The 41,872-nt window shown below is 35.4% G+C and carries 32 protein-coding genes and 1 riboswitch; of the genes, 4 read left to right on the plus strand and 28 right to left on the minus strand.

The genetic code is table 11. The features are described 5' to 3' along the window. Window positions 1-244 precede the first annotated feature (244 nt). The 15 genes from aroA to ABIQ27_RS08005 form a co-directional block, all read right to left on the minus strand. Window positions 245-1,507: a 3-phosphoshikimate 1-carboxyvinyltransferase gene (aroA, locus tag ABIQ27_RS07935; RefSeq protein ID WP_348033336.1), complete on the minus strand. Its 1,263-nt coding sequence runs from the start codon at window positions 1,505-1,507 to the stop codon at window positions 245-247. A gap of 46 nt (window positions 1,508-1,553) precedes the next feature. Continuing rightward, a complete protein-coding gene (locus tag ABIQ27_RS07940) occupies window positions 1,554-1,880 on the minus strand; it encodes a nucleotide pyrophosphohydrolase (RefSeq protein WP_348033337.1) in 327 nt (108 codons plus the stop codon). A gap of 52 nt (window positions 1,881-1,932) precedes the next feature. Next, complete coding sequence (locus ABIQ27_RS07945) at window positions 1,933-3,915, minus strand: DUF3857 domain-containing protein (protein ID WP_348033338.1); 1,983 nt, start codon at window positions 3,913-3,915, stop codon at window positions 1,933-1,935. 4 nt (window positions 3,916-3,919) lie between these two features. After that, on the minus strand, window positions 3,920-5,920 hold the full coding sequence (locus tag ABIQ27_RS07950) for a transglutaminase domain-containing protein (RefSeq protein WP_348033340.1): 2,001 nt from the start codon (window positions 5,918-5,920) through the stop codon (window positions 3,920-3,922). 74 nt (window positions 5,921-5,994) lie between these two features. After that, window positions 5,995-7,917, minus strand: coding sequence for a DUF3857 domain-containing protein (locus tag ABIQ27_RS07955; RefSeq protein WP_348033342.1), 1,923 nt, complete (start codon window positions 7,915-7,917; stop codon window positions 5,995-5,997). Window positions 7,918-7,968: 51 nt separating this feature from the next. Beyond that, entirely contained in the window at window positions 7,969-9,975 is a 2,007-nt protein-coding gene (locus ABIQ27_RS07960) for a DUF3857 domain-containing protein (RefSeq protein WP_348033343.1), read from the minus strand. Between the two features lie 5 nt (window positions 9,976-9,980). Then, window positions 9,981-11,891 (minus strand): transglutaminase family protein, encoded by a 1,911-nt coding sequence (locus ABIQ27_RS07965; RefSeq protein ID WP_348033344.1) that lies wholly within the window; start codon window positions 11,889-11,891, stop codon window positions 9,981-9,983. A 49-nt stretch (window positions 11,892-11,940) separates the two neighbouring features. Continuing rightward, window positions 11,941-12,393 (minus strand): D-aminoacyl-tRNA deacylase, encoded by a 453-nt coding sequence (gene dtd / locus ABIQ27_RS07970; protein WP_348033345.1) that lies wholly within the window; start codon window positions 12,391-12,393, stop codon window positions 11,941-11,943. A gap of 100 nt (window positions 12,394-12,493) precedes the next feature. After that, window positions 12,494-13,471 carry a ribosome small subunit-dependent GTPase A gene (rsgA, locus tag ABIQ27_RS07975; protein ID WP_348033346.1) on the minus strand — a complete coding sequence of 326 codons (978 nt, stop codon included), beginning with the start codon at window positions 13,469-13,471 and terminating at the stop codon, window positions 12,494-12,496. A 93-nt stretch (window positions 13,472-13,564) separates the two neighbouring features. Then, window positions 13,565-14,047 carry a hypothetical protein gene (locus tag ABIQ27_RS07980; protein WP_348033348.1) on the minus strand — a complete coding sequence of 161 codons (483 nt, stop codon included), beginning with the start codon at window positions 14,045-14,047 and terminating at the stop codon, window positions 13,565-13,567. Window positions 14,048-14,154: 107 nt separating this feature from the next. Further along, the gene (locus ABIQ27_RS07985; RefSeq protein WP_348033349.1) at window positions 14,155-15,237 is read right to left on the minus strand and encodes a bifunctional 3-deoxy-7-phosphoheptulonate synthase/chorismate mutase type II; all 1,083 of its coding nucleotides are present in this window, start codon (window positions 15,235-15,237) and stop codon (window positions 14,155-14,157) included. An 8-nt stretch (window positions 15,238-15,245) separates the two neighbouring features. Next, a complete protein-coding gene (locus ABIQ27_RS07990) occupies window positions 15,246-16,091 on the minus strand; it encodes a prephenate dehydrogenase (RefSeq protein ID WP_348033350.1) in 846 nt (281 codons plus the stop codon). A gap of 94 nt (window positions 16,092-16,185) precedes the next feature. After that, the gene (locus ABIQ27_RS07995; protein ID WP_348033351.1) at window positions 16,186-17,331 is read right to left on the minus strand and encodes an aminotransferase class I/II-fold pyridoxal phosphate-dependent enzyme; all 1,146 of its coding nucleotides are present in this window, start codon (window positions 17,329-17,331) and stop codon (window positions 16,186-16,188) included. Window positions 17,332-17,401: 70 nt separating this feature from the next. Then, window positions 17,402-18,229 carry a prephenate dehydratase gene (locus ABIQ27_RS08000; RefSeq protein ID WP_348033353.1) on the minus strand — a complete coding sequence of 276 codons (828 nt, stop codon included), beginning with the start codon at window positions 18,227-18,229 and terminating at the stop codon, window positions 17,402-17,404. A 301-nt stretch (window positions 18,230-18,530) separates the two neighbouring features. Next, window positions 18,531-19,454 (minus strand): M20/M25/M40 family metallo-hydrolase, encoded by a 924-nt coding sequence (locus ABIQ27_RS08005; protein ID WP_348033354.1) that lies wholly within the window; start codon window positions 19,452-19,454, stop codon window positions 18,531-18,533. Between the two features lie 117 nt (window positions 19,455-19,571). Between ABIQ27_RS08005 and gldA the strand changes: the two genes are divergently transcribed. After that, window positions 19,572-20,477 carry a gliding motility-associated ABC transporter ATP-binding subunit GldA gene (gene gldA, locus ABIQ27_RS08010; protein ID WP_348033355.1) on the plus strand — a complete coding sequence of 302 codons (906 nt, stop codon included), beginning with the start codon at window positions 19,572-19,574 and terminating at the stop codon, window positions 20,475-20,477. Between the two features lie 64 nt (window positions 20,478-20,541). Here the strand turns inward: gldA and ABIQ27_RS08015 are convergent, their stop codons facing one another. From ABIQ27_RS08015 to ABIQ27_RS08055, 9 genes are all read right to left on the minus strand, one after another. After that, entirely contained in the window at window positions 20,542-21,291 is a 750-nt protein-coding gene (locus ABIQ27_RS08015; protein ID WP_348033357.1) for a head GIN domain-containing protein, read from the minus strand. A gap of 10 nt (window positions 21,292-21,301) precedes the next feature. Beyond that, a complete protein-coding gene (locus ABIQ27_RS08020) occupies window positions 21,302-22,390 on the minus strand; it encodes an acyloxyacyl hydrolase (protein WP_348033358.1) in 1,089 nt (362 codons plus the stop codon). A 400-nt stretch (window positions 22,391-22,790) separates the two neighbouring features. Beyond that, window positions 22,791-23,747: a methylenetetrahydrofolate reductase [NAD(P)H] gene (gene metF / locus ABIQ27_RS08025; protein WP_348033359.1), complete on the minus strand. Its 957-nt coding sequence runs from the start codon at window positions 23,745-23,747 to the stop codon at window positions 22,791-22,793. Window positions 23,748-23,841: 94 nt separating this feature from the next. Then, window positions 23,842-26,514, minus strand: coding sequence for a methionine synthase (metH, locus tag ABIQ27_RS08030; RefSeq protein ID WP_348033360.1), 2,673 nt, complete (start codon window positions 26,512-26,514; stop codon window positions 23,842-23,844). Beyond that, the gene (locus ABIQ27_RS08035) at window positions 26,514-27,503 is read right to left on the minus strand and encodes a homocysteine S-methyltransferase family protein (protein WP_348033361.1); all 990 of its coding nucleotides are present in this window, start codon (window positions 27,501-27,503) and stop codon (window positions 26,514-26,516) included. Before ABIQ27_RS08035 ends, metH begins: the two co-directional genes overlap by 1 nt. A gap of 213 nt (window positions 27,504-27,716) precedes the next feature. After that, window positions 27,717-27,821: riboswitch (SAM riboswitch) on the minus strand. Between the two features lie 124 nt (window positions 27,822-27,945). Continuing rightward, window positions 27,946-29,046 (minus strand): aspartate kinase, encoded by a 1,101-nt coding sequence (locus ABIQ27_RS08040; protein WP_348033362.1) that lies wholly within the window; start codon window positions 29,044-29,046, stop codon window positions 27,946-27,948. Further along, the gene (locus ABIQ27_RS08045; RefSeq protein ID WP_348033363.1) at window positions 29,033-30,034 is read right to left on the minus strand and encodes an alpha/beta fold hydrolase; all 1,002 of its coding nucleotides are present in this window, start codon (window positions 30,032-30,034) and stop codon (window positions 29,033-29,035) included. Before ABIQ27_RS08045 ends, ABIQ27_RS08040 begins: the two co-directional genes overlap by 14 nt. A gap of 105 nt (window positions 30,035-30,139) precedes the next feature. Next, entirely contained in the window at window positions 30,140-30,598 is a 459-nt protein-coding gene (locus ABIQ27_RS08050; RefSeq protein WP_348033364.1) for an OsmC family protein, read from the minus strand. A 2-nt stretch (window positions 30,599-30,600) separates the two neighbouring features. Beyond that, window positions 30,601-31,893, minus strand: a complete 1,293-nt coding sequence (locus ABIQ27_RS08055) for a PLP-dependent transferase (RefSeq protein ID WP_348033365.1) — start codon at window positions 31,891-31,893, stop codon at window positions 30,601-30,603. Between the two features lie 771 nt (window positions 31,894-32,664). Here ABIQ27_RS08055 and metK point away from each other — a divergent pair. After that, complete coding sequence (metK, locus tag ABIQ27_RS08060) at window positions 32,665-33,915, plus strand: methionine adenosyltransferase (protein WP_348033366.1); 1,251 nt, start codon at window positions 32,665-32,667, stop codon at window positions 33,913-33,915. Window positions 33,916-34,064: 149 nt separating this feature from the next. Here metK and ABIQ27_RS08065 read toward each other — a convergent pair whose 3' ends face one another. The 3 genes from ABIQ27_RS08065 to ABIQ27_RS08075 are packed head-to-tail and all read right to left on the minus strand — an operon-like array spanning window position 34,065 to window position 38,552. Then, a complete protein-coding gene (locus tag ABIQ27_RS08065) occupies window positions 34,065-36,821 on the minus strand; it encodes a carboxypeptidase-like regulatory domain-containing protein (RefSeq protein ID WP_348033367.1) in 2,757 nt (918 codons plus the stop codon). Window positions 36,822-36,842: 21 nt separating this feature from the next. Beyond that, entirely contained in the window at window positions 36,843-37,649 is an 807-nt protein-coding gene (locus ABIQ27_RS08070) for a GLPGLI family protein (RefSeq protein ID WP_348033368.1), read from the minus strand. A gap of 9 nt (window positions 37,650-37,658) precedes the next feature. Then, window positions 37,659-38,552 carry a GLPGLI family protein gene (locus ABIQ27_RS08075; protein ID WP_348033369.1) on the minus strand — a complete coding sequence of 298 codons (894 nt, stop codon included), beginning with the start codon at window positions 38,550-38,552 and terminating at the stop codon, window positions 37,659-37,661. 122 nt (window positions 38,553-38,674) lie between these two features. Between ABIQ27_RS08075 and ABIQ27_RS08080 the strand changes: the two genes are divergently transcribed. Then, window positions 38,675-39,466, plus strand: a complete 792-nt coding sequence (locus tag ABIQ27_RS08080) for a hypothetical protein (protein ID WP_348033370.1) — start codon at window positions 38,675-38,677, stop codon at window positions 39,464-39,466. Further along, the gene (locus tag ABIQ27_RS08085; RefSeq protein ID WP_309613917.1) at window positions 39,466-40,080 is read left to right on the plus strand and encodes a deoxynucleoside kinase; all 615 of its coding nucleotides are present in this window, start codon (window positions 39,466-39,468) and stop codon (window positions 40,078-40,080) included. Before ABIQ27_RS08080 ends, ABIQ27_RS08085 begins: the two co-directional genes overlap by 1 nt. Window positions 40,081-40,146: 66 nt before the next feature. Here ABIQ27_RS08085 and ABIQ27_RS08090 read toward each other — a convergent pair. Continuing rightward, window positions 40,147-41,872: sodium/proton-translocating pyrophosphatase (locus ABIQ27_RS08090; RefSeq protein ID WP_348033371.1), on the minus strand; the 1,726-nt coding region annotated here is incomplete at its 5' end.

Raw genomic sequence — 41,872 nt, forward strand, 5'->3', positions numbered from 1 at the left:
ATTAATCTGGCTTCGTCTCTGTTTTCTGCTGGAAATTCAGCTAATAATTCGGCTGGAAGATTGAACTGGAAATGAGATAATTTCATATAAGAATTTTAGATTTAGGATTTAGGATTTAGGATTTTGAGCCCTAAAATTAAATCGCCCGCAAATATACGATTGTGAGATAGGCGTTGTCAAGTGTTTTGGTGTTTATTTTTGTAAAAGGTTCTGAGGTACTGAGTTGCTTAGGTTCTAAGGTTTATTAAAATTCTGAAATAAAAAAACCAATATATTTTAAATCTTCCCAAAAAGCAGGATAGGATTTTGAAACTACTTCTGCATCTTCAATTGTTATATCTGTTTTCAGTGCCAAAGGCGCAAATGCCATTGCCATTCGGTGATCCTGATAGGTTTTGATTTTTATGTTTGTATGAATTGCATTTGATGGTTCCAATGTTAAGCTTTCTTCAGTAACTGAAACTGTTGCACCGAGTTTTTCTAATTCATTTTTCAAAGCCAATAATCTATCTGTTTCCTTTATTTTCAGCGTATGCAAACCTGTTAAGTGACAACTTATTCCTAATCCGAAGCAAGTGACAGCAATGGTTTGGGCAATGTCGGGAGAATTGTTTAGCTCACAGCTCACAGCTGACAGCTGACAGCTTTTCACTTTACGTAAATGAATCGAATTATTCTGAAAAATAGTGTCAATACCAAAGTCTTTATAGATTTCTGCTAAAACCGAATCGCCTTGCAGACTGTTTTCCTTATAGCTCGATAAAGTAATTTCAGTTCCGATTTTGGATAATGCTACGATAGAATAAAAATAAGAAGCAGAGCTCCAGTCGGATTCTACAATTATTGATTTAGGATTTGGGATTTGGGATTTGGGATTTATTTGAATTTTATTATTTTCAAACGAAGTTTCAATTCCAATTTCGTTTAGCAAAGCCAATGTCATTTTAATATAAGAAACAGAAGTGATTTCGCCTTCCAAAGTCAATTCTAAACCGTTTTCTAGTTTTGGAGCAATAAGTATAAGTGCCGAAATATATTGACTGCTGACATTTGCCGAAAGCGAAACTTTATTCTGCATTAATTTTTTGCCTTTTATTCGGATTGGTGGAAAACCTTCATTTTCTTCGTAGCTGATTTCGGCACCCAATTGTCGTAAAGCATCAACTAAAATTTTAATTGGGCGTTCTTTCATTCGGGAAGAACCTGTCAGAACAACTTGGCTGTTTTCCTGAATGGCAAAATAAGAAGTAAGGAAACGCATTGCCGTTCCGGCATGATGAATGTCGATGTGCTGGATGCTGGATGCTGGGTGTTGGGTGTTGGATGAATTTAAACTTTCTAAGGCTTTTGCCATCACTTCTGAATCATCTGAATTGGAAGTGTTTTCAAGTGTTAGATTTGGATACAACGCCTTAAGCAACAATAATCTATTAGTTTCCGACTTACTTCCGGAAATTTTGATGGAAGATTGTTGATTAACGATTGAAGATTTAAGAAGTAGATTCATTTTTGTTGTATCAACCCTTCCAGGGTTTCAAACCCTGGAAGGGTTTTTATTTCAGTTTATCGTTATTGTGATGACGGTCGTGGTCGCGATTGGTTTTTAAATCCAGTTTTTTATCAAAAGCTGCCTGTAAGTCGACTCCGGTTTGGTTTGCCAAACATAACACTACAAAAACCACATCGGCTAATTCTTCGCCAAGATCTTTGCCTTTATCGCTTTCTTTTTCGGATTGTTCACCATATCTGCGGGCAATTATACGGGCAACTTCGCCAACTTCTTCTGTGAGTTGCGCCATATTTGTCAGCTCATTGAAATAGCGAACACCATGAGTCTTTATCCAATTATCTACTTCTAGCTGGGAGTTTTTTAAATCCATTTTAGTTGTGAATTATAGAAGTCAAATATACAACTCCGGCAAGAAATAAACACTATGCTTTTTTGAGCACTATTTTTTCGGTCTGCTTGTTGACGATTTCTTTGAAGAAGTCTTTCAACACAGAATAATATTCTGCACCGATGATTGCCTGATTGATATCCAAAGTATAAAGCAATTGAATCTGATTTCCGGTATTAGAAATAAGATATTTAAAACTACCCAAACCATCGGGCATTGCAATAGCTTTGGGTTGTGGCAATGTTTCGACTGTATATCCATCCGGAATTGTTAAACTAATGCTATATTTTTCCTGCTTTGGATATGTAAAATCAATTGGATATTGGCGTGTTTCCTGTTTGAAAGGGTTTTCGCTTGTTGCAAAAAAGAGGAAAGGAGAAACATACATTTTGTCGCCAATAATCTCCACAGAATTATCTGTAGTGAAATCGTAATTTTCAATAATTGGCAGGTTTAAATCCGAGCCGTTTTGAACATTGTAATCTGTTATTTCCAATCCTAAATATTTTTTTTCAAGATTTTCGACATAGCTTTCTTTCGCTATTTTATTGTATTTTTCTCTGAACACAAAGGCATTATAATCTAAATACTGTTCTCTGATTTTACCGGAAACATCCCCATTAGAATTTATTTTTCCCATGATGTTAAGAACGTCTTTTGAATTGGAAGTTGGCATAAGATTTATTTCGGTTGAAGTTCCATCTTTTTTGATTAATCGACCAAACCAATTTAAATCTCTAATAGGCAAAACATTCAAATCTGAGTATTTATCTGTAGCATCTAAAAGAATTGTTTTTCCATCTATGTTTGCCGAAGCAATTACGTAATTAAAAAGTGTGCTGCTTGGAAAAGGTGCAATTCCATTTTCTCTTGTGCTGATTAAAACAGGATTCGCATCAATACCAGATATTCGCAACATAGCAACTAACATCAGATTTATTTCGGCCACATTACCTACTTTTTCTGTATAAATCTGTTCCATTTTTTTTCTTGGATAGTAACCAAATCTACCATTCCAATTCATTCTGTTCTTTACAAAATCTAATATCTTTTTTGTTTTTTCTTCGGGAGAACTTACGCCATTTAGTAATGACTTAATGTTTACCAGAAAATAATCAAATTGAGTAATTGCTGTTTTAAAATCTTTATCGTCATAAATAGATTTTGCAACATCTTCCCATGTTGTAGCTATCTGTTTTGGTTCTTTTTCGGGCATCCTCACAATCTGCAGTTCGTGAACAATTTTGCCCAGATAATTATCGATATTGTTTACATAGCTTTCTTCTTTTATTGCCGGAATATTATTTGCTTTGTAAGTTGAATTAATCTGGTTGAAACCTAACTGGATATTTCTATTATTTTCGTCATCATAATTCTGGGTGACATACACCATTTTTTCTTCTTTTACCACATCAATGTAGCCTTTTCTTATTCCTTTGTAAATATAAAGTTCCGGGATTTCTGTTACATATTCAATTTTGTTAACCGGAATTTCATATTGGAATTGAAAATCAGGCAGCGTTGATAAATTCTCCGTTTTTAATTCATATTTCAATTCGATGACTGAACCCACTTTTACATTGGGAAAAGTTAAGGATTTGACTTTCCAATATTCATTTACATCTTCTATAAACTTTGCATCATTGGTAACCTTGCTTTTTACAATTTTATCATTTTCCAGATTATAGGTAAAGGCACTCCTGATTTTTATGGATTCGTCATTTAATTTTTCGTACCCAATGTAGTAGGGCATTCTGAAATTACCCCACTCCAAACCTTCTTTTTTATAAATTTTAAGTTTGATTTGAAATTCAGTATACGATACAAATCCTTCCTTTGTATATTTAAAAAATGTTCTTGCTTTTTTGAATAAAAATGTGGCCGGAGCTGTAGTATCGCCCGGATTACTTTTTTCTAAAAGTTCGGCTTTTGAGACTTTGTCCAATTCCAGTTTTTGGGAAAAGCAATCGACAGAAATCAAAATCAATAAAAGAAAAAATTGATTAAATCTTACCATTATATCATATCTTTTTTAGCACTATTTTTTCGGTTTGTTTCGTTACGATTTCTTTATAATAGTTTTTCAGGATTTCATAATCCTCGGATCCAATAATAGCCTGATTGGTGTCTTCTGTATAAATTAACTGAATTTGATTGCCGGTATTTGAAATTAGGTATTTGAAACCACCAAGGTTATCAATCATTGAAACAGCTCCTGGTTGCGGTAAGGTTTCAACAGCATATCCTGTTGGAATTGTTAAACTTACCATGTATTTATCTTGCTTTGGGTAAACAAAATCTACCGGATATTCACGGGTTTCCTGTTTGAACGGATTTTCGGTTAGCGTGTAAAACAATAACGGAGAAACGTACATTTTGTCACCAATTATTTCGACAGCATTATTTGAGGTGAAATCATAATTCTCTATAATTGGCTTTGATAAATCGGTATTGTTCAGCACTTCATATTCTCCTATCTCTACTCCTTTGTACTTTTTTTCGAGCATTTCTTTATAGTTGTCTTTAGCAACACCATTATTGTTTTCTCTAAATTTGAATGCATTATAATCAAAGTGTTGCTCTCTGATTTTCCCTGACACTTCACCTTTACCGTTGATGCTTCCCATTATGTTTACAACGTTTTTTGAATTGGAAGTTGGCATTAAATTTACGAGTTCTGATGAACCATCCTTTCTGATAATTCTTCCTCTCCAGTTCAAATCTCTTATTGGTAAAATATTGGGAAGTGAAAATTTATTAGTAGCATCCAATAAAACAACCTGGTTATCTAATTCGACACCAGCGATAACATAATTAAAGGAAGTTCTGCTTGGAAAAAGCGAAACTCCGTTTGAACGTGTACTCAAAAGAATTGGATTGGCTTCAATACCAGCGTAACGAAGCATTGCTGTTAACATCAGATTGATTTCGGCATCATTCCCTTTTTTCTCCTGATATGCTTTTCTGACACCATCATTGCAATAAATACTGGAATATTCATCCCAATTCATTCTTGATTTAACATAGCTGAAGATAGTTCCGATTTTCTCGCCATAGGAAGTTATCCCGTTTAATAAAGCATCCAAATCTCTTTCAAAGTAACCTGTCTTTCTTAATTCATCACCAAAACCCTCACTGTCATATATTTTTTTGGTAACCGTTTCCCAATCAGTTGCATAATTCTTAATGGTCTGCCCGGGAAATTTAACCGAAGAGAGTTCTAATTCTATACTCGAAATATAATTTTTTATATTGTTTACATAAGATTCCTCTTTTATTGCCGGTAAATTTTGAGTTGTGTATTTCGTTTTAGCTTCAGAAAAATTAAAGTTATCGTTTGAAAACCTTGTTTCAGTTACTATAAAGCCTGATCTTTCGGTAGATGCAATTGTAATTGTTCTGTGATTTGTTTCCGAAACAACTTGTGGAGTGTACCCTCTAAAAGAGGGCTTATAAATAAAATATTCAGGAATAAACGTTTTATACTCGCTGTATAAAACAGGGATACTCGACTGGAAAAACCATTTTTCTAATGAGCCAAAATTATCACTGGTAAAATCATATTCATATTCAATAATGGATCCTTCTCTGACATTAGGCAGCGTGATTTTCTTTTGCGCCCAGTACTTATTTGTTTTTTCGTCAAATCTGCCATCGCTTTTGAGTTTGGTTTTTTCAATTTTTCCATTAACCAAATTATAGGTAGTTTCATCTGAAAAAGAAACATTCTCTTTGACATTTGGCCCAATGTAATACCTCACATTTTTATTTGCCCATTCATAACCTTCTTTCTTGTATATTTTTATCTTGGTCTTAACCCTAAGCTTTATAACAAATCCATCGTTTTGATTATAATCAAACGTGACTTCTCCTACATCAAACAAAATCGCTGCAACAGCAGAAGTATCAATTGGGCATACTTTTTCATTTAGTTCGGCAACAGTTACTTTACCTAATTCGTGATTTTGTGAAAAGGTATAAAAAGTTACGAGCAATAAAATGGCGATAAATGCTTTTTTCATAAATGTATACTTGGTAACAGTTACCTTAGAGTTATCGGTTTTTGGTAGTATTTATCAGATTGCAATTATTTTTTTTAAATCTTTTTTAAGACAATTTTTTCGGTTTGTTTGCTTACAATTTCTTTATAATAGTCTTTCAATACCTGATACGCTTCGGATGCAATGATAGCCTGATTATTATCCTGCGTGTAAACTAACTGTACCTGACTGCCGTTATTTGAAATCATATATTTAAAACCACCAAGATTTCCAGGCATTGAAAGTGCTTTTGATTGCGGCAATGTTTCAACAGCATATCCATCAGGAATTGTTAAACTTACCATGTATTTATCCTGATTTGGGTAAACAAAGTCAATTGGATACTCTCTGGTTTCCTGTTTAAACGGATTTTCAGTCCTGGTAAAAAACAATAATGGCGATATGTACATTTTATTCCCAATAATTTCTACAGAATTGTTTGATGTAAAAGAATAGTTCTCGACTATTGGCAATGATAAATCATCTTTATTCTGAACCTCAAACTCTCCAATTTCCAATCCTTGATACTTTTTTTCTAATGTTTCTATATGGCCATCTTTTGAAACACTTTTATTATCATCTCTGTACTCAAAAGCATTATAATCAAAATATTGTTCTCTAATCTTTCCTGTAATTTCTCCCTCAGCACTTATAGCTGCCATGATACTCACAACATCTTTTGAATTTAATTTTGGCATTAAGTCAATGTCAGCAGAACTTTGAGACGTCCTGACAATCCTTCCTAAACCATTCAAATCTCTTATTGGTATTATATCAGGCAGTGCATTTTTATTAGTTGCATCCAATAAAATTAATTGATTTGGCAGTTCGACACCAGCAATGACATAATTATAAGCGTTCATACTTGGAAAATCTGTAATACCATTATCACGAGTACTTAACAAAATAGGATTGGTGTCAATTTTCGCATAGCGTAGCATCGCAATCAGCATTAAATTAATCTCTGCAACATTTCCTTTTTTATTTTTAAACGCTTTTTTTACGCCGTCATTGCACGTAAATCCATAATATTCATTCCAAGACATATTAGATTTCACGTAATTAAATATGGCGGTAATCTTTTCATTTGAACTTGTCAAGCCACTTATTGCTTTATCTATTTCACTTTCAAAATATCCTGTTTTATTTAATTCACCTCCAAAATTATCGAATTCATTAATTCTCTTTGTAACTGTTTTCCAATCAGTTATTATTGGCTTAGTATTACCATAATAATCTTTAATAGATGACAATTCATATCTCAATCTTGTAATGTAATTTCTGATATTGTTTACATAGCCTTCATCCTTAAATGCAGGAACATTTTTTAAGGAATAAATAATCCTGTTGCTCAAAAAACTTGAGTTTGAGACTCCAAAAGTTTCAGATTTAATATCAGGGCTTAAAAAACCTGTCATTAATTTATTATAGGACAAATGACCTGAATATTCTACAATTAATTGAATATCTGATATTGGAATTACATCCTGAAAGTAGAAATTTACAGGCTGAAAATAATTATTTGTTTTTTTTCTGATTTTATATTCAATAATAGAGCCTACTTTAACATCAGGCATTGCTATCTTTTTTGCTTTTAAATTTGAAGACATAACTTCAATAAACTGGCTTTCTTTCTTAGGTTTTGTGATGATGATTTTATCATTTTCGAGATTGTATGTTGCTACATCTGTAAACTGAGCATCATCATCATCTGCACTCCAAAACTGCTCTTTAATGTTACCATAGCTATATCCTTCCTTTTTATAAATTTTTAATTTCACTTTAGTTTCATTAATAATATCACCCTCATAATTGAAGTATATTTTGCTAGTCTTAAAAATAACTGAAGCCACCGCAGAGGTATCCATTGAATATGCTTTTTCTTTAAGTTCAGCAACAGTTACTTTACCTAATTCGTGATTTTGCGAAAAGCTATACAAAGTTAAGAGCAATAAAATGACGGTGAATTCTTTTTTCATAGAATGGCTGACTAACTTTGATTTATGTGTTTTGGGAACTTTTCGTTGTTTTTAAATCTTTTTTAAGACTATTTTTTCGGTTTGTTTGCTTACAATCTCTTTATAATAGTCTTTCAATACCTGATAAGCTTCGGATGCAATAATAGCCTGATTATTGTCCTGCGTGTAAACTAACTGTACCAGGCTGCCGTTATTTGAAATCATATATTTAAAACCACCAAGATTTCCGGGCATTGAAAGTGCTTTTGATTGCGGCAGTGTTTCAACAGCATATCCCTCAGGAATTGTCAAACTTACTGTATATTTATCTTGGCTTGGGTAAACAAAATCAATTGGATACTCACGGGTTTCCTGCTTGAACGGATTTTCAGTTGATGCAAAAAACAATAACGGTGATATATACATTTTATCTCCTATGACCTCAACAGAATTGGTTGATTTAAAAGAATAATTCTCTACTATTGGCAGTGATAAATCTTTGCTGTTCTGAACATCAAATTCTCCTATCTCCAATCCCTGATGCCTTTTTTCTAATTTTTCGATATAGCTGTCTTTAGAAATGCTATTGTAGTTATCTCTATATACAAAAGCATTGTAATCAAAATACTGCTCTCTGATTTTCCCGGTGACTTCTCCCTGTGAATTTATAGCCGCAATAATATTTACAACATCTTTTGAATTTGATTGTGGCATTAAATTAATTTCAGCCGAACTTCCATTTTTTCTAATAATCCGGCCAAACCAGTTTAAATCTCTAATAGGCAAAATATTTGGTTGTGAATTTTTATTTGTAGCATCCAATAATACCATTTGCCCATTAGTTTCTACTCCGGCAATAACATAATTATAGGCTGTTTTGCTTGGAAAAATTGAAATCCCATTGTCTCGGGTACTTATTAATATTGGGTTAGCATTAACTCCAGCTTTTCTGAGCATTGCAACAAGAATCAAATTGATTTCTGCTGAATTACCTATCATATTTTTATAAGCTGTTTTTACACCATCATCACAATAAACACGTTTGTATTCATCCCAATTCATTTTTGATTTTACATAATCAAAAACTTTTACTAATCTCTCATCATTTGAAGCAACGCCATTAATAATGACCTTTAGGTCATCCTCAAAATATGAATCTTTATTTAATTCACCTCCAAACATTTCATTATCATAGATGCTCTTGCTTACCGATTCCCATGAATTGGTAATTGGTCTGAAAACTTCTCCAGGGTATTGGATTCCCGATAATTCATGAACTACTGAGGATGTGTAATTTTCAATATTATTGACATACGACTCATCTTTTAATGCAGGAACATTTTCCAGAATGTATGTTCTTCTTTTTTCTGTGAACTCGATATTTTGAGAAGTGTTTAATGTCTTCCTGTATGGACTGCCCATTTCATTCCTATCTCTATCGAAATAGGTAAACGTATTTTTACCTGCGCTTTCTATTATTTTTGGCGTCAAACTTCCTTTAATCATAGGATTGTAAAAGTAATATTCTGGGATGGAAGTCTTATATTCAGAATATACTGTGGGAATCACAGTTTGGAATCTCCAATCCCTGAAACCTTGAAAATAAGATGATTTTATTTCGTATTTAAATTCAATTATAGAGCCTTCTTTAACATTTGGGAAAGTAATTTTCTTAATGTTTGTAGTCTTACTTAACTTTTCGGTGAATTCTCCATCACTCTTTAGTCTGGTTTTTTCAATTTCATTGCCTTTCAGATTATAAGTAACTGCCTTGCTAAAAGTAACTATCTCTACTGGGTCTTTCCCTACATAATATCCAACAGATTTATTGGCAAAGTTTAACCCTTCTTTTTTATAAATTTTGATTTTAGTCTGCACTTCTGTAAGAGAATAAAATCCGGATTCATCATATCCGAAAGATGTTTTACCAATATCAAACAAAACTGCAGCAACGGCTGAAGTATCTATTGGACAAACTCTTTCTTTTAGTTCAGCAACGGTTACTTTTCCTAATTCGTGATTTTGGGAAAAGCTGTAAAAAGTTACAAGCAATAAAATGGTGGTGAGTACTTTTTTCATAATTGTTAGGCTTTAGTAATAACTACTTTTGAATTATCGTTTTTGGCTATGGTTTCTCTGAATTTTCTATAATTTTCATATTTGGATTTGTCGTAAAATCCTTTTTTGATAACCAGCTTTCTTTTGCACAGTATTTTGTTTGGACTTATGGTATTGAATTCAATCTTGTAAGAGCCAAATTCCGTTTCCTGCTCTGTTCCGTTTGGTTTTGCTTCAACAATAAATCCATCCGGAATCGTAATTTCTATTTCGTCTTCATTGGTATAGCCTCTTTCCATTTGAAACGGAAATTCCCGCGTTCTGTATTTTTTTGGAACATACGAACTCTGGTCAAAAGCATTCAGTGCAAACATCAATTTTCCTCCTGTAATTTGGGCATAACCTTCAGCTTCCAATTCTAAATCTTCAGTAAATTCAATGGTTTTAGGGTTGTTATTTAGGTTGATTTTTTTTATCGTCAGATTATTGATGTTATCAAATTCTTCTTTATAATTTTTGATTTGATCTTCTCTGCTCATTCTTTCTTTTCCAAATTCGCTATCATAGCGCAAGGCTTTAGAGATGATTTTTACTTTGCCTATAAAATTTCCATTTTCCGTTATTTGATAAGAACCTTTTGTTGTTTTTACATTGTCTGTTTCTGCAAATATTTTTGTTTTAACTATTTCTCCACCTTCCGGTTTTATCAATAAAACATTTCTATCATCCGTAAAATCTCCCTGGAAACCAAACGGCTGGATTTGGCTTGTACATTCTAACCAAACCAATTTTTTATCTATTGGCAATGTCAGGATAACATGATTTCCCTGTATGGAAGCGAAATCATTTTGCAAATCTTTTGTCTCGTTCTGGCCCGCATAAACAACGGTATAATAAGACGGAACGCCAACGACTTTGAGCAGTGATCGTGTATAATTTGACAATGCTTTGCAATCGCCATAACCTAGTTTATCTACATCTTTAGCCAACATTGGTTTCCATCCGCCAATTCCAACCTGAACACTTACATAACGGGTTTTATCCTGAACATACTTGTAAATAATTCGGGCAATTTCAATTGGATCTTTTTCGGCACCAACCAATTGTTTAATCTTTACTTGGGTTTCTTCCGGAATTTCTTCGGTGTCAGCCAAAAGAGAATTATAATACCATTTCCCGAATTCTTCCCAGTTAGTTGCTTTTCCGTCAACATTTTCCAAATGGAAATTTTCTAAAGCAAAATATACTATTGGAAAAACATCCGAAAATCCAGGACTTAATTCTTCTCTTTTTTTGGCAATTAAATTTGTCGCTTTGTAGTTTATGCTATTTGCTGTTTGCTCCTTTTCGATGTGGAATTTATCAGAGAAATTAACCTCTTTTATTTTTAATTTCAACTCAGGCTTATAGGTAATACTTAGCGAAGTGTTTTCAATACTGACCAAATAATCATCCGATGGACTCCAGGACGGAATAAAAGCGGTATTAGATGTTTCGGTATCAACTTCAAAAACCATAGTAAAAGGATACGTAATTGGGGTGTAATCTAAGTATAGAGCTCTATTATCATTAAAAACGGAAATACCATCAGCTACACTTGTATCTTTAAAATCCTTCCTTTTGTAAACTTTTAATTGTTTGCCAAATGAATCGTAAGCCGTAGCTTCAATTTTAGTTATCCTTCTGTTCTTATCATAATGCTCCGCCAAACCCAAGTTTCTTAGACCCAATTCGTTCAAAACGGTTGTGACCTGAGTTGAACTAATTGTCATTGATTTTTGAGAAGTAATATTGATATCCATTTGATTCAAACGCACAACTGAATTGGCATTTTGCTTCAAACTATCGGGAATAGTCAAGGTAGAATATTCTAATTTTTGTCCAAAAACTGATATGGAAATGAAAAAAAGAAAGAGCGGTAAAATAGGAAGTTTCATCGGTGCTAATTTCACCAAATATATAAAAATTAACTTACCATTAACAATCTTATTCTTTGTTTTTTGTGTCGATAATTATAGTGACAGGTCCGTCATTCAGCAGGGCTACTTTCATATCGGCGCCAAATTGTCCTGTTTGGACTTTCCTGCCCAATTCTGTTTCCATTTGCTGAATGAAAGATTCGTATAACGGAATGGCAATATTGGTTTTTGATGCTTTTAAATAAGACGGTCGATTGCCTTTTTTAGTCGAGGCATGCAAAGTAAATTGACTGACGATTATCATGTCGCCTTCAACTTCTTTTAGCGATAAATTCATTACCTCATTTTCGTCTCCAAAAATTCTGAGGTTGGCAATTTTAGCGGTTAGCCAATTGATGTCTTCTTTATCATCGGCATCTTCAAAACCAACCAGAACCAATAATCCTTTTTGGATATCGGCAACAACTTTATGGTCAATTGTAACTGAACACGAAGAAACTCTTTGGATAACGGCTTTCATTTTGCGTTAAATATTATTGTGAGAAATATAAAAAAATTATTTCACAGAGATTCACAGAGAAAAAAATTAAAAACTGTAAACTGTGACTGTAAACTGCCAACTATTTCCTCGTTTCATCGCTGGCAACTCTGTCATCGTTAAACACGTCCTGACGGTAATGTTCATCATCACCTTCAAGGATTTTGAGATAGCTATTATAACGTGACCAAGCAATTTTGTTGTCTTCTAAAGCTTTTTTAACAGCGCAATTTGGTTCTTCTTTGTGCAAACAATTATTGAACTTGCATTGGTCTTTCAGTTTGAAAAACTCTGGAAAATAGCCACTGATTTCTGCAGGTTCCAAATCAACAATTCCAAAACCTTTTATTCCCGGCGTGTCTATGATTTTGGCATCAAATGACAAGTCATACATTTCGGCAAAAGTCGTTGTATGCTGTCCTTGCTTGCTTTGTTCGGAAATATTTTTGGTTTTAAGGTTTAAAGCTGGTTCCAAAGCATTGACTAAAGTTGATTTTCCAACGCCTGAATGTCCGGAGAACATAGAAACTTTTCCAATCATCATTTGCTTTAATTCATCCAAACCTTTCTTTTCAATAGCCGAAACTTTTAAGAATTTATAGCCAATTTCAGAATAAATGTATTGCAGATACAATTGTTCATCGCGCATGGCCTCATCAAACGTATCAATTTTATTAAAAACCAAAACCGCTTCAATGCCATACGCTTCAGCGGTAACTAAAAACCTATCGATGAAACTGGTTGTTGTTGGCGGATTATTGATGGTAATTAACAAAAAAACAACATCAATATTGGAAGCAATGATATGGGTTTGCTTAGACAGGTTCACCGATTTCCTAACGATATAATTCTTTCTTTGGTGAATATTATGAATAGTTCCGGTTACTGCATCTGAGTTTTCGTCTAATTCATAATCTACCACGTCACCAACAGCAATTGGATTAGTGCTTTTAATTCCCTGCATGCGGAATTTTCCTTTGATTCTGCATTCCATAAAATCGCCTTGTTCTGATTTTACAGTGTACCAACTTCCGGTAGATTTATAAACGAGTCCTGTCATGCCGCAAAGATAACATTTCCAATTTATATTTTTCGGAATAAAAAAAAGTTGCCATTTCTGGCAACTTTAGAAAATAATATTTTTTCAAATTGTTTAATATTTATAACCGTAGGCCGTTCTATTGGAATCTACGTCTGTTTTAATCAAAATAAACTGATAGCCTAACTTTGCAGCCTGCATTTTTAATCTCTTATTAGCAGCCGAATTTCCATTATCCGGTTGATAACTGGCTAAATCTGCACTGGTTCCGATTGGCACTCCTACTTCTAAACCTGCAGTTGAATTTAAATTTTCAACGATGATGACTTTTTGCCAATCTGCTTCTCCGGCAACATCAATTTTGTTTGAAGTTTGTACAACCTGACCTGTTCTGCCATAAGTAATTTTTTCAACGGCATTCTTAGCAATAGTATACTCTACATTTTGACCTTCATAGGTAAATACGATGACATTGTCATCAACACTTACAATTCTTCCTTTAAGTGTTTCACCTATTTGTTTTTTAATCACATCGACTTGGGCTGAGGCTAAATTAAAACCAAAAACCAATGTTAATATTAAAATAATTTTTTTCATATTTTTATTTTTTAGTATTAATAGACTGTTTTTATAAGTTCCAGAGCAAATATAAAAAAACAACTATTACGAACCGCATTAAACCGATATTCTAACAAATTATCCGTTTAACAGTTAATTATCTTCTCCTGATGGCTGATACTTTCCTGGTGAATCGCTTTGAAAATCCTGAGGATAAACTCTTCGCTCAATCCTTTCTCTTCACCATCCAATATCATTTTCCCTAAAATTTCATTCCATCTTTTGTTTTGTAAAACAGCCACGTTTTTTTCCTTTTTCAAAGCTCCGATTTGTTCTGCCACTTTCATTCTGTTACCTAAAATCTCGAGTAATTTACTATCGGCAATATCAATATTGGCTCTGAGTTTTATCATTTTCGTATTAAAATCATCATCTTCGGTAGTTACTTTTTTTACTTTTAAATCTTCAAAAATCTGTTTCAAAGCCTTAGGCGTAACTTGTTGCGCTGCATCACTCCACGCATTATCCGGGTCGATATGGGTTTCAATAATCAATCCGTCATAATTCAAATCCAACGCTTGTTGCGATACTTCCAGAATCATATCACGTCTTCCTGTAATATGCGAAGGATCACAAATCAAAGGCAAATCTGGAAAACGACTTTGCAATTCAATCGCAATCTGCCATTCCGGAATATTTCTGTATTTCGTTTTTTCGTATGTTGAAAATCCTCTGTGAATTACGCCAAGCTTTGTAATTCCGGCATTATAAAGTCGTTCAACGCCACCAATCCATAAAGCCAAATCGGGATTTACCGGGTTTTTTACCAAAACAATTTTGTCCGTGCCAACCAAAGCATCAGCAATTTCCTGAACTGCAAACGGATTTACCGTAGTTCTGGCGCCGATCCAAAGCACATCGATATCGTGTTCCAAAGCCAATTTCACATGAGCCGCATTAGCAACTTCTGTCGCCATCAGCAAACCTGTTTCGGCTTTTGCTTTTTGCAGCCATTTTAACCCAATAGCACCGACACCTTCAAATCCACCTGGACGCGTTCTTGGTTTCCAGATTCCGGCACGGAAAATACTAACATCAGAATTTTTCAATTCGTGCGCTATTTTCAAAACCTGTTCTTCGGTTTCTGCGCTACATGGCCCCGCAATTACTAATGGATGCGACAGATTGAAATCTTCTAACCATTTTCTGTTTTCTTTTGTGATATTCATAGCTTCTGTTATTTTCCGTTTAATATTTCTTTTATCCTATTTGTGTTTTCCATTTCATGAAAAATCTGTTCATAATTTCCGCTTTCCAATAAATTTTTGAATTGCGATAAATTGGCGATGTATTCTTCTAATGATTTTACGACCTGTTTTTTATTTTGTTTGAAAATTGGCGTCCACATTGCTGGTGAACTTTTGGCTAATCTAACTGTGCTTTCAAATCCGCTGCCTGCCATATCGAAAATATCCTTTTCATCTTTCTCTTTCTCAATAACTGTTTTTCCCAGCATAAACGAACTGATGTGCGATAAATGCGATACATAAGCAATGTGTTTGTCATGTGATTTTGGTTCCATATATCTGATTCTCATTCCCAAATCTTTGAATAATTTCAGCCCTTTTTCCTGTAATTTAAAAGTAGTTTTTTCTACTTCACAAATGATATTGGTTTTGTCGACAAATAAGTTTCTTACTGCTGCCGTTGGTCCGGAGAATTCTGTTCCCGCAATAGGATGTGTTGCTAAAAAATTCCTTCTTTTTGGATGATTCGTAACCGCTTCGCATATCGGACTCTTAGTAGAACCGACTTCAAAAACTAAAGTTTCATCCGAAACCAAATCCAAAACTTTTGGCAAAAGTTCCAAAGCAATATCTACCGGAACCGCCATAATCACAAAATCAGCATCTATAGCATCATTTAATTCCGCTTTTTGATGAATGATTCCAAGTTCAATCGCTTGTTGCAAATGATTTTCATTAGCATCAACACCAATAATGACGGCACCTTTATCCAACGCCTGAATATCCAATGCCATTGAACCACCAATTAAACCTATTCCTATTACGTATACTTTCATAAATTCTTATATTTTCAATTGCAATGGCAAAATCAATAGCAATAAAAATTTTTGTCATTGATATTGACATTGATATTGATATTGACATTGATATTTAACTAAATCGTTCTATAGCCTGCTGGATTTTTTCTTCTGTAACGCAAAGCGAAAACCGAATATAACCTTCACCATTGCTGCCAAAAATAGTTCCCGGCGTTATAAAAACATGCTTTTTAATTAATACTTCATCAATAAATTCTTCCGACAAAATGCCATCCGGAAGTTTTGCCCAAACGAACAATCCAACGCTGTTTTTATCAAAAGCACAATTTAGTTTTTCTGCCAATTTAAAAATCAGGTTTCTTCTTTTGGTGTAAATTTCATTTTGCTTTTCAAACCAATCTTTTCCCAGTTTCAAAGCTTCGATCGAGCCTTTCTGAATTCCGTAGAACATACCGCTATCCATATTGCTTTTTACTTTTAGTATTGCATCTATCAAGGTTGGATTTCCTAAAACCATTCCAACGCGCCAACCTGCCATATTGTAGGTTTTGGACAACGAATTTAATTCTAATGCAACTTCTTTTGAGCCTTCAACCTGTAAAATTGACAAAGGATTTCCATTCAGCACAAAGCTATACGGGTTATCATTGACGATTAGAATATTGTGTTTTTTCCCAAATGCAATAAGCTTTTCAAACAGTTCCAAAGTTCCGTTCGCACCAGTCGGCATGTGTGGATACGAAACCCACATCAGTTTTACTTTTGACAAATCTGTTTTTTCTAAAACTTCAAAATCGGGCTGCCAATTGGTTTGCGCCGACAAATCGTAATATACTGCTTTCGCCTGAACCAATTCGGTTACCGAAGCATAGGTTGGATAGCCAGGATTTGGAATCAAAACTTCATCATCTTGATTCAAAAAGGCCAAAGAAATATGCATAATTCCTTCTTTGGAACCCATTAACGGCAGGATTTCGGTATTGAAATCCAAATCAACATTAAAATGGTTTTTATAGAAATCGGCAATTCCTTTTCTCAATTCAGGCAAACCCTGATAGCTTTGGTATTCGTGCGCTTTGTCATCAAACATGGCTTTTTGCATCGCTTCGATAACCGTTATATCAGGAGCCAAATCCGGGCTGCCAATTCCCATATTGATAACCGGCTTCCCTTCCGAAATGAGTTGACGAACTTCCCTCAATTTTCGTGAGAAATAATATTCCTGAACGGATTCTAATCTTTTTGCTGTTGTTATCATTTTTTCAATTTCAAATGTCAATATCAATTACAAAAATCAATTTAAAAATTGTTATTGCAATTGAATTTTGCTATTGTTTTTTGTTCTTGTATTCACCCAACACTTTGAAATGATTGGTCATAATCTCTAAAATCTTCATCGCTTTTTCATAATGCTTATACTTCTCAAAAACGACATCCACAAAAAAAGAATACTGAAATGGTGTTTCAATAATTGGCATCGACTGGATTTTGGTCAGGTTCAGTTTGCAGTTTGTCATCACGTTTAAAACGGTGGCCAGACTTCCCGGCGTATCATCCAACTCAAATTTCAAGGAAGCTTTATTGATTTCTTCTTTTGGCAACAGATTGGCTTCTTTACTGATGATAAAAAAACGTGTCATGTTGTTATTTACTGTTTGAATTTCGGGTGCAATGATAGTTAAATCATAAAGCGTAGCAGCAGCTTTACTGGCAATGGCCGCAATGCCTTTTATTTGCTTTTGATGAATTCGACGAGCGGTTTCGGCAGTGTCTTTATCTTCGACCAATTTAATTTTCGGATGCTTTTTCAAAAAATCCATGCACTGCAACAACGCCATCGGATGTGAGTGAACTTCTTCGATTTCGCTGATTTTTTGTCCGTTCAGCACCATTAAATTCTGAATAATATCCAAATAGTATTCACCTATAATATGCAAATCGTTCTTGTCAATCAAAGCGTAATTCGGAATAATCGAACCCGCAATGGAATTCTCAATCGCCATCACCGCCAATTGTGATTTGTCATGCAGCAAGCTATCGACCAGCGATTCAAACGACAGGCATTCGTTCACGGAAACATTCTGATGAAAATATTCCTGCGCCACCTGATGATGAAACGAGCCTTTGATGCCTTGTATTGCGATTTTTGTATCCATTTTTGAATTTGAATATAAGATTCTGAACTAAATTACTGCGTCAATTCGCTTCGCTCGGGTCAGAATAAAAAAAAATCCCGATTTTCATCGGGATTGTATCTTTATAAGTGAATTTTTATTTCTAAAACAACTATATGACAATCCCTTTCTGTTTCCAGAAAAAATAAAATGAATTGTTATAATAAGTTGCAGTCTGTAACATTTGTGCTTTTTGTATTTGGCTAATGTAAAAAATTAAAACATAGGTTTTACAAGACCTGACAAAAAAAATTACGGCAACGTTTTCGTAAAAGTGTTTTGATTACAACTTCGTCACCCGGCTTGGCGTATCTTTTCCGCTAATAATACTTTGCGAACTTATGGCAATGGATTTGATAATTTCGGTCATATTGTCTAAATCCAAAGTTGAAACTTCATCGCTTAGTTGGTGATAATTCGCTTCTGAATCCATTTTGGAAGTCGAAATAGTATGCGCCGGAACGCCAAGCGCCGCTAATGTCGCATTATCAGAACGGTAAAAAAGATGTTGGTCTGTATAAGGATCTTCATAAAAATTGAAGTTACTACCTTTTAAATTCTTTTGCAGAATAGTTCCGAAATCCGATTTCTCAAAACCTGTAATATAAGCTGAATTCTTATTCCATTTGCTTTCCGTGCCAATCATTTCAATATTGAACATCGCCACCACATCATCGGCATTGATGTTTTTGGAAAAATATTTAGAGCCATAACCACCGACTTCTTCTCCGGTGAAAGCCACAAAAATAATCGTGCGCTCATTGCTATTTAATTCTTTGAAATATTTCGCCAACGCAATCACGGCTGTAGTTCCCGAAGCATCGTCATTGGCACCATTATACACTTTGTCATCTCCGGAACTATCCATTCCCAAATGGTCATAATGTGCCGAGAACACAACATACTCGTTTGGTTTTGATTTTCCAGGCAACATTCCGATTACGTTATTGGCAGCTTTGCCTTTAGCTTTAAAATCCTGACGGTAACTTTTTAAATCACCATAATACTGCAATCCGATTTTGGTAAATTCTTTCTCAATAAATGCTGAAGCTGAATCAATTCCGGTACTGAAAATTTTTCTTCCTTCCATTTTATCGGAAGCCAGTTCTGTTTCAATCCGGACGATTTCTGATTTTTGAATTACTGGTTTTTTCTGCGCCTGAACCACAAAGCATGATAATAAGAACAGAAGTGCAATTTTTTTCATTCTTTATGTTTTTGAAATGTAAAGGTAAGTGTCTTATTTTAAAAAAAAGTTACAGTAAATCTAAAAAACAATGAACCAAAATTTTTTCTGTTTACATTTGCGTTAAATATTTCAGTTATGTCGATAGAAGTTCAGAATATTTCTAAAAGTTACGGAGCTCAAAAGGCTTTGGACAATGTTTCTTTCTCCATTAAAAAAGGAGAAATTGTTGGTTTTCTTGGTCCGAATGGTGCCGGAAAATCTACCTTGATGAAAATTTTGACCACATTTCTTAATGCTGATGAAGGAATCGCGACTGTCAATGGGAATGATGTAACCGAAAATCAAAAAGCGGTGCAGCTTTCGATTGGCTATTTACCGGAACATAATCCGTTATACCTGGATTTGTATGTTCGCGAATATTTAGCATTCAATGCTGATGTTTATAAAGTCTCGAAAGCGCGTATTGAAGAAGTCATTCAGCTTACCGGTTTATCGCCTGAAAGCCATAAAAAAATCGGGCAATTATCGAAAGGTTTCCGTCAACGTGTTGGCTTGGCAACTGCTTTGCTCCACAATCCTGATGTTTTGATTTTGGATGAGCCAACAACCGGATTGGATCCAAATCAATTGGTGGAAATCAGAAACGTAATTAAAAACGTTGGAAAAGACAAAACCGTTTTTCTATCTACGCATATCATGCAGGAAGTTGAAGCAATTTGTGACAGAGTTATCATCATTGATAACGGAAAAATTGTAACGGATAAAAAATTAGACAAGTTAGTTTCGGAAGAAAAAGAGCAAATTATCGAAGTTGAATTCGACAAAACTATTGATGAAACTTTATTAGCAGACTTACCAAATCTAAAATCTTATAAAAACACCGGGGCAAATCTTTGGGCATTAACTTTCACAACAGAAGAAGATATGCGTCCAAAAGTTTTTGATTTTGCCCACGATAACGGACTAAAAACGTTGCAGATTAGTTTGAAAAGTAAAAATCTGGAGCAAATTTTCAGAGAGAAAACTAAGAAAAGTGATTAGTGAATAGTGATTAGTGAATAGTAATTAGTGAATAGCTAAAAAATTTTACCTACTAATTACTCTATTAAGGATAGATAACACTTCCCTGATACAATTCCTGAACATCAACAATTGGCGGAACATTTTTCAAAACAACATTTCCGGTACTATTTAAAATTCCCGTAATGCTCTGAATTGGATTTACAATCATATCATTTGATCCACGATGATAAACTTCAATATTTTGAGCAATTAAATTCTGAGCTTCCATTCGTCCATCTCCAAAATAGAAATTAAAAGTTGCCAAATTAGTTTGCCCTGAAATATAAAACCTTGACACGTTGTTGTTGGCAATGTACAAAGAATAATTATTGACATTCAATATAAAATCGCCAGTTCCGGCACCGGATTCACCGTCACCGTCTTTGTCCATTGAAATAAAACCTATGTAGGGAAAAGTCAACACACCGTTCGAACTTATATTCCTATCCGTTTTAGAATAGACTTCTTCCAGCGTTGGCGTAGTTACTAAAATTCGAATTCTGCCATAAGAACGAACCCAATTACAACTGGCTTCATCTTTAAAAATAAGCTGATCTCCGTTTTGTATTACCTCAACATTGCTAATGAAATTTTCACCTGCTTCAATCTGCACTTTGGTTTCAGGACCTTCAGTAATAACGACTTCAATGCCGCGATAAACTTTTATTTTCTTAAACGGCAGAACGGGTACGTCTTTAGTTATAATAGCACCTGTACTTTCTAAGCAATCACTTGGTTTTTCGCAAGCGCTGAACATCCAAAACAAAACTATCAATAGTGAAAACTTCTTCATACCTCTCATTTTAAATTCTGTATCCGATTCCAAATTCTAAAGCCTCTGCCAAAAACAAATGCGTTTTGATGGTAAATCCACCAAATACTTTTTTCGTAAAATAATACTTCAAACCTACTCTGTCGTAAATTGGAATGTCTTTTTTAAAGGGCTCATAGACATAATATCCAATCTGTGCTTCAAGAGAAATCCTGTTAATCAGCAACTCATGTCCAACAAAAACCCCCACTCTTTTATAATCGGTATCCGCACTGATGTTTGCCTCAGGATATGCAACTGAATAATACCGAATATATTCTTCAATGGATTTTGTCAGGAATAATTCGGTTCCTAACTGCAAAGCCGATTTTCTGTTGATACGCTTGTCAGCATAAAATCCAATATGGTAAAAAGGAAATTGTCCGCTGCCAATGATTGGGTTTTCATTTATCCCCGTTCTAAGAACAAAATTATAATGAATTGGTTCTTTATATGATTTGCTGATTAAAGTCGTGTCTGCCTGGCGTTTGAAATCGTCTGAAAAATTATAATTCACACCAAGATTCAACAAATACGTATTGATACCGCTGTTTGGCGATTTCACTCTTCCGTTGGAATAATGCGTAAATAAAATTCCGGCATGAAACCCAACATTTTTGAACAGATTCTGATTGTCATAGGCCATTCCGATATTGGTATTTCCCATTAATTTGCTACCGAAAGCCCTGTTTTTGCTGTTATGGACTTTGTCATACGGATTTGTCGTGTAAGCAATTCCTTGTGCCAGCTTGAACTGCAACTGTCTTTTCCAAAAATAAAAATTATATAAAGCGCCAACAGAGTAGTTTTGCCCTAATGGCTTGCTTTTAAAATCCTGATATAAAAAGTAGGCTCCATAATCAGGGTAATTATAAGCTGTCTGCCATTCTTTGGAACCATCCGTTCTTTTGACAACACTCAGCCAAAAAGCCTGCGGATGTCCGTTAACCAAATGATACATATCTTCGGTATGTGGCAATACATTCCCTCTTAAATAAGAAGCTTCAACCACAAAAGGATTATTCTTTTGGCTAAAAACAGAAATGCTAATCAATAAAAAAAGAAAGTGAAATTTTCTCATCCTAAAATTTAAAACGCACAAATATAACTGAATATCTTTAGGAGCGAATGATTCGGGCATTTTTAACATCCATTTTCCCGCCATCCGCTATACAAGGTGTCGCTACTGTCGGGGCTAGTTAGGATTTGTCATTTGTGAGAATTAAAATTATATTTGAGGAAAATAATGCAATGGAAAACCTAAATAAGAATTTAATAATTGTCGTTTGCCTTGAATTGGCAGCCTTTTTTTTAATGAGATTTCCTTTTTGGGCAATATCTGTAACAGTAATTAATATTTTGGCAATTATTTTTTTAGCAAAATACAAACCCCGACACTACAAATTTTCCATTCTTGGCTTAGCTTTACTTTTTATTCTCCCAATGACTATTGTTTTATACCTGATGAGTAAAATACAATGCTAAAATACTTCCTTTGCAATTGCTTTGATATTCTCCGCTTTTCCCATTGAATAATAGTGTAAAACCGGAATTCCGGCAGCAACCAATTCCTTGCTTTGCTGTGTGCACCATTCAATACCAATTTGTTTTACGACATCATTGTCTTTAGCTTTTACGACTGCCATAATCAAATCATCAGGCAATTCCACGCTAAATCTATGTGGAATTAAATTCAACTGCTTTTTGGTAGCAATAGGCTTCAAGCCAGGAATAATCGGAATTGTGATTCCGGCTGCACGGCATTTAGCAACATAATCGAAGTATTTTTTATTGTCAAAAAACATTTGAGTAATGATATATTCGGCTCCGTTTTTTATTTTTTGCTTCATGAAATGTATATCGCTGTCCAGACTTGGAGCTTCCATATGCTTTTCGGGATAACCTCCAACGCCAATACAAAAATTAGTCGGAGCCGTATTCTTCAAATCTTCATCCAGATAAATTCCGTTGTTCAGATTGCTGACTTGTAAAACCAAATCGGTAGCGTATTCATTTCCTTCTTTTTCAGGTTTGAAATAGGTTTCGGTTTTCAACGCATCGCCACGAAGCGCCACCACATTGTCGATTCCAAGGAAATCTAAATCAATCAATAGATTTTCGGTGTCTTCTTTGTTAAAACCACCACACAAAATGTGCGGAATGGCATCTACAGAATATTTGTTCTGGATTCCGGCACAGATACCAACCGTTCCGGGACGTTTTTTTACAATCTTCTTTTGCAAAAGTCCGCTTGGCAATTCCTTGAATTCATATTCCTCACGATGATAGGTTACATCAATAAATGGAGGATTGAACTCCATTAACGGATCGATGCTATCAAAAATCGACTGAATGTTTTGCCCTTTCAATGGCGGTAAAATCTCAAACGAAAACAATGGTTTTCCGTTGGCGTTCTCTATATGTTGGGTTACTTTCATTTTTATTTTTTATCTTTTTATGGCGTTACCCTACGGGTCGGGCTTTCTGCAGTGCACGGCACTTGCTGCAATCCCTAACGCAATGAATTTTCTACTAATCCGCAATATTTGGATTGAGCCATTTTGTGGCTGTTTCTGTTGAAATTCCTCTTCTTTTTGCGTAATTTATGACTTGATCTTCTTTTATTTTTCCGAGTCCAAAATACTTGCTTTCAGGATTTGCAAAATAATATCCCGAAACCGATGAAGCCGGCCACATCGCCATGCTTTCGGTAAGTGTTACTCCGATTTCATTTTCTACATTCAATAATTTCCAGATGGTTGGTTTTTCCAAATGGTCGGGACATGCCGGATAACCTGGCGCTGGGCGAATTCCTTTGTATTCTTCATCAATCAAATCCTGATTACTCAAGTTCTCATCTGAAGCATGACCCCAAATTTCCTTACGCACTTTCAGATGTAAATATTCCGCGAAAGCTTCAGCTAATCTATCGCCAAGCGCTTTGACCAGAATCGAATTGTAATCGTCTAATTGTTTCTCAAATTCGGTTGCTTTTTCGTCAACACCAAAACCAGTTGTCACACAAAAGCATCCTATATAATCTTGTTTCCCACTGTCTTTTGGGGCAATAAAATCAGCCAAAGCAATGTTTGGAGCACCAGCCGTTTTCTGTGATTGTTGGCGAAGGGTTAAAAAAGTTATCGGTTGTCGGTTATCGGTTGTGAGTTCAATATCGTCATCGTTAACAGTATTTGCCGGGAAAATTCCGAGAATTCCTTTTGCGGTCAACCATTTTTCGGAAACGATTTGACTTAACATTTCTTGCGCATCAGCAAATAAAACTGTTGCTTGTTCGCCCACAACTTCATCTGTCAAAATCGCCGGATATTTTCCGTACAATTCCCATGAACTAAAAAATGGTGTCCAGTCGATAAAATCAACCAATTCCGAAAGTTGGACTTCAACGGTTTTGGTTCCGATAAAGTTTGGTTTTATTGGAGTGAAATTATCCCAATCCAGTTGCTTTTTATTCTTGCGCGCATCTTCAATCGACAAGTAATTTTTATCTCTGCTTCTATTCAAATAACCATCGCGAAGCTTGTCATATTCTTCGCGGATTGCTTTTACATAACTTCCTTTGGTTTCTGTTTGGAGCAAATTACTCGCAACAGTTACCGCACGCGAAGCATCGTTTACGTGAACTACAGTTTCTTTATATTCAGGTGCAATTTTCACTGCAGTATGCGCACGTGATGTTGTCGCACCACCAATCATAATCGGAATTTTGATGTTTAGTTTATCCATTTCTTTGGCCAGATAAACCATTTCGTCGAGCGATGGCGTAATCAATCCACTCAGACCAATAATATCAACGTTTTCACGAATAGCAGCTTCGATAATTTTTTCGGGCGGAACCATAACTCCCAAATCGATGATTTCAAAGTTGTTGCACCCCAAAACTACGGCCACAATATTTTTACCAATATCGTGTACATCGCCTTTCACCGTTGCCATTAAAACCTTTCCGGCGCTTGATGATTTCCCGTCTTTTTGTGCTTCAATAAACGGCAATAAATAAGCTACTGCTTTCTTCATTACACGTGCCGATTTTACTACTTGAGGCAAAAACATTTTTCCGCTTCCGAATAAATCTCCAACGACATTCATTCCGGCCATTAGATTCACTTCGATAACTTCGATAGCTTTTTCAGAATTTGCTCTTGCTTCTTCTACATCTATTTCTATAAATTCATCAATTCCTTTTACTAATGAATGTGTCAATCTTTCTTGAACCGAACCGCTTCTCCATTCCTGAATTGCTTTTTCATTAGCTTTGAAATCGCCTTTGAAAGTTTCGGCTAAATCCAACAATCTTTCAGTCGCATCTTCTCTTCTATTTAGCAGCACATCTTCAACATGCTCTAATAAATTCTTATCTATCTCATCATAAATCTCAAGCATTTCCGGATTTACGATTCCCATTGTCATTCCGTTTTGAATTGCGTGATACAGGAACGCCGAATGCATTGCTTCTCGCACTTTGTCATTGCCACGGAACGAAAACGAAACGTTACTCACTCCGCCAGAAATTCCGGCATAAGGAAGGTTTTCACGAATCCATTTTGTTGCTCTGAAGAAATCGAGAGCGTTTAATTTGTGTTCGTCCATTCCGGTTGCAACCGGGAAAATATTTGGGTCGAAAATGATATCTTCTGCCGGGAAATGAACTTCATTTACCAGAATATCATAACTTCTTTTACAGATTTCGATACGTCTTTCGTAATTATCGGCTTGACCATTTTCATCAAAAGCCATTACGATTACAGCTGCGCCATATCTTTTAATCAACTTGGCGTGATGGATGAAAGCGTCTTTTCCTTCTTTTAATGAAATCGAATTCACGACACCTTTTCCCTGAATTATTTTCAAACCAGCTTCTATGATTTCCCATTTGGAACTGTCAATCATAACCGGAACTCGGGCAATATCTGGTTCGGCAGCAATCAGATTAAGGAATTTTGTCATCGCATAAACGCCGTCCAACATTCCCTCATCCATATTGATATCGATGATTTGCGCGCCGCCTTCTACTTGATCTCTTGCTACAGTAAGTGCTTCGTTGTATTTCTCTTCTTTGATTAAACGCAGAAATTTACGCGACCCTGTTACGTTCGTTCGTTCTCCTACATTTATAAAATTGGATTCCGGAGTAACTATCAAAGGTTCTAATCCTGATAGTTTTAAATATTTATTTGCCTGCGCCATTATATCGTTTCTAAAATATGTCTTGGTTTGAATTCTTTGGCAACATCGGCAATAGCTTTAATATGGTCTGGTGTTGTTCCGCAGCAACCGCCAATAATGTTAATCAAATTATCTTGTAAATATTCTTTAATCAAAGCCTGCATTTCTTCCGGCGTTTGGTCGTATTGCCCAAAAGCATTTGGCAAACCTGCGTTTGGATGCGCCGAAATATTTAACTGCGTATTATGAGCCAAACGTTTCAAATACGGTTTCAATTGGTCAGCACCAAGCGCGCAGTTGAATCCGATACTCAATAAATCGATGTGTGCGATAGAAATCAAAAATGCTTCTACTGTTTGACCAGAAAGTGTTCTTCCTGAAGCATCGGTAATCGTACCTGAAACCATTACGGGAATATCAAGATTGCGTTCTTCTTTGACTTCTTCGATGGCAAATAAAGCTGCTTTTGCGTTTAGTGTGTCGAAAATAGTTTCTACCAATAAAACATCACAACCACCGTCAATCAAAGCTTCTACTTGTTGTTTGTATGCAATTCGTAAATCATCAAAAGTTACGGCACGGAAACCAGGATCATTGACATCTGGCGACATTGATGCTGTTCTGTTTGTTGGTCCGATTGAACCTGCAACAAAACGTGGTCGGTCGGTGAATTCATCGGCAACTTCGCGGGCGATTTTGGCTGATTCATAGTTTAATTCATAAACCAAATCCTCCAAATGATAATCTGCCATTCCGATTGTCGTTCCTGAAAATGTATTTGTTTCAACGATATCGGCACCAGCTTCAAAATACAAACGGTGGACTAGTTTTACAGCTTCTGGCTGCGTGATTGAAAGCAAATCGTTGTTTCCTTTTAGCGGATGTGGAAAATCTTTGAATCGTTCTCCGCGGAAATCTTCTTCAGAGAAATTGTTGCGTTGCAGCATGGTTCCCATTGCTCCGTCGAGCACGAGAATCCTTTGTTGAATTGCTTGTTTTATTTTTGACATAATGTTGTTACACAAGGTTACTCAAAGTTTTCACAGAGTTTCCCAAAGTTTATTATTTGCAATTAATTATTATTGAATGCACTGATGCCCTAGCCCAGATATTAGTGGAAATCCTTTTCTTTTTTTCTTTAAAAAAGAAAAGATTGCAACGGATAGCTGGAATAGCTTCAAAAAAATATAAAAATGTTATCGTGAAAGTGAGAAGAATTCTCTGGGTTATCTTTTCTCGATCAATCGAGATAGAATGTAGCACCTTCTTTTGGCAAAGGGTTGCTAAGCTTTCAACGGGTCTATTCCCTCGAGCTTTCGTGATAACAAACAATAAATTTATGAACAGTGCAAAGTAACGGCATAGAATTCGTTTTTGCAAGGAAAATAAAAAAATAAAAACCTACAACGTTTGCGTGCTGTAGGTTTTCGGTGGTTGAGTTAGTATAAACTTTTATAGCCAAACGGCTTCTTTGATTTTTGCTTTTTCAGCAATTTTGAGGATATCGGTCAAAACTCCACGCGCCGTTACTTGTTTTCCGGCTCCTGCGCCTTGGATGACAATTGGAATTTCGCCATAGGATTGGGTATAAATCTCAATCAGATTATCGGCACCTTTGAGTTGGCCTAATGCCGAACTTTTGGGAACCGAAATTAGTTTGACTTCCAATTCTTTTTTGACAACATCAAATTCGCCAACATAGCGAAGACTGTGATTTTCGGCTTGGGTGATTTTGGCAATATGAAATGGTTTGTCAAAAAGTTGCTTGTTGATTGAGTATTCGCCTTTGGAATGGGTTTCATTCAAATTTGGGAGCAAAAGGGATGAAATCTTAATATCGGAAAATTGGAATTCTTGTTCTATTTCGCGAGCCAGAATCAATAGTTTTCGTGCTACGTCATTGCCGGATAAATCTTCACGGGAATCGGGTTCTGTGTAGCCGTTTTTTTCGGCAGCCAAAAGAATATTGGAAAACGGAATGTCTTCTGAAGAAAATCTGTTAAAAATATAACTCAGTGAACCTGAAAAAACGCCACGGATTTTGGTGATTTTTTCTCCGGAAAAATGCAAATCATTAATAGTTTGCACAACTGGAAGTCCAGCGCCAACATTGGTTTCGTAAAGAAATGTCTTGTCATATACTTTTAGGTTTTCTCTCAATTCTTTGTAGAAATCGAAATGAAGTGTATTCGCTTTTTTATTGGCGGCAACAATATCAAAACCGTTTTGGATTAACGGAATATAATTTTTGATGATTTCTGAGCTTGCCGTAGCATCAACAGCAATTAGATTCTCAAGTTCTTGTTCCTGCACATATTCAATAATATCTTCAATTCTGAATGGAATTGCCGATTGTGCAAAATTGGCTTCCCATTGATTTTTGAGTCCGTCTTTTTCAAAGAATGCCAAAGTGGAATTGGTGATGATTGGAAATCGCAGGTCGATATTTCTTTTTTCGAGGAATAATTTTTGGCTTTCAATTACTTGGTTTACTAATGTGCTTCCGACATTTCCAATTCCGAAAAGGACGATGTTTATTCTAAGCGCTGACATAAGCTTGTTGTTTTTGTTTGTTAAAAATAGGTTCTAGGATTTGGGCCAATTGGTCGAATTCAATTAAGAAAGCGTCATGACCATGAATAGATTTGATTTCGTGGTAAAAAACATTGTCTCGAATGGATTTTAATTCGTGATACGTTTCCCGATTTTCGTCCGGAATAAAAAAGTAATCAGTATCAACAGCAACGATGTGAATATTGGTTTTTATCTCTTTCAGGATTGACAGAAAATCTTTTCTGTCGCGCGTAATGTCATTTGTTTTTAACAGATGGTTCATTAGTTTATAAGCTGCCAACCGGAAGCGGTTTTTGAGTTTGAAGCCATGATTGATCAGCCAATTCTCAATTTGAAAAATAGAAAGGTTATCTAATTTATTTCTTTGAAATCGTTGGTTGACAGATTGTGGTGTTCTGTATAACAGCATCGCGTGCAGCCTTGCATCGACAATTGGATCATCTGAATTATTGAGGATTTGATCCTGAATCAAAACATTCGCAATTACCCAATCGGTCGCTTTCCAATCGGAGGCAATTGGAATTAAATTTTCGACTTTATCCGGAAAGAGCGTTGTCATTTCCCAGGCTAAAGCGCCGCCAAGACTTCCGCCAATTACAGAAAAAATGGTTTCGATTTGCAGGAAAAATAAACCTTCCCAAAAAATATGGGCAATATCACGAACCGTAAAATCCTGATAATTGGAAATCAGATTTCCAAAATTATCATCATACCCATTTCCTGGAATGTTGAATGCAATTACGGTGAAATAGTGTGTATCGATAATTTTATCATCACCAATCAAATCATTCCACCAACCATTTTCACCAGTCACTGTTGAATTCCCAGTCAATGCATGATTGACAACTACTATTGGTGCTGTGCCTAATGATTGTCCAAATTGTTGATAGAACAACGGAATGTAAGGTCTTTGTTTTCCATTTTCTAAATCAAAATTAAACAAGTCTATTTTTTCTAAATTTTTCATTTGAGTTTTTTTTGTGATTTCTTTTTTAAAAGACTGTCTTCAACCGCGAAACTGAAGACAGTCTTAGCAAACAAACAACCTAACCAATGGTTTTTCTTTTATATTTTATGCTGCTTCAATAGTTTGAAACTCTTTCAAAAGGGTTACAGAAATCGGTGTCCGGTTGACCAAATTATCCTGAACCGGGCATCTGTTTTCAACGGCAATCAACCATTCTTTTAGTTGCTCTAAAGTGGCATCAGCTGTTGGTTTTACCACTACTTCAATGGAACCGAAACCTGCTCTTTCATTGCTTGTTTTTCCCTGGTATTTATCTAAACTCAAGGTTCCGGTAATTTCCACCTGAAGCGATTTTAAAGTGATCCCTTGCTCTTTGGCCACTAATTTTCCAACGGCATTGATGCATCCGGCATAGCCAGCCAGGATATATTCTAATGGACTTGGGCCTTCCAATTCGGGTGATTGGTCATTTTTGCTAATTCTAACGTCAAAGTTTTGTGCTTTGACTATGAACTGATTTTCTTCTTTTGCGTAACCGAGTACGCTAACAATTTTTGTGCTCATTTTTATACTGTTTGTGGGGTTTTAATTGTTGCGAATACTGCTTTTAAATCCGCTTTCAAATCTTCGATATCTTCTAATCCAACGGATAAACGGATTAAATCTTTGGTTACACCGGTTGCTTCCTGCTCTGCATCTGACAATTGTTGGTGCGTTGTACTTGCCGGGTGAATTATTAACGATTTGGTGTCGCCAATATTTGCTAAAAGCGAGAATAAACTAGTTTTATCTGCTACCGTTTTTGCTGCTTCAAATCCGCCTTTTAATCCGAAAGTCACTATGCCGCTTTTTCCTTCCGGAAGATATTCGTCAGCTAACTTTTTGTATTTGGATGTTGCTAATCCCGGATAATTTACCCAGGCTACTTGTTCTTGTTTTTCCAACCATTGTGCTAAAGCCAAAGCATTTTCACTGTGTTTTTTGATTCGGATTTCTAACGTTTCTAATCCTTGGATCGTTTGAAAAGCATTAAACGGACTCAAAGCTGCACCAAAATCGCGTAATCCTTCGATTCGTACTTTGGCAATAAATGACGCTGCGCCAAGTGCTTCGTAGTATTTTAATCCGTGGTAACCTGCAGAAGGTTCGGTGAATTCAGGGAATTTCCCGTTGCTCCAATCAAAGTTTCCTGCATCGATGATAACGCCACCAAGAGAAGTTCCGTTTCCTGTAATGTATTTCGTCAAAGAATGAATTACGATGTCGGCACCAAATTCAATTGGGCGAAGCAAATAAGGTGTAGCTACCGTATTATCAACAATAAATGGCACTTTGAACGCTTTGGCTTCTGTTGAAATCGCTTTCAAATCGAGCACATCTAATTTTGGATTTCCCAAACTTTCTACGAAGAAAGCTCTGGTATTTTCCTGTGCGGCTTTAGTAAAATTTTGGGGATTGGATGGGTCAACAAATGTTGTTGTGATGCCTAATCTTGGCAAGGTTACTTTTAGCAAATTGTAGGTTCCACCATACAAACTGTTGGAAGCAACGATGTGGTCGCCTGCTTTTAGCAAAACCAAAAGTGTTGTTGCAATAGCTGAAGTTCCGGATGCAGTAACTACTCCTCCAATTCCACCTTCCAGTTTAGCCAGTCGTTGTTCAAGGATGTCGTTGGTTGGGTTGTTTAATCGTGTGTAGATGAATCCGGCTTCTGCAAGTCCGAAAAGATTGGCAGCGTGATCTGAATTGTTGAATACATACGATGTGGTTTGGTAAATTGGGACTGCTCTTGTTCCTGCGTTTTTAGTAACATCGTGTCCTGCGTGCAATGCGTTTGTTGCGAATTTAGTTGCGCTCATGTTTAGAAATTTAAGTGTTAATGTTTATGATTATTTTAAAATTTTTGAGTTTAAGAATCTGAAATGAATTCAGATTAAATAAAAAAAAGTCCCTTTGGATGGCTTACCAAAGGGACTTTTAGGATAGTTATATAAAACTACAATTAGGTCTTCCGCATTTGGTAACAGGATATGACGATACAACAACACATCATGTGCATCATTGTGCGGTTCATCATCATATTTTTTGCTGTTACATTCATTTTCTTGAACTGAACTCGTTTCAGTTTCTTTTTTAGTTATTTATTTTTTGTTTTTAAAGACCCTGAAATAAATTCAGAGTAAAAAAAAACCTCTGCGGTTTGCAGAGGTTTGATTGTATATATTTTAAAAATTAAAATTATGCAATAGTTATCTCTGCGGATTTTTCCACATCATACGACACATATTGCAAATCATTAATTTCATTTTTTCTTTCTATTTGATGATGCAAACTTCAGAACTATTTTTGAATAAAAAAAATTAAATCTGAAAATTTAACATTTGAAGTTTGATTATATATATTTAAATACTACGTATTTAGATTTTTCTAAAAATCATAAATAAATAAAAAAAGCAAAATAGTTTTTCGTATTCTAAATAGTCTTTATACATTTGCACACGAAAAAATGAGAGGAAAAATTTGAACTGATTGCAACCTCGTTAAAAAATGCTAAAGCAGCATTTCTTCTTTAGCACTTAGTCCCAATTTCTCTTTTTTCGCTTAACATTAATATTAAACTAAGTATAGTTATGGCTTATTTATTTACGTCGGAGTCAGTGAGTGAAGGACATCCAGACAAAGTTGCAGACCAAATTTCTGATGCATTGATTGATAACTTTTTGGCATTTGATGCTGAATCAAAAGTGGCTTGCGAAACATTGGTTACGACTGGTCAGGTAATTCTTGCCGGAGAAGTAAAATCGAACACGTATTTAGATGTTCAACAAATTGCGAGAGAAGTTATTCGCAAAATTGGATATACAAAAAGCGAGTATATGTTTGAAGCTGATTCTTGTGGAATTCTATCTGCAATTCATGAGCAATCTGCTGATATTAATCAAGGTGTAGACAGAGCAAGCAAAGAAGAGCAAGGTGCTGGTGACCAGGGAATGATGTTTGGCTATGCAACAAACGAGACTGAAAACTATATGCCTTTGGCTTTGGATTTATCTCATGCTTTGTTGATTGAATTAGCTAACTTAAGAAGAGAAAATAACGAAATTAAATATTTACGTCCGGATGCGAAATCTCAGGTAACTTTAGAGTATTCTGATGACAACAAACCGGTTAGAATTGATGCTATTGTAATTTCTACACAGCATGATGACTTTGCTCCGGAAGCTGAAATGTTAGCCAAAATTAAAAGCGATTTAGTGTCGATTTTAATTCCAAGAATTAAGGCAAAATATCCTCAATATGCTCATTTGTTCAATGACAATATTACTTATCACATCAACCCAACCGGGAAATTCGTAATCGGTGGACCGCACGGAGATACAGGTTTGACAGGAAGAAAAATCATTGTTGATACTTATGGTGGAAAAGGTGCTCACGGTGGTGGTGCTTTCTCTGGAAAAGATCCAAGTAAAGTTGACCGTTCTGCAGCTTATGCTACACGTCATATTGCCAAAAATTTAGTTGCGGCAGGTGTGTGTGAAGAAGTTTTGGTACAGGTTTCTTATGCAATTGGAGTGGCAAAACCAACTTCTATCAACGTGGTGACTTACGGAACTTCAAAAGTTAACTTGACTGATGGAGAAATCAGCAATAAAGTAGAAGCTATTTTTGACATGCGCCCATACTTTATTGAGCAACGTTTGAAATTGAGAAATCCAATCTATAGCGAAACTGCAGCTTATGGACATATGGGAAGAAAACCAGAAACGGTTACCAAAACTTTCAAACTGCCAAATGGTGCGCCAAAAACTGTGACAGTTGAATTATTTACCTGGGAAAAATTAGACTTCGTAGACAAAGTAAAAGCTGCTTTTGGATTGTAAAATCTGAAACTTTTAATCATAAAAAAAACCTCGCTTTTAGTGAGGTTTTTTGTTTTTTAGCCCCGATAGTAGCGGCATCCTTTTTATAAATTGCCACGGGTTAAAACCCGTGGCAATTTATAAAAAGATATAGTGGATAGCGGGAATAGCTACAAATTATACTTCAAACTAAAAATAACATATCTCGGCTGCACTTTGTATTGTGATGTACGTGTTGAAAACTGACTAAAACTATCGTCATTTAACGAAGTTGTGTTTAGCAGATTGGTTGCCGAAACTTTATATTCCCATTTGCTGTCTTTTGTTTTTTGGTAAATCAGGCTAGCGGACAAAAAATCATATTTATTCTCGACGGTTTTGTCATTGTTGTAGTAATGATAATACTCATATTCTGAAACAAAAGAAAAACTTTTTAAGAAGAAATAATCCAATCTGATTGTTGGTTTGTCGGTGAAAAAAGTATCCGTTGGGTAATCATTAATTGTATAGCTGTAACCGATTTCTATATTCGGCAAATTTTTATAATTCGTCGATGCTTTGATACCGTATGTTTGATTGAAGCTTTCGTTGGTCACCGCAACGTCAAGAAAAGTGGTTCTGTCAACCTGAATATTATTGTACTTCGACCAGTTCAGATTTGCATTGACTGAAGCTTTGTAATATCTTAAAAAGGAACGTCCGTAATTTCCAAAAAACATAAGCGACTGATCGGCAAACTCCGAATTATAAGGTGATGAAATTTGGTTCACGTTATAGAATAGCGCTCTTGTTTTGACACCGTCAACTGTTCTGTTATAACTGACAAAAGCAGAGATGTTTTCAAAATTGAACATATTGTATTTGAAATAACGCAATGAATGTGATTGCTGAATCGCATTTTCCAATGTTCTGTTTCCGCTTGACAAACTGCTGTAACTGTTTAACACAAATCCTTGCGCCTGACGGTTGATATCGGTAAAATTATTGGTAAACGAAAAATTATATGTCAATGATTCCGCTTTTTTAATTTGATAAATCGCTGTAAAATCAGGCAATACTCTGGTGAAATTTTGCTTGTAATTGGTTGCTAATTGTTCGTTGTTCAATGCATACGCATGCAAACTCACACCTGGCGTTAAGGTGAATTTTCCTGTCAGCATTTTGTAATGCAATCCAAGGAAAGCATCATTAAACCGGTAATTTACGTCGTTTGTATTTTGCGTATTATCTAAGTCATTTACGGTTCCGTTGTCCAAAATTTGGTACATGCTTGAATCAAAATTCTGAACCGAAAAGGTATTCCCCAACGTAACGTTGATGTTGCTTTTTGGCGTAAGCATATAGTAATAATCAAGCTTAGTATCCAATTTATTGGTTTTGACAAAACGATTCTGATTCAAGTCTGTTCGGTTTTGGCTATAATCATAACCCAAAATATTTGTCGGTGGACTTGTGGCCTGACTTACAAACGGATCTGATTCCAAATTTGCATTATAAAACGGATTTTCGTCCTGATACAAATGTTGCATTTCTAAAGCAAAAACGTTTTTTTCTGAAGCCGTATAGTAAAAACTCAGGTTTTGATTTACCGTTATTGGGTCTTGTTTTTTGGCCGTTAAAATATTTTCTGTAGTGGAATTGCTGCTCTCATCGATGGTTTCTCTGAGAAGTGAATTGTCTTCATCCTGCTTGGATATTTTGGTTAGTATATCATAATCAAATTGAAAATTCACGTTGGGTTTATAGCTTGAACTCAATTTAAACAATCCTAATTTATTTTTTTGATGTGCAATTTCCTGACGGTTTTCTGTTGAAGCAACAGCTTCTGAATTATCATTTAAAAAATTGGTCGTCGACTTTGTTTCCAAATCTGTAACCGAAGAAGACAGGATTCCGAAACCACTTAATGTCCATGATTTCGATGGATTATAAGAGAAATTCGCAGCGCCAAAATCGGTATCGATTTCCTTGGCTCTGTTATTTCTCAATAGTGAAATTCCCAAATCATTGCTCGAAACATTAAAGGTGCTTCCGCCTTTTGCCATCATATTTTTAAAACCGCCTGTGAATTTAAAATAATCCTGAATCGTCAAAGGCAATTCGCCAATATTGTTCGTATTTGTTATAACGTTGATGCTGTATTTTGGATTGTAATAAAACAGTTTGGGATTGACATTGTATCGGTCAAATTTTCCGTCCGGGCCAAAACCTCCGCCAGCTGTGACATCTCCAAACCAGAAGTTTTTCTTTCCGGCTTTGAGTTTGATATTCATCGCCACATTATCCTGATTGTTTTCGACACCTTTTAGTATCGAATTTTCGTTGTAATTTCTCAGCACTTGTACTTTATCAATAGCATCAGCCGGAATATTCTTTACGCCAAGCTTGGTATCGCCATCAAAAAAGTCTTTGCCTTCGACCATTAATTTGGTCACTTTTTTGCCTTCTACTTCTACTTCACCATCTTCGTTGACTTCAACTCCGGGTAATTTTTTCAGGATATCTTCCAGTTTTCTTTCGGTTCCGGTTTTAAAAGAATCGGCATTATAAACAATGGTATCGCCTTTTATAGAAACTGGCATTTCACGAACAATCTCAACGCCTTCGAGTTCGATACCGCCAGTTTCCATCGTAATGTTTTGGGTGATATTCTGGGTTTCGGTTGTAACCGTAATTTCCTTGTTTTGCATTCCAAGGTAACTCAGTTTAATCGAGTAAGTTGAATTTGGCTTTAGATTCAGAACAAATTTCCCTTTGTCATTCGTAATCGCATAAGCGTCCATGGTTTTGGTTCCCTGGTTCATCGCCATAATATTTGCCATTTCGAGTGGCGCTTTAGTCGCATCCTGAATAACTCCTTCAAAACGGATGTTTTGGGAAAAGGAAAACGTGGAAAACAATAAAAAAAAGTAGAGAAATTTATTCATAAAAAGCTTTAAATTTGGGTGTTACCGACTATAAACGTTGTCCATTACTTCTTTATGTATCGTATCAAATTCTTCCTGGCTTACTTTTTTACCAACGTTTGGAACTTTGATTTTGACGTTTTCTTTGTTGCTCAAAACTATTTTAGAGCACAATACAACGGATTGCCCATCATTTAATTCCAAAATCAGACCAGGCAAACCCCAATAATTCATCGGCCCTAAACTAACGGGGATATCCGGAGTATACCAGGCAGTTATCTTTTTCTCTTTGGGTTCATCAAGTGGGAAAAGGGAAATTTTAGCTTCCTGTTTCTTCAGATATTCTTCATATTCTTTTTTGGCCTTCTCAGAAACCGGAATAATAACTTCAGCTTTGTAGCAGGTATAGTCGCCAATTTTTCTGGTTTCGTCAATTAATTTCCATTCAAAAGATTCAAGTGGATCAACAATTAAAAACTCCTGGCCAACAATATCATCCTCGACAATCTTTATTTTATCCTTAAGATTCATATATTTTTTACCTTCGCCGGAAAAAGTCATTGAGACCTGAACAGCATCATTTTTAGCGTTCGGTTTTTCTAAAGTCTGTTGCTTTTCATACAACGCTTCTTTTTTATTAAAAGTAAGAGTGAACATTTTCTCCGAAGCCCTTTTCTGAGCATCTGCATAAGCTTTTTTATAAGAAGCATCAGCATCTGGTTTGACACCAAATTCTTCTCCGTTTTTAAAAATACGCTTAAAGTAATAATCGGCTTTTCCCTGAAACTCCTGGGCATTTATTGAAAAGCTAACAAGTAATAATGATAAGGCAAGGATTGTTTTTTTCATAAGAACAGATTAATGACCCATTCTTATTTGCATTCCGCCTCTTTGTCCCTGATTCATTTCACTCATCTCCTGCATCTTTTTTGTGACTGTTTCATCGTAATCTTTTTGCGAAATTACTTTACCGTTTGTAGGTGCTTTTATCTCAACTTTATCTTTGGAATTCAATACAATTTTGGAACACAAAATAACAGTCTTCCCATCATTTACTTCGAGGATTAATCCAGGCAAACCCCAATAGCTTTCAGGCCCTTGATTCACCGGAATTTCAGGCGTGTACCAAGCTGTGATGGTGATTTCTTTTGGCATATCGATATCATCCATAAAGTTGGTTTTTTTGTCTTTATCTTCTTTTTTAGCTTCACCTTCTTTCGCTTCTTCCTGCTTTTTAGGCCTGAAGTTTCTGAAATCTGATTTGCTGACAGGACGAATTGCTGTTGCTTTAAAACAATTGTAACCGCCAATCATCCGGGTTTCGCTTTCCATTTTCCAGTTTAATTTTGGCAATGAATCTTTTACCAAAAATTCTTTTCCCATAAATTCTTTATCAACAGTGTAATTTTTGTCTTTTACATTTTTGTAGTATGTTCCACCGCCGCCCATCATAGAGCTCATCATTCTGATACCGCCTTGTTGTCCGCCCGGAGCATCTAGTTTTTCTTCTTCTTTATAGATGGATGCTGATTTGTCAAAATTAAGAATGAATGTTTTTTCAAACATTTTTTTCATTCGTTCTTCAATCATTTTCTGCATATCGGGAGTAATTTCTTTGTTCCCTTCAAAACGGGATTTGAAATCGGAAGTGCTGGTTTTTGATTCATAGACTGCCATTCCCTGAAAATCTTTTTGTGCATTTGAAGTAATAAATGCTAGCAGAAATAGTGAAGTATAAAGTAATTTTCTCATTGTTTCTTAATTTTGAAAGAACAAATATGACGAATGATATTGAAATCTGTTACCAATCTTTTGTTAAAATATATTTTTGGAGCTATTGAAATTAATTTGGTTTAATGTAAATTAGCGCTAATATGAAAAACGCCGTTTATTTCTTTTTATTATTCTGCTCCACGATTAGTTTTTGTCAAAATCAAAAGCTGAAAACAACAGCGTTGGATACAAAGGAACTTGAAAACAAAACCTATATTGGTTTTGATGGATTGGGAAACAATTATTACATTAAGGACAACGTTTTTATCAAAGAAAAGGATGCTCAAAAATGGGAATATAAAAACGTGGCTTTGGGAAAAATAACTTCTGTTGATTATGTAAATCCACTGAAAATAGTCATTTTTTATGAAGACTTTAATACCATAATTACACTTGACAATCAGCTCAACGAAATTCAGAAGCTCAATCTTTTTGACATTGACAATACCATTTTTGCTTCAAAAGTTGGTTTGGCTTCGCAGAATCAGTTTTGGATTTACAATGCGCTTACACAGCAGATAATGTTATTCGATTATCTGAAAAACACTTTCAAAAACATTGGAAACCCTATTCAGGAAAGTATAAAATACACCCAATCTGATTTCAATAATTTTTATTGGATAGATGAAATCAATAATTGGTATTCTATTGATATTTTTGGTAAAGTAACGTTGTTGGCCAATATTCCTCCTTTTGAAAAAATTCAGATTATCGACAATGAGAAGCTGCTGTTTTCGAGAGACAATATTTTGTATAGCCTGAATAATCAAACCAAAGTTATTCACGAAATAGAAATTGTTGAGAACTCGTTCCAAAATTATTATTACAAAGACCAAATTTTGGCTATTTTTACCAACCAACAAATTAAGAATTATAAAATAAAATTACCATAATGCACATAGCAGTAGCAGGAAACATCGGAGCAGGAAAGACAACGTTAACAAGGTTTTTGGCAAAGCAATTCAAGTGGGAACCTCATTTTGAAGACGTAGTTGACAATCCGTATTTGGATGATTTCTATCACCAGATGGAACGTTGGAGTTTTAACCTTCAGATTTATTTCCTAAACAGTCGTTTTCGTCAGGTATTGCAAATTCGTGAAAGTGGTAAAAATATAATTCAGGATAGAACCATCTATGAAGATGCGCACATCTTTGCTCCCAATTTGCATGCTATGGGCTTGATGACCAATCGTGATTTTCAGAATTACTCTGATCTTTTTGAGTTAATGGAAGGATTGGTTGGAGCGCCTGATTTGTTGATTTATCTGAGAAGCTCCATTCCAAATTTGGTTGCCCAAATCCACAAACGCGGACGTGATTATGAAAATACTATTTCCATTGATTATTTAAGTCGTCTGAACGAACGTTACGAAGCCTGGATTCATACTTATGACAAAGGCAAATTACTAATCATAGACGTTGACAATATTGATTTTGTGAATAATCCGGAAGATTTAGGTTTTGTAATTAATAAAATCAATGCCGAGATAAACGGACTTTTTTAAAGACTTTTAAATAAAAAAAATGGCTCACAATTGCGAGCCATTTTTTTATTCCAATATTGAAACTTATTATTTCAATGCTTCAACTTTAGTTTTTACTTCAGCTTCTGAACCTTCAAAAGTTTCTGTACTTGATGTTCCACCAACTGTAGTTGTAACTGTTGCTTTAGCTTTACCATTAGTATTGGTAATTACTACTTTTACAATTTTCTCAGCAGTTGGAGCCATAGCACCTTCACCTTTTTTAGCACAACAGTCATCTTTCTTTTCAGCGATGAATTTTCCATCAGCATCATAGTGAGAAAGACAAGCTTCTTTTTGTTCTGGTGAACATTTTAAAGAATCACACATTGCTGCACATTCTTCTTTAGTCATGTCTTTGCATTTGCTCATATCGCATTTGCCCATATCTTCTTTGCACTCCATTTTCATGTCGATTGTGCATTTCATTTCTTTTGCACCACCTTCGTTACCAGCACCTAAGATTGGAGCGATTACTAATCCGATTAAGCAAGTTAATTTGATTAAGATGTTCATTGATGGTCCAGAAGTATCTTTAAATGGATCTCCAACAGTATCTCCGGTTACAGCCGCTTTGTGAGCATCAGAACCTTTATATGTCATTTCACCATTAATCATAACTCCAGCTTCGAAAGATTTCTTAGCGTTATCCCAAGCACCACCAGCGTTGTTTTGGAACACAGCCCAAAGAACTCCAGATACTGTAACTCCTGCCATATAACCACCTAACATTTCAGCGATTAATTGGTTGTTATCTCCGTAAACTAATTTACCTAATAATACAATTGCAATTGGGAAACCAATTGTTAGAATTCCCGGCAACATCATTTCACGTAATGCCGCTTTTGTAGAAATTTCAACACATTTACCATATTCTGGTTTTCCTGTTCCTTCCATGATTCCCGGAATTTCTTTGAACTGACGACGTACTTCGTACACCATGTCCATTGCAGCTTTTCCAACAGAGTTCATTGCTAATGCAGAGAAAACTACTGGTATCATTCCACCTACAAATAACATTGCCAATACTGGCGCTTTGAAGATATTGATACCATCAATTCCAGTAAAAGTTACATACGCAGCAAATAATGCTAAAGATGTTAATGCAGCAGAAGCGATTGCGAAACCTTTTCCTGTTGCAGCAGTTGTGTTACCAACTGAATCCAAGATGTCTGTACGAGTTCTAACTTCTTTTGGCAATTCACTCATTTCAGCGATTCCACCAGCGTTATCAGAGATTGGTCCGAAAGCGTCGATTGCTAACTGCATAGCTGTTGTAGCCATCATTGCAGAAGCAGCAAGAGCTACTCCGTAGAAACCAGCTAAAGCATATGTTGACCAGATTGCAGCAGCAAACAATAAAACTGTTGGGAAAGTAGAAATCATTCCGGTAGCTAAACCAGCGATTACGTTAGTTCCTGCTCCAGTAGATGATTTTTCTACAATTTTCAAAACTGGTTTTGTACCTAATCCTGTGTAATATTCTGTTACTGATGAAATAGCTCCACCAACAAATAATCCAATTAAAGTAGCATAGAAAACTCTCATTGAAGAAATAGGTTGTAAACCTTCACCAAAGAAAGTCATTTTCATTTCGGCAGGTAACATCCATTTAACCAAGAAGAAACAAGCTATTGCAGTTAAAACAATAGAAACCCAGTTTCCGATGTTTAATGCTTTTTGAACTTGTGCTTCTTTAGCATCATCACTTGAAATTTTCACTATCATAGTTCCTACGATAGAGAATAAAATTCCGAAACCAGCGATTGACATT

Origin of the sequence: Flavobacterium sp. (assembly GCF_039916025.1) — a bacterium.
GTDB lineage: Bacteria > Bacteroidota > Bacteroidia > Flavobacteriales > Flavobacteriaceae > Flavobacterium.

Coding starts and splice junctions, on each gene's coding strand:
- ABIQ27_RS07960 (WP_348033343.1), bottom strand. CDS start 9,975: ATGAAAAAAGTACTCACCACCATTTTATTGCTTGTAACTTTTTACAGC.
- ABIQ27_RS07950 (WP_348033340.1), bottom strand. CDS start 5,920: ATGAAAAAAGCATTTATCGCCATTTTATTGCTCGTAACTTTTTATACC.
- ABIQ27_RS08045 (WP_348033363.1), bottom strand. CDS start 30,034: ATGAAAAATTTAGAAAAAATAGACTTGTTTAATTTTGATTTAGAAAAT.
- ABIQ27_RS08035 (WP_348033361.1), bottom strand. CDS start 27,503: ATGTCAAAAATAAAACAAGCAATTCAACAAAGGATTCTCGTGCTCGAC.
- ABIQ27_RS08070 (WP_348033368.1), bottom strand. CDS start 37,649: ATGAAAAAAACAATCCTTGCCTTATCATTATTACTTGTTAGCTTTTCA.
- metK (WP_348033366.1), top strand. CDS start 32,665: ATGGCTTATTTATTTACGTCGGAGTCAGTGAGTGAAGGACATCCAGAC.
- metH (WP_348033360.1), bottom strand. CDS start 26,514: ATGGCGCAGGCAAATAAATATTTAAAACTATCAGGATTAGAACCTTTG.
- ABIQ27_RS08055 (WP_348033365.1), bottom strand. CDS start 31,893: ATGAGCGCAACTAAATTCGCAACAAACGCATTGCACGCAGGACACGAT.
- metF (WP_348033359.1), bottom strand. CDS start 23,747: ATGAAAGTAACCCAACATATAGAGAACGCCAACGGAAAACCATTGTTT.
- aroA (WP_348033336.1), bottom strand. CDS start 1,507: ATGAATCTACTTCTTAAATCTTCAATCGTTAATCAACAATCTTCCATC.
- gldA (WP_348033355.1), top strand. CDS start 19,572: ATGTCGATAGAAGTTCAGAATATTTCTAAAAGTTACGGAGCTCAAAAG.
- ABIQ27_RS07995 (WP_348033351.1), bottom strand. CDS start 17,331: ATGATAACAACAGCAAAAAGATTAGAATCCGTTCAGGAATATTATTTC.
- ABIQ27_RS07940 (WP_348033337.1), bottom strand. CDS start 1,880: ATGGATTTAAAAAACTCCCAGCTAGAAGTAGATAATTGGATAAAGACT.
- ABIQ27_RS08000 (WP_348033353.1), bottom strand. CDS start 18,229: ATGGATACAAAAATCGCAATACAAGGCATCAAAGGCTCGTTTCATCAT.
- ABIQ27_RS07955 (WP_348033342.1), bottom strand. CDS start 7,917: ATGAAAAAAGAATTCACCGTCATTTTATTGCTCTTAACTTTGTATAGC.
- ABIQ27_RS07945 (WP_348033338.1), bottom strand. CDS start 3,915: ATGGTAAGATTTAATCAATTTTTTCTTTTATTGATTTTGATTTCTGTC.
- ABIQ27_RS08080 (WP_348033370.1), top strand. CDS start 38,675: ATGAAAAACGCCGTTTATTTCTTTTTATTATTCTGCTCCACGATTAGT.
- ABIQ27_RS08020 (WP_348033358.1), bottom strand. CDS start 22,390: ATGAGAAAATTTCACTTTCTTTTTTTATTGATTAGCATTTCTGTTTTT.
- ABIQ27_RS07985 (WP_348033349.1), bottom strand. CDS start 15,237: ATGAATATCACAAAAGAAAACAGAAAATGGTTAGAAGATTTCAATCTG.
- ABIQ27_RS08085 (WP_309613917.1), top strand. CDS start 39,466: ATGCACATAGCAGTAGCAGGAAACATCGGAGCAGGAAAGACAACGTTA.
- ABIQ27_RS07980 (WP_348033348.1), bottom strand. CDS start 14,047: ATGAAAAAAATTATTTTAATATTAACATTGGTTTTTGGTTTTAATTTA.
- ABIQ27_RS08015 (WP_348033357.1), bottom strand. CDS start 21,291: ATGAAGAAGTTTTCACTATTGATAGTTTTGTTTTGGATGTTCAGCGCT.
- rsgA (WP_348033346.1), bottom strand. CDS start 13,471: ATGACAGGACTCGTTTATAAATCTACCGGAAGTTGGTACACTGTAAAA.
- ABIQ27_RS08040 (WP_348033362.1), bottom strand. CDS start 29,046: ATGTCAGCGCTTAGAATAAACATCGTCCTTTTCGGAATTGGAAATGTC.
- ABIQ27_RS08050 (WP_348033364.1), bottom strand. CDS start 30,598: ATGAGCACAAAAATTGTTAGCGTACTCGGTTACGCAAAAGAAGAAAAT.
- ABIQ27_RS08075 (WP_348033369.1), bottom strand. CDS start 38,552: ATGAGAAAATTACTTTATACTTCACTATTTCTGCTAGCATTTATTACT.
- ABIQ27_RS07990 (WP_348033350.1), bottom strand. CDS start 16,091: ATGAAAGTATACGTAATAGGAATAGGTTTAATTGGTGGTTCAATGGCA.
- ABIQ27_RS07965 (WP_348033344.1), bottom strand. CDS start 11,891: ATGAAACTTCCTATTTTACCGCTCTTTCTTTTTTTCATTTCCATATCA.
- ABIQ27_RS08005 (WP_348033354.1), bottom strand. CDS start 19,454: ATGAAAAAAATTGCACTTCTGTTCTTATTATCATGCTTTGTGGTTCAG.
- ABIQ27_RS08065 (WP_348033367.1), bottom strand. CDS start 36,821: ATGAATAAATTTCTCTACTTTTTTTTATTGTTTTCCACGTTTTCCTTT.
- dtd (WP_348033345.1), bottom strand. CDS start 12,393: ATGAAAGCCGTTATCCAAAGAGTTTCTTCGTGTTCAGTTACAATTGAC.